Source organism: Erythrobacter rubeus, from assembly GCF_014705715.1.
Classification (GTDB): domain Bacteria; phylum Pseudomonadota; class Alphaproteobacteria; order Sphingomonadales; family Sphingomonadaceae; genus Erythrobacter; species Erythrobacter rubeus.
Genome location: NZ_JACXLC010000001.1, coordinates 2,742,702 through 2,784,333, shown reverse-complemented (window position 1 = coordinate 2,784,333; position 41,632 = coordinate 2,742,702). Strand labels below are relative to the sequence as shown.

Below are 41,632 nucleotides of genomic sequence, written 5' to 3'. Positions count from 1 at the left end.
GCCCGCCATCGGAGGCGTATCGCCGCGCCATAGTCGATCGCTTCAAGGCCGGTCGGGGCGCAGTCGCGATGCACCACGCGCTCGCCGGATGGGCGGATTGGCCGGAGTGGCACGAAATGCTGGGCGGCCGATTTCTTTACACACCAGGCGAGGTGCGCGGTAAGCCGGTGCTTGATTCCGGCTATCGCCACGATGTCGAATACTCGGCCAAGGTGATCGCCGATCATCCCGTCACCGCAGGGCTTCTCGATAGCTTCGCGGTAACCGATGAGCTCTACCTCGCCGAGATATTCGAGGGCGACGTCGAACCGCTGATCAGGTCCGATTACCAATTCAATCGCGCCAATTTCTATTCCGCCGCGCTCGGCATTTCAGGCACACTCTATTCGAACGAAGGCTGGGACCATCCGCCCGGCAGCAACCTCGTCGCCTGGCACAAGCGGGTGGAGAATGCCCCGCTCGTCTACCTGCAATTCGGCGATGCACCGCAGACTTACGAAAACCCGTTCGTTCGGCAGACACTCGCCAATGCGCTGAATTTTATCGCTGGAGAAAACCCATGAGCCCCACCAACACCGTCGCCGCCTTTATCGGCCACTGGAACACTGGCGACATGGATGCAGTCTATGCGCTCTGTTCGGAAGACGTTGTCTGGCACAATATCCCGATGGACCCGATCAAAGGAAAGGCAGCCATGCGCGAAGCCGTTGCCGGTTTTATGGGCGATGTGACCGGCTGCCAGTGGGAAACGCACAGTATCGCGGCAAACGGCAACACCGTGCTGACCGAGCGAACCGATGCGTTCACGCTGAAGGATGGCCGCACGGCTGCGACCCGGGTGATGGGCACGTTCGAGCTGGATGAAAATGGGCTGATCACGGCATGGCGCGACTATTTCGACATGGCCGAATTTCAGCGCGAATTTGCGGGCGGGTGACCCGCCGGTCCTAACACATTCGCGCATCGCATCGCGGCGGCTCCTGTGGCTAGGCTCCGCAGGTAATTCTGAGGACCGGAGCCACCATTATGAACAAGCCCGAGGGTAACGTTTTCGCCCCCGAAACGCTCGTCGATCCGTTCGATTATTACCGGGCGATCCACGATGCGGGGATCGAAGTCGAACACCTGCCGGAAATGAACACCTTCGTCGTCTACAGCTACGATCTGTGCAACGAGGCCAACACCAAACCGGAAGTGTTCTCCAACGACTTCACCGTCCTGATGGGGGCGGAAGACGAGGAAATTCAGGAAATCCTGAAAGACGGGTGGGACAATCCGCCGACACTTCTTACTGCGGATCACCCGGTCCACACCCGCAACCGGAAGCTCGTCAACTTGGCCTTTTCCGCTCCGCGCGTAAATGCAATCGAAGCCGACATGCGTGCCAAATCGATCGAACTGATCGAGAAGATGGCGGCCGATGGCGAGTGCGAGTTTGTCGAGGCGTTCGCGATCCCGCTGCCGGTGGCCATGATCGCGCAGCAAATCGGCCTCGATAACGATCCCAAGCAGGTTAAATACTGGTCCGATGCGGCGGTCGATCGGTTCAGCCAGATGGTGGGCCGCGAACGCCAGCTCGAATGCGCGCGCGCCTTCGTCGAATACCAGAAATACATGAAACCGAAGATCGACGACCGGCGCCAGAATGGCGGCGACGACCTCCTGACCGATCTTGTCGAAGCTCGGGTCGAGGGCGAAACGCCGCTGACCGATGAAGAGATCATGTCGATCATGCAGCAGTTCATGGTCGCGGGTAATGAAACGACGACTTCGACGCTAGCCGGATGCCTGCTCGAACTGATCCGCAACCCCGAGCAGATGGAGAAAGCAAAAGCCGCAGCGGGCGGGCGCGATCCGAAACTGATCGGAAACATGGTCGAAGAAGCGCTGCGCTATGAAACGCCGACTGCGGGCATGTGGCGCATCGTGAAGGAAGACACCGAACTCGGCGGCGTCGCCATGCCAAAGGGCAGCGTGGTCCAGCTTCGCTATGCCGCCGCAAACCGCGATCCCAAGAAGTTCGAGAACCCCGACACATTCGATATCGAGCGCAAGAATGCGCGTGCACACCTCGCCTTTGGTAAGGGCCCGCATATGTGCGTCGGCAACATGCTCAGCCGCAAGGAGATGCTCGTCGCGTTCGATGAGCTGCTGGAGCGGCTCGATAATTTCGCAGTCGCCGACGAAGACGGGGTGAAGGTCCTGCCGAACATCCTGCTGCGCGGAGTCATCCGCCTCCCGATCACCTTCACGAGGAAAGCTGCGTGAATTTCGATCTGAGTGAAGAGCAGGAAATGTTCTGCTCCAGCGTCGAACGCTTCGCCGCGCCGATCGATGTCGAGGCCCGGCGCAAGCTTCGGATGTCTCCTGAAGGCTATGACCGCGCGCGGTGGCAAAGCCTTGCGGAACTCGGCCTGATCGCCCTTGCAGCAAGCGAAGCAGCGGGCGGCATGGGCGGTTCGTCCATCGATCTTGCGCTGGTGACCGAAGCGATCGGCAAAGCCAACGCGCCCGACCCACTGCTTGAACACGGTATTCTTCCAACCCTGCTGCTGGAGCGCGGCGGCGCGGCCGAACTCCTCGAGAACATCATCGCCGGTGAGCACATCACCACCTTCGCATGGGCAGAGCGCGCGCAGCGATACAGCCTGACAGCCAAGGGCATGAAGGCAGAGGGCGGCGATGGCAGCTACACGCTGACAGGCGAGAAGACCTTTGTCTTCGGCGGCGCTCTAGCAGACCTGTTCATCGTCACTGCCGAGCACGACGGTGAAACGGCTTGCTTCATCGTCGCCAAGGATGCCGAAGGCGTTGAAGTACGGCCCTACCGGCTTGCCGATGGCGGCATTGCGGGCGAGCTCAAACTCACCCGCGCTCCGGCCTCGGCCAAGCTCGATCTCGATGCAAAGCGCCTCAGCGAAATCGTTAGCGAGACCCGGCTCTATGCGGCAGCGGAAATGGTCGGCCTCGGGCGACGCCTCCTCGGCGATACGCTCGGTTACGTGAAAGAGCGCGAGCAATTCGGTGTGGCAATCGGATCTTTCCAGGCGCTGCAACACCGACTGGTTGAAGCCTATGCGCGCATCGAGCAATGTCGCTCGATGCTCTACCGCGCGGCGCTGACCGATCGCGGGGATTCGGCCGCATTCGAGCGGGCAACCGCAGGGGCGAAGGCTTTCATCGGCGAGAATGTCGATGCGGTGGCGCGCGAGGCAGTGCAGATGCACGGCGGCATGGGCATCACCGACGAATTGGCGATCGGCCACGCACTCAAACGCGTCATGGTGCTCGCCCGCCTGTTCGGGGACACCGACACGGTCCTGTCGGAATATGCGAAGGCCGCCTGAGAGGGCGGATTGAGGGATTACAGCATGGGCAAGAAGATCGACCCCGAACTTTGGAGCGACGATGCGCAGCCGCATCTCATGGGTGGCAAGCTGCCTTCCGGCGAGATTGTGTTTCCCATGCCTCAGGGCGACGCGGCAAAGGACGTCGAGCCCTACAAGCTTTCCCGCCAGGGGCGGCTGTGGTCCTTCACCTCTCAGGATTTCCTACCGAAAGAGCCGTACGAAGGCCCGGGCTCCGGACCCGATGAAGGTCCGCCCGATTTCCAGCCATTCCTGCTCGGTTACGTGGAACTGCCCGGCGAAGTCATTGTCGAAAGCCGGATTGTCGATGCGCGGCTCGAAGATCTCAAGCTCAATATGCCCGTCGAGTTTTGTATCGTCCCGTTCAACGAGAGCTACGATACCTTCGCCTTCCGCCCGATCACTCAGCCTCAAGAGAAAGCCGCATGAGCGAGAATGTCTATATCATCGGCGCCGGAATCCATCCCTTCGGCCGCACTGAGGGGCGATCGGGACGCGAACAAGGCGTATTCGCCGTGCGCGAAGCGATGAAGGATGCGGGCCTTGAATGGACCGATATCGAATGCGCCTATGGCGGATCGGCCGCGGCGGGCAGCGCGGACATCATGGTCAACGAGCTTGGACTCACCTCGTTGCCATTTACCAACGTCGCCAATGGCTGCGCGACCGGCGGAAGCGCGCTTGTCTCGGCGCAGATGGCCATTGCAAGCGGGATGTACGATCTCGCTCTCGCGGTCGGTTTCGACAAGCATCCACGCGGCGCGTTCAACGCCAAGCCCTCCGATTACGGTCTGCCCGAATGGTACGGGCAGACCGGCATGATGCTGACGACACAATTCTTCGCGCTGAAGATACAGCGCTACATGCAGCTGCATGGCATCAGCCGCGAAACGCTCGGCAGAGTGGCGGAGAAGGCTTTCCGGAACGGGGCCATAACCCCCCATGCATGGCGGCGTAGCGAGATCGATCTCGAAACGATCATGAATGCGCCAATGATCAACGATCCGCTGACCAAATACATGTTCTGCGCCCCTGCCGAGGGCGGCGTGGCCCTGATCCTTGCCAGCAAGGAGAAGGCTAAGGAGCTTGGCGCGCTTTCCAACAACGGCTCGGTCAAAATTGCTAAAGTCGCGGTGAAAACCCGTCCGCCAGACAGCTTCGAAGTGTTCCAGGCTGGGGTCAGTATCAAGGAAGGCGGCAAGCCGACTGTGCTCGCATCGCAGGCCGCTTTCGAAGGTGCCGGCATCGGCCCCGAGGATATCGACGTCGCGCAATTGCAAGACACCGAATCCGGCGCGGAGATCATGCACATGGCCGAAAACGGCTTCTGCAAGGACGGCGAACAGGAAGAATGGCTCGCCAATGGCTGGTCAGAGCGCGGCGGCAAGCTTCCGATCAACACCGATGGCGGCTGCATCGCCTGCGGCGAACCCGTCGGCGCGTCGGGCCTCAGGCAGGTTTACGAGAACGTGGAGCAATTGCGCGGCCGGGCGGGCGAACGGCAGGTCGTGAAGTCGGACGGCGATCTGCCGAAGACCGGGTATTCCCATGTCTATGGCGCGCCTGGCCTGTCGGCAGTCGCGATCCTGGAGCGGTAGATGAGCGGCAGAATGAAAGACAAGGTCGCTCTCGTCACCGGCGGCGCCGAAGGCATCGGAGCGGCGGTCGGCCGGATGATCGTAGGCGAAGGCGGCAAGGTCCTTTTGTGCGACATCCAGATCGACAAGGCTCGGGCGCTCGCTGAGAAGCTTGGCGACGATGCCGCCGCGTTCGAGCTCGACGTGCGTGATCTCGATCAATGGCACGAAGCGGTAAAGTACGCACAGCAGCAATTCGGCAAGCTCACTGTGCTGTGCAACATCGCCGGTATTTCCGAGCCAGGCAACGTCGTCGAAGGGCCGCTCGATAGTTGGGATCGGACGATCGATATCAACCTCAACGGCCCCTATTACGGGATGCGCGCGGCGCTTCCCGCGATGGAAGCGAGCGGCGAGTCGGGCGCAATCGTCAATATCGGATCGATGATCGCGATGCGTGCAGCTGCCTTTGTCGCAGCGTACAGCGCTTCGAAAGCAGGGCTGCTTGGCCTTACCCGTTCGGTCGCACTGGATTGCGCTGAACGCGGCGTGCCGATCCGTGCCAACATGGTGCATCCTGGCGCGATCCGCACGCCGATGTACGATCGCTACAAATATTCGGGCGCAGACACGCCGGAAAATATCGAAACGAACTTTGCCGCCACCCACCCGATGAACCGCATCGGCGAGCCCGAAGAGGTCGCGCGCGCCGTCGTCTTCCTCGCGAGCGACGAATCGAGCTTTACCACGGGCTGCGACTTCACTGTCGATGGCGGCGGAGCCATCAGGAGCTAATCATGGGCGAGCAACCAGCCAAACGGATCGATGCGCATTTCGTCGCTGCCGGCAAATATCACGACATCGACTACCCGCGGCTCGAAATCCTGAAGCTCCTTGCCGAACATCCTCATATCCGGACCACTGTAGCGGCGGATTATTCGGGTCTGGAGCGGCTCGATCAATGCCGGTTCCTGATTACCTACACTTGCGATCTGATGCCGAGCGAGGATCAGGCAAAACAGCTCCGCACCTGGCTCGAAGCGGGCGGCAAGTGGCTCGCGCTGCACGGCACCAATTCTATCCTCGTCTTCACCGAAGAGGGCCTTGTCGCATGTCCCGAGGATCGCCCCGACGTGTTCGACATGCTCGGAACCCAGTTCAAGGCGCATCCGGTCATCGGCCCGTTCGAGGTCGAAGTCGTGAACAAGGACCACGAACTGACGCGCGGGATCGACGATTTCGAGGTTGTGGACGAGCTGTACCTGTCGAAGACTACCGCCGAGATCGACACACTGATGCAGACCACGTTTGAAGGTGAGGCCACCGGCTTCGTCGAGGCGGACTGGAAAAAGACCGCGGTGCCGATCCTCTACACCCGCGATATCGGCAAGGGGCGGATCGTCTACAACACGCTCGGCCATTGCCGCGGTCATTATGACCTGCCCGGAATGCAGGACTTCTACCCGCACAAGGAAATGTGCGCGTGGAATTACGATGTGTATTACGACCTTCTGCGTCGCTCGATTGGCTGGGCCCAAAGAGACGACACGCGAGGTGAGAGCTAAGGGACGCACAGCCATGGACATGAACTTTTCCGCCGAAGACCTCGCTTTCCGCGAAGAGGTCCGCACCTTTCTTGCCGAGAAGCTGCCCGACCGGCTGAAGGACGGCGCCCGGCGCACGCCCGGTGTGTTCGTAGAGCCGGATATCGGGATGGAATGGCACCGCATCCTCAACGAGAAAGGCTGGGTCGCACCGCATTGGCCCGAAGAGGATGGCGGGACCGGCTGGACGCCGACACAGAAATTCATCTTCGAAAAGGAATGCGCGCTCGCTGGAGCGCCTGCGATCTCGATCCTCGGGCTCAGGCTCGTCGGCCCGGTGATCTGCGAATTCGGCACGCCGGAACAGAAAGCCAAATTTCTCCCCCGGCTGCTTTCGGGCGAAGATTACTGGTGTCAGGGGTATTCCGAGCCGGGCAGCGGCTCAGATCTCGCCTCGCTCAAAACCGCGGCGCGGCTGGATGGCGATGAGTACGTGGTCAACGGATCGAAGATCTGGACGACCCATGCGCACCACGCCAACTGGATTTTCGCGCTCGTCCGCACGGATGCGGCGGTCAAGAAACAGGCGGGCATCACCTTCCTGCTTATCCCGATGGATCAGGACGGGGTCGAGGTGACGCCGATCCATTCGATGTCCGGCGATCACGAGGTGAACCAGGTGTTCTTCTCCGACGCGCGCACGTCCGTTGAAAACCGCATTGGCGAGGAAGGCGCAGGCTGGGCGATTGCCAAGTTCCTGCTTGAAAACGAGCGCGGGGGATCGTGCTACGCTCCGCGTCTGCTCAAATCGATCGACAAGTTGGAGGAGCTCGCCAAGGAGCAGCCTTCCGGCGTTAACGGCGCGATCGCTCACGATGCGCGTTTCCGCGACCGGCTGGCGCGCGTGCGGCTCGACGCAGAAGCGCTCGAATTCACCGAACTGCGCATCCTCGCCGAGCTGGCGAAGGGCAGGCGGCCTGGTCCGCAAACCTCTCTCGTCAAATTGCTCGGTTCCAATATCGGGCAGGAAATCGACACTCTGCGCCTCGAACTGCTCGGTCCCGATGCGCTGCAATTGCCGCTGGAGCGCCCGCTCTATGGCAATGAAGCGCCCGAACCGGTCGGCAGCGAACTCGCCCAGACCGCAATGGGCAAATACCTCAACAACCGCGCCGCAACGATCTTCGGCGGATCGGACGAAGTGCAGAAGAACATCATAGCCAAGACCGTTCTCGGTCTCTGAAAGGACAAGATCCATGGACGTATCGAAGCTGATGTTCCGCGAAGGCCTGATGGACGGCGAGCGCATTCTGGTGACTGGCGGGGGAACCGGGCTGGGCCGCGAAATGGCCGAGGGGTTCCTGAAACTCGGCGCGACCGTCTACATTTGCGGACGGCGGCAGAACAAGCTCGACGAGACCGCGACCGAGCTGATGGAAGCGCATGGGGGCAAGGTTGTCGCCCATGCCTGCGATATCCGCGATGCCGATGCGATCCATGCGATGGTGGACGCGATCTGGGCCGATGGTGGCGCATTGACGGGCGTGGTCAACAACGCCGCTGGCAATTTCATCAGCCGCACCGAAGACCTCTCGGTGAACGGCTTTAACGCCATTGCCGATATCGTGATGCGCGGCACGTTCTATGTCACGCTCGATGTCGGAAAGCGGCTGATCGCGGAGGGTAAGAAAGCGAGTTTCCTGTCGATCCTCACCACTTGGGTATGGTCGGGCAGCGCCTTTGTCGTCCCGTCGGCAATGTCCAAGACCGCGATCCACGCCATGACGCAGAGCCTCGCAACCGAGTGGGGCCGCTATGGCCTGCGGTTCAACGCGATCGCACCGGGCCTCTTCCCGACAAAGGGCATGAGCTCGCGGCTATCGCCGGGCGGGCAAGGCGGAAATTCGAAGAACGACATGAACCCGATGGGCCGTGCAGGCGAGATGCACGAACTCGCCAACCTCGCCGTGTTCCTGATGGGGCAAGGCGCGGAATACGTGAACGGTCAGACCATCGCCATCGACGGTGCAGGATACCAAGCCAATGGCGGCACGTTTTATCCCGTTTTGCACGCTCTCGGCGATGCCGAATGGGAGCAGTTGCGCGCGATGATCAAGGGTACCAATGCGAAGGACAAAGCGGACCGGGCGACGGGTTAGGCTGCCACCTCATCCGCAAGCGCCTGTGCGGTTTTGTAGTCCGGCTTTCCGTTGTTGAGCCGCAACGACTGGTCAGTGAACACGTACAGACGCGGAATTTTATAGCCTGCCAATTCTTCGCGCGCGCGGCCATCTAGCGCCGATTCGAGGGCATCGGGCGCGCAGCCTTCGGGCTGGACGACAGCGACAACCTTCCGGCCGAACCGTTCGTCGGGAAGGCTGACGACCCGCACGTCGTGCACGGCAGGGTGGCCTTGAAGCACCGCCTCCACCTCTTCGGGAAAAACTTTTTCGCCCCCGGTGTTGATGCACATATTGTCGCGCCCGATGAACTCCATCGAGCCATCCGCCGCCCAGCGTGCTTGGTCGCCTGTCATCAGCCAGCGCCTGCCTCCTATCTCGGGGAAGGTCTGCGCGTTCTTTTCGGTCTCGCCGAGATAACCCAGCGGCAGAGGGCCGGTTCTGGCGACGACCCCCACGCCGTCACTGCCGGGAGGGATTTGGTTCAAGTTCTCGTCGAACAATTTGGTCTCGCGCCCCGGCAGCGGTTGGAACTTGCCGCCTCCGGTCGAGCCAGCCGCGGTGGTGATGACGATGCCTGTGCCGGAACTCTCACTTGACCCGAGCGCGTCGATCACCACCAGCGACGGATGGTGCGCGATCAGCCGCTGTTTGTTGCTTTCGGAAAAGACTGCGCCCGAACTCGTTATTGTCCGCAGGCTGGCAAGCACCTCTGCTCCGTCGCCGCGCGCATCCAGCCGCTCCGCCAGCGGCAGCGCAAAGGCATCGCCGACGATGAACACGCCTTTTGCGCCGATGCGCTTAATCTCGTCGAGCGCAAAATCGGCGTCGAACTTCTCATGCGGAAGCAGAGCGAGCGTTCCGCCCTTCAGCAGATGGATCACCGCCGTGAACTGACCCGCACCATGCATCAGAGGACTGAGCAGCAGCAGGGGCGAGGATGACAGCGGATGGTCGGGACCGATCTTCGCCGCCTCCTCCATCTGCGCTTCCAGCGAGGTCGCGACGAAAGGCGGCTCGCCAAAGCCGCGTTGCCAGACCGAGATGCTGAATGCCTGCCACGCCTCCAGCATCGGCCACATCACCGCTTTCGGCATGCCGGTCGTGCCGCCGGTCGCGGTAAAGAACAGCGCCTGCGGATCGTCGTGCACCGTGAAATCACCCGGCAGGTCGTGCCCCCGCATCGCAGCCCACTCGTCCGAGCCCACATTCAGTGTCAGCGTGCCTGCCGGCATCGAGGCCGAGCCGATCTCGGCAAAATCGCTTTCGGTAAACAGCGCGCTCAGGCCGAACCGCGTGAAGATGTCGGCAAGCTCGCGCTCCTTGTAATGGTAGTTCACGTTGACCGGGGTGACGCCGGCCTTGATGCAGCCGAAATAGGCTAGCACGTAATCGGGATTGTTGCGCAGCATCTGGCCCGCCACATCGCCGGGCTTCAGGCCGCGCTCCTTCAGGCTCGCAGCGATCCTATCGGTCTGGTCATCCAGTTCGCCCCAGGTAACGATGCGCTCGCCATGAACGAGCGCCGGTCGCTCAGGCTCGATCGCATTCGCAAGCGCCTTCAGCGCAACACCGAAATTCTCACCCTGCCATGCCATGGCGCAGTTCTCCCGAATGATGAATCAGCCCTAACCAGCGCAACCCCCGATTTCCCCTGCGTAAAGTATGAGGCGAATCGGGCAAAGTAAGGTAGAGTGCGCGGTGAGAGAGTCGGGGAGAGTCAGGTACATGTCGAAAAACGTCGTAGAATTGCGCACGCCGCAGGGCCGCGAGCATCTGGATCAGCTGCTCGACCAGATCACGATCACCTGCCCGGACGATATTCACGATGCGGCGGTGAACATGGCCCGCATCGCGCAAGAGCGCGGCATGCAGGTGGCGATGTGCGACGACATTTCATCGAAAGAGCCGATGCTCGATGCCGAGGGGACGATCCTCAACGCAGATATCTTCCGCTGGCTCGACGATGGTGCGCGATGGTGGGAGGATCACCGCCTCGCGCTCCATTCTCCGATACCGCGTGCATGCCGGTACGAAAGCGAACCGTTCTGGGCAAACCGGCATGGCTTCAACACCCGCTGGCGCAATTCCTATCTCGAGGAAATCGACCTCACCGACTTTGAAAAGCGTTCCTTGTGCAAGGCCGCGATCGTGATCCCCGTGCACCTGCCTTTCGGCCAGATTTCCGCGAACAGTTTCATCAGCATGGACCGCGACAAGGAAGACCTGTCCGAAGAGTTCGCGCAATATGGCTCACTCTTCTCGCAGCTTACCCGCCGCTTCATTGCCGGCTACGTGCAAGCGCATCGGACCAAACGGCGCATCCCTTCCGATTGCGTCCTGTCCAAGCGCGAGGTCGAATGTCTGCGCTGGGCCGCGATCGGCAAGACCGACAAGGAAATCAGCATGATCCTTGAGCGCAGCCACGCCACGATCCGGTATCACATCCACCGTGCCGGCGAAAAGCTCGACAGTGTCAACCGTGCGCAAACGATCTTCAAGGCCGGTCAGCTCGGTTACTTGGGCGCGTCTTCGTAGATTTTTGTAGGTTAGCCGCGCCCGCGGTGTCGACCAATCGCATTACTGATGGCCTGGCTAAGGAGCAGCGCCGTAGACGATCGCCCGAATGAGCGTTCGCAAATCAAAGACTTCTCAGCGGATCGCTGCCGTCCCAGTCCTTGCCCGCATCCTTGATCATCGCGAAGAGGCCGGGACCGCCTTCGCCCTGTTGCAGGATTTCGACCAGCCCGCCTGGTCCAGATCCGGGATCGACATAGATGACCTGACTGTCGCCGAGCGACCCCTCGATGACGATTTTAGCGCCCTGTTCGCGGCAGACATCGTATGCCTCTTCGATATCGTCGACGAGAATGCAGACATGGTGCAGGCCGCCGCCGACCTCCGCGTATTCTCCTGAATAGATCGATGGATGGTTGTCGCGCGGCCGGATCAGCTCGATCTGGACATCGCCCCAATAGGCGAGCGCCAGGTCGAACACCGCCTCGGTCGGCTGCCCCTTGTACCGCATGTCTTCTAGGTGAATCCCTTCCATCAGGAAGAACGGACCAACGCCCATGATCTCGGTCCAATGTTTCACCGCCGCCATGAAATCCGGTGGCACGAATGCGAGCTGCATCACCTCGCCCAGCTCTGCGATCCCGTTCTTCCGGGCCATGCATCCTCTCCAATCCGATAGTGTGACCACGGCGGCAATCTGTGTGATATTCTAGGGCGCGAACACTGCACAAAGTGCGAGGAAAGGGCTCGAAAGAGGACTCCCATGAACGAGATCAAGAAATTCAGCGCGGAAGATCGCTGCCCCGGCATGAGCTACACCGAAATGCTCGAAGGAGACACGCGGACACCGCCCGATTACCTCTTCGAAGAGACGGTTGCGGAAATGCCGAACGATCCGCTCCCGGTTGAGCCCTATATCAGTGAAGAATTCGCCGCGCTCGAGCGGGAAAAGCTGTGGCCGAATGTTTGGATGTTTGCCGCACGCGAAGACGAAATGCCCGATCCCGGCGATACGGTTGTCTACGAGATCGCGGGCAAGAGCTTCCTGCTGATCCGGCAGAAGGATGGCGGGATCAAAGCCTTCTACAACGCCTGTCTGCATCGCGGACGCAAACTGCGCACCGAAGGCGGCAATTCGATCCAGCTGCGCTGCCCGTTCCACGGCTTCACATGGCGCAATGACGGGACGCTCAAGGAGATTCCGTCCGAATGGGATTTCAAGCACCTCAAGGACAAGAACATGTGCCTGCCAGAGGCGCGGGTGGAGCTATGGCAGGGCTTCGTCATGGTCACGGAGAACCACGACCTCGCCGATTTCAAGACCTGGCTGGGCCCGGCAGCGGAGCATTACGAACGCTACGATTTCGAAAATCGCTACACCGGCATGTGGGTGCAGAAGAAGATTCCTGCGAACTGGAAAGCCACTGCCGAAGCCTTCATGGAAGCCTGGCATTCGATCACCACGCACCCGCAACTGCTCCCGTTCCTGGGTGATGCCAACACGCGCTACGATCACATCGGCGACCACTTTAATCGCGCCATTACGCCGTCAGGTGTTCTCAGCCCGCATATGAAGGGCAAGGATTCCGACTACGTTTTGGAAAAAATGAACGAGTTTTCCGGCGGTGCGGATGCCGACACCAATCGCCGCTTCGCCGCGAGCGACGAGCCGGTCGAGGGGTACGACGCCGCCGATCCGCTGGGTGCGCGCAAGGTGCTGGCCGAAGCGGGGCGGCAGGGTTTCGCCGAACAGTATGGCTACGATTATTCGGACGCCTCGGACAGCGAGATCCTCGATAATTTCACCTATAATATCTTCCCGAATTTCGCGCCTTGGATCGGGTTTCTGCCAACGCTCGTCTATCGCTGGCTTCCTGGTGACACGCCCGATTGGTGCATCATGGAAATCCGCCTGTTGTTCCCGACACCCAAGGGTGAGGAGCGCCCGCGCGCGGTCGAGATGACGTACATCCCTGACGATGAACCCTTCTCATGGGCCGCAGACGTAATGGGCCCGCAGCTCGCCAACGTCTTCGATCAGGACATGTCCAACCTGCCGCATGTACAGACCGGCATGAAGACGATGAAAGAGGGCATGATGGAGCTTGGCCATTATCAGGATAGCCGGGTGCGTCATTTCCAGACCACGCTGAAAAAATATATCGACGGCGAGCTGCCCAAGACGGCATAGGCTCCTGCGATGAGCATTTCTGTCGATCTATCGGGGCGCACCGCGCTGATTACTGGCGCGTCTTCGGGGCTCGGGTCGCGCTTTGCGCGCATCGTCGCTGCAAACGGCGCCAATGTCGCGCTGGGCGCGCGGCGCAAGCGTCGGCTCGAGGCCTTGGCGTCGGAAATCGGCGAGAATGCCGCCGCGGTTGAAATGGATGTCGCGCGCGAGGCGGACATTGTCGCCGGTTTCGACGCAGCGGAGCGAGCCTTCGGAACGGTCGACACCGTTATTGCCAATGCCGGGATCGACGGCGCGGGCATGGCCACCGACATGCCCGAGGAGGAGATCGAGCGCACGCTGGCGATCAACCTCAAGGGTGCGATACTCACCGCTCGCGAAGGGGCGAAGCGGATGATCGCCGCGGGGGTGACCAAAGGCCGGATCGTCATGATCGCCTCGATCACCGCGTTCGAGCCCTCGCCCGGGCTCGTGGCCTATTCCGCGAGCAAGGCAGGTGTTGTGCAAGCCGCGCGCAGCATGGCAAGGGAATGGGCGCGCGCAGGGATCTGCGTGAACACGATCTCCCCCGGCTACATTCGCACGGCGATTAACGATGAGTGGTTCGATACCGAACCCGGCAAGAAGCAAATCGCCCGCTTCCCCAAACGCCGCCTTATGGGCGAAGAAGGGCTGGACGGCCCGCTGCTGTTCCTGTGCTCGGATTCGGCGGAATTCGTGACGGGCAGCGATTTTGTGCTCGATGACGGGCAGACGCTGTAGCGATTGGACACGCAAGGCCTGCAGCAAGGCGGCGGTAGGCAGGCAAGACATCCGTTCCGATCTTGCTGCTGAAGCCTGCGCTCGATCCGACAATCCTCGATCGCAGCTATTCTGTATTGCGCGGCGGTGAGCTAGGTGTATCATATAAGTATGACACCTCGACCAATCCTCGTGGTAGGCTTTCTAAGCCTCGCAGCCTGCACAGCACCACAAACTGATATCCGAAATGCCGAGGCCGCTGGTTCCGCAGCTTCATTTTCTCCTGCGGACTGCGCAGTCGGGATTTATGGCGATGGCACAGGCGACTTCGTTGCAATCACTCAATCTGCAAAAGGCTATCAGTATTCTTTCAGCGACGGCGTGATCGGTGACGCCACGTTGGACAGAGCGTTGCTGGAATGCGGGAAAAACTCGGTACTGGTTGATCAACGGCATGTATGGAATGAGATCCCCATTCGAGAGCAGGACACGCGTTTCACTTCCGGTGATGCGAAGCTGGCTGGTCGGCTTCTTGAACCGAACGACGCGGGCGAGCAGACGCCTTTAGTTGTTTATGCACACGGGTCGGAGCCGACAGGGTGGATCGGGAGCGTGCGCGACCCGTACCAGATGGTTGGAAGAGGTATCTCGGTGTTTGTTTATGACAAGCGAGGCACCGGGCAGTCTGAAGGGAAGTATTCGCAGAACTTCCCGCGTCTTGCAGGCGATCTGGTCGCGGCAGCGAACGAAGCAAAGCGGTTGGCGCAGGGCGGATTTGGTCGTTTCGGCCTGGTTGGCCTGAGCCAGGGCGGGTGGATCGCGCCACTTGCCGCTGAACAGGCGCAAGCGGATTTTATTGCAATCGGTTATGGCTTGGTCGCAGATATTCGAGAGGAAGACGCCGACCAAGTTCAGAGGGAACTCAGCGACGCAGGCTACAGTTCTGATGTGCTGAGAATTGCGCGGAAGATCACAGATGTGACTGCGCGCGTTGCCTCGTCGGATTATACCTCTGGACTGGACGAACTAGCCGAGTTCCAGCGCAAATATTCATCCGAAGCATGGTTTCCTGTAATCCGGGGCAGTTACACCGGAGTTTTGCTCAATACGTCGACGGACGAGCTGCGAGAACGCGGCGTGCCGCAGTTCAATGATCTCGATATCGACTGGTCTTTGAACCCGATAAACGTACTTCGAGAAGTTGACGTGCCTCAGCTCTGGGTTCTCGCTGGCGAGGACCGCGAAGCTCCAATTGGCCTCACAATCAATCGACTCCAAACGCTCCGCGATGAAGGAAGCGATATTTCCATCTACATGTTCCCCGATACTGATCACGGTATGCGGGAGTTCGACCAAGAACCCGATGGAACGCGGCAACTCCGCCGCGTCACGTCAGGATATTATGATCTGATAGCAGACTACGTAAAAGGCCGTCCTGGCTCACACTACGGTCGGTCTGTGCTTGTCGAAGACAGGTAGAATGCGGCCCTGCATGATTGCGATCAAAACACGACTGTCCGCTCCGCGCTCCGATGCAGCCGTCGCACGCTATGGCCACCATTTTTCCTATGCTCGGATGCGGCGGAATTCGTGACGGGCAGCGATTTCGTGCTCGATGACGGGCAGACGCTGTAGCGATTGGACGCATCGGCCGGAAAACCGATCCGCGAGAGGGTGGGCACGATGTCTACGTCCGGCCTCCATCGGGGATAAGCCAGTCTGAGGAGGATGTTGCCAGAGACGGTCGGAACACTTTGGAGCACGGGTGGTACTAAGAAGGGGTGCCCGATCAAACGGAGAGACCTGTGCGTTTTTTGAATCGTTTCGCCTTTGCTGCGGCGCTAATTGTCGCCAGCATGTCAACATTAGTTATCTCGGCACCCGGTGCTGCACAGGATGCTGGCTCTGACCGCGTTATTGAAATTGTCGCAGAGTTCGAGGACGGACCGGGCAACGTAACGGTCTCTCCCGATGGTCGCATCTTTCTTTCGATGCATCAGTTTTATGATCCTCAGTTCCGCGTGATGGAGCTGCTACCTGACGGGAGCACTACTCCTTTTCCTAACGAGCAATGGTCTGGACCGCGCGGGGAGGACGGCACTGCAGATGTCGGCTTGACTGCGGTTCTGGGTCTTCGTTCGGACAGCAACGGGGTAATCTGGCTTCTGGACAATGGCGGAGGTGATCCAACGAAAGCGCGTCTCGTGGGTTGGGATTCCCGTTCGGACGAGATGGCCGCTTTTTTGGATGTGCCGGCCGCTGCTTCGATCGAAGGTTCGTTTCACAACGATCTCGCTATCGATGAAGAGCGCGGAGTTGTATATTTGGCGGACATAGCCGGTCGTATCGGCGTGGTTGACCTGGAAACCGGAGAAGGGTGGCGTTGGCTCGATGGAAGCCCGGTCGCTGACGCAGATGACGTCGATTTCGTCGTTCGTGGTGAGGTGCTGACCGATCCAGATGGCGAACCGGTAAGAACGAAGCTCAACCCGATTACGATCTCTCCCGACGGAGAATGGGTGTATTTCGGCTCGATGAACGGATTGTCTGTTTATCGAGTACCGGCAGGTTTGCTCGCGGACAGAAACTCTTCCGCCGACGCTATCGAAGCGGCTGTCGAGCGGTACGGTGACAAGTCGCCTTCAGACGGCATCACGATAGACAACGCTGGTAATGTGTACGTTACCGACGGCGGCGGGAACGCCATTGGTATAACTCGACCCGATGGCAGCTATGAAACTCTGATCGTAGATCGCCGAATTGAATGGCCCGACGGTATGAGTACAGGACCGGACGGCTACATTTATGCGACTGTTAATCGGCTCAATAACGCGCCTCCGCTCAATGGCGGCAAAATGACAGAACCGAGTGAACCCTATTATCTCATCCGGTTTCGCCCTATCGCGCCGGTGACACAGGGACGCTGAGAAAGCGGTAACTTATTGCCGGTCTGATCGGAAAAGCCGCCAGTCCGACTTCCATCTCAATTCGGCCATCGCGCCTTATGGCCACGAACTTCCCATACGCAAGCCCTTAGCGGTTTGAATGGATTTGACGCACTTTGAAGCGATGCAAGTCAGGCTTTCCGCGCGACTTCGGCAGCGTCGAAATAGTGGATGCGCAGGCTCTTCATCTTGCCGTCTGCAAACTCGCCCATCTCGCACACGGTCTGGCTGAAGGTCTCGCCGCCGCCTTTGGGCGTCATGGTGAGGGTGAGCACCGTCACCGCATGCGTGTCGCCCCCGGTGATGTCGTGAATGTCGACCTTGGCCTCGGCCCAAGTCCCGTACATCGCCGCGGCGCAGCGCTGCAAAGCGTCTTTGCCGCGCCATTCCCCGGCGAAGGGCAAACAATCGGCCTCATGAAGCACGAAATCGTCGTGCAGCAGGCTCTCGACTTTAGCCCAGTCCCGTGCCCCTGCCGCAGCGTAGACGGCAGCCTGAATTTCGCGAGGGGTGCGCCCTTCCTGGCCTTCCGCGTCGCTACCCGAGGGCATTCATCTATCCAATCGTACCGATGACATCGCCGACCTTGTACTTGGTCCCCTCTTCGCCGGTCGGGTGGATCGCGCCGCTCGCCTGCGCTTCGATCTCGACCGTCGTCTTGTCGGTTTCGGCGGTGTAGATGATGTCGCCCTTCGCCACCTGCTCGCCTTCCCCGAACATCCATTCGGAAAGGGTCACTTCGGTCGCGCTCATGCCGAGCTTGGGAATGCGGATTTCTTCGGCCAAGGTTCAGTCCTTTCCTACCGAGGCTTTGATCTGGTTGGCGATGTCGCTCTTTTGCGGGATCCACGCCTGCTCCAGATGCGATGCAAACGGCACCGCCGAGAATGTACCGCCGATGCGCCGCACCGGGCCCTTCAGCTTGTCCCAGCATTTTTCCTGGATATTCGCAGCGATTTCCGCACCGACGCCGAAGGGCCGAACGGCTTCGTGAAGGGTGATCGCGCGCCCCGTTTTGTTGACGCTCGCCAGTACGGTTTCCTCATCGTACGGCGCGATCGTGCGCAGATCGATCACCTCGACGCTGACGCCCTCTTTTTCCATCTCACCGGCAACCTCCAGCGCATCGAGCACGGTGCGGCCATAGGTGATGAGGCTGATGTCCGAGCCCTCTTTCGCGACAGCCGCTTTGCCGAGAGGCACGCGGTAGCCCTCGCCCGGATCTTCGGATTCGAGGCCGTAGCACAGGATGTTTTCGATGAAGACCACCGGGTCGTTTGCATCGATGGCGGAACGCATCAGGCCGCGCGCGTCGGCAGCGTTGGACGGCGTGACCACATGCATGCCCGCGACGTGGGCGAACCACGCCTCGAGCATGTCGGAATGCTGGCCACCGAAGCCGACTCCGACACCCGTGGTCGTGCGGATCACGATCGGGCACGGCGTCTGCCCGCCCGACATGAAACGCAATTTGGCCGCGTGGTTGACGATCTGGTCCATGCACACGCCGACAAAATTCATCAGCATGATTTCCGCGATCGGTCGCTGCCCGGCGAGCGCCGCGCCAACTGCCGCGCCGATGATCGCGGTTTCGGAAATCGGCGTCGCGCGAATGCGGTTCTCGCCATATTTTTCGGTCAGGCCGGATGTAACCTTGAAGACACCGCCGCCCTGCTTGGCGGACACGTCTTCGCCGAGACAAAACACCCCGTCATCTTCGGCCATGGCCTCGTCGATGGCGAGGTTGAGAGCCTGCGTCATGGTAATCTTGCCCATCAGGCGGTCTCCTCAAGCACGTCTTTGTAAATCTCGTCAGTGTCCGGCAGCGGCGCGTCGAGCGCGTGCTGCACGGCCTCGTCAATTTCGGCGTCGATATCGGCAACGATCTTGTCGAGCTCCTCCTCGGTAAACTGGCGTTCCAGCATGACCTTGCGCAGCTTGGGCAGTGGATCTTCCGCCTTCATCTCGGCGAGATGTTCTTCTGGCATGTAGGAGAAGTCGGAACCGAAGAAGTGGCCCATCATGCGATAGCACATGGCCTCGACCAGAACCGGCCCCTTGCCTCTGCGAGCGTGCGCCACGGCTTCTTCCATGGCCGGATATATCTGGTTCACGTCATTGCCGTCGACCGTGATCCCTTTCATGCCGTAGCCAGCGGCCCGCTCTCCGATATTCGGGCTGTCGGTGTGATCGGCAAAAGCAGTGTGCTCGCCATAGCGGTTGTTCTGGCACAGGAACACGACCGGTAGTTTGTACAGCTGGGCCATGTTCATCGCTTCGTGGAAGCCGCCGATATTGGCCGCGCCATCGCCGAAACTGACGAGCGTCACGCGCCCATCGCCGTTGTTCTGGCTGGCCATGGCTAGCCCGTTGGCGATGGGAATACCGCTCCCGACAACGCCGGTCGTCACCATGATGCCGGTGTCGGGATCTGTGATGTGCATGGTGCCGCCCTTGCCCTTGCAAGTGCCGGTCGCCTTGCCGAGGCATTCGCCCCACCACTTCTTGATCGGAATGCCCTTGGCCGTCTGCTCGCCCTGTCCGCGATATGTGCAGACGACGTAGTCATCGTCTTCAAGCGCAGCCATGGCTGCGGCAGAGACCAGCTCCTGCCCGCGCACGCAGTAATACATGACAGCAACCTTGCCCTGCATCAGCAGCTCACGGAACTTCTCGTCCGTGCGGTTGACCTTCATGGTGCGGGTATAGATGTCGAGCAGCTTGTCGCGGTCTATCTCTTTGGCGGTTTCAGCCATAGGAATTGGGCCTTCCTGTTGGAGGTGATCTCAGATTGCGAGACGGGATCAGAACTGGACGCGCTGCGTAAAGCCGCCGTCGATGACGATGTTCGATCCGGTCATGTATGGAACGGCGGGACTGGCGGTGAACACAATTGCCTTCGCCACTTCTTCGTCATTGCCCAAGCGTCCCATCGGCATCTTGGCAAGCGTCGCATCGTAGAGCTCACGCATGCCGGCCTTGATCATTTCCCAATTGCCGCCGGGATACTCGATCGCGCCGGGCGAGACGCAGTTCACGCGGATACCTTGCGGCGCGAGCGCCTGGCTGAGCTGCGATCCGTATGTGATCAGGGCTGCCTTGAGCGCGTTGAAAGCCTGAGGCGCGATGAAGGTTTCGAGCGCGGCTGTCGATGACATGAAGACGATCGATCCGCTGTCCGAATTTGCAAGATGCGGCGTGAGCACTTCCACCCCGTTGACCGCGCCCATGATGTCCATGTCGAGGCCGTTCTGCCAATCGCCGGTTCCGCCCGTGCCCGAACTCGACGCGGTGTGGATGAAGATGTCGCACCCGCCAAGCTCGCCAGCAGCTTTCTCCAGCCAGGCTTTGTAGGCATCGCCGCCATCGTTCATGTCGAAGACTTCGGCAAACACCTTGCCCGGACCGGCGGCGTCGATCTCTTTCTTGGCCGCTTCGATCTTGTCATCCTTGCGGCTGAAGAACGCAACATCGGCGCCCTCGGCAGCGAAGAGTTTGAGCGATGCGAGGCCAAGGCCGTGTGCGCCGCCGTTCATGATGACCTTCTTGCCTTTAAGTCCCAGATCCATCGCTACTTCTCCCAATGCTTTGATTACCCCAACAGCGATAGCGGAGAGCAGGCGGCGGGCGCACTCGTCAAAAGTGGGGGTATGATCGCGGGCGGTTGTCCCGTTCACGCGAATTGGTGATTGCCAGCGGTGCTCGCATCGCTGCAAGAAAAGGGTTCGCCGCCGATCCAAGGAGACTGATATGCCATTCACCAGCCACAAGACGGCCATCCATGCGAGCGCAGAGCAGGTCTGGGAATTGATGATCGACAAGATCCGCCGCCCTGACAAGTACGTGCCCGGCGTGGTGTCGGTGGAGGTGCTGCAGGAATTCTCGGAGCTTTCGATCGAACGGTCCATGACGGTGCAGCAGGGTGACACGCAAAAGACCGTGCGGGAGATCATCTGGGCCGACCCCAACACCATGGCCGTGATCTTCAAATTGAAGGACGACCCCGACTACACCGGATACGTGCTCAACATGGTGTTCGAAGAGGATGGCGAGGTGCAGCTCGATATCACGATGCACTGGACCGAAAAGGACCCGGACGCGGTGATCGAAGGACCGGATTGGGAAGCGGCCGTTCGCGGTGCGGTTATGCACACGAAGGAGCTTGCCGAAGGATAGGGCGGCCTGCGGCGACCGAAAAGCTGACTGTGAGAAAGGAAATGGTGCCACGAGAGAGAATTGAACTCTCGGCCTCGTCATTACCAATGACGCGCTCTACCACTGAGCTACCGCGGCACTTCAGGAAACAGGCGCGCGCTATTGTCGCGTAGGCCTCCAATGTCAAGCATGGCTTGAAGCCTTTCTCGCTTACCGGCAAGGCGTTTCGCATGAGTGAAGACAAGAGCAAGAATCTGTCGCGCGAAGAGCGGCTCGCGGCAAAATTGCGCGAGAACCTCCGCCGCCGCAAAGCGCAGAGCCGCGCACAGACGATCGAGGGCCCTGTCGAAAGCGCTGGCGAATCGGGCGAAAGCGGGCTTTCCAAGGGCACCGACCAAAGCTAGTGGATGCCAGTGCTCGCCTCGCGCAAGCCAGCAGCCAGACCCATGAAACGCCTGGAGAAGACCAATCCCTAAACTGATCCTTGTCCGTCACGGCCAGAGCCAGTGGAACCTCGAAAACCGCTTTACCGGGTGGTGGGACGTCGATCTCACGGAAAAAGGCGTCGCCGAGGCGAAAGCGGCGGGCCAGCTGATGAAGGAGAAGGGCGTTCTGCCGACGGTCGCTTTCACATCCTATCAAACGCGGGCGATCAAGACGCTCAACCTGGCGCTGGAGGAAATGGACCGGCTTTGGCTGCCGGTAACCAAGGACTGGCGGCTCAATGAGCGCCATTATGGCGGGCTCACCGGGCTCAACAAGCAGGAAACGCGGGACAAGCACGGTGATGAGCAGGTGCATATCTGGCGGCGCAGCTTCGATACACCGCCTCCGCCGATGGAGCCGGGCAGCGAGTACGATCCCGGCGCCGATCCGCGCTACGATGGGATCGCCGTTCCCAACACGGAAAGCCTGAAACTCACCATTGAGCGCGTCCTTCCCTATTGGGAAAGCGACATCCTTCCGGTTCTGCGCAGCGGCGAAACCGTCATAATCTCTGCGCACGGAAACTCGCTTCGGGCGCTGGTCAAGCATCTCTCGAAGATCTCGGATGAGGACATCACAGGTCTGGAGATTCCCACCGGCCAGCCGATCATCTATGACTTTGACAACGATATGGTGCCGGGTGAGCGGTACTACCTGAAAGACAGCTGAGGACACGCGCACCGATGGCAGCAGACAGCAGAGGACGCGTCGCGATCGTCATGGGCAGCCAATCGGATTGGCCGACGATGAAATGCGCCGCCGAAGTGCTCGAAGAACTGGAGGTCGAGCACGAGGCGAGGATCGTTTCCGCTCATCGCACTCCCGACCGGATGAGCGCATTTGCCAAAGGTGCCGAAGGCGAAGGCTTCGATGTCATCATTGCAGGCGCAGGCGGCGCAGCGCACTTGCCCGGTATGATCGCCGCGATGACGCATCTGCCGGTGCTGGGTGTGCCCGTGCAGTCCAAGGCGCTCTCCGGCTGGGACAGCCTGCTTTCGATCGTGCAAATGCCCGGCGGCGTGCCGGTCGGGACGCTCGCCGTCGGTGAAGCGGGTGCGAAGAATGCAGGGTTGATGGCGGCTTCGATCCTTGCGCTTTCCGACGAAGACTTGTCGGAGCGCCTGCAGGATTGGCGCGCCTCGCGAACCGCCGATGTTGGCGAGGCCCCGGTCGACTGATGGCTAGCGCGCCTCTTCCCCCCGGATCGACCATAGGCATCCTCGGTGGCGGCCAGCTTGGCCGGATGATGGCGGCCGCGGCCGCGCAGCTTGGCTATCGCACAATCGGCTATGCGCCGCCGGGCGACAATGTCGCTTCCGATCTTTGTGCTGATTTTTTTGAGAATGGCTGGGGGGATCGGGATGCGATCGCGGCGTTCGCCTCGCAGTGCGACATCGTCACCTGGGAATTCGAAAACGTACCGCTCTCTGCGGTCGAAACCATTCCGCAGCGCATGCTCGCCCCGCATCCGGCTGCCCTTGGCGTCGCGCAGGACCGGTTACAGGAAAAGAGTTTCGTCGAGCAGATCGGCGCGAATTGCGCGCCCTACATGCGCGTCGAGAACGACGAGGATTTCGCCCGCGCGATGCAGCGGATCGGCACTCCGGGCATCCTGAAGACCGCGCGCGATGGCTACGATGGCAAGGGCCAGTGGCGTGTCGCCAACGAACACGACGCGCAGGGCGTGCGCTTTCCCGGGCGGCCTTGCATTTACGAAGGTATGGTCGCATTCGACACCGAGTTTTCGGTGATCCTCGTGCGCGGCACTGATGGCGAGATCCGGTTCTGGGATTCCACCGCGAACACGCACGAAGGCGGTATGCTTGTTCAATCGGTGCTGCCTGCAGGCGACAGAGTGGAACCGCTGATCGAGGAGGCGCGGGGGATCGCCGCGAAAACAGCGGAAGCGCTTCGATATGTCGGCGTGCTCACGCTCGAGTTCTTCGCCACGCAGAAGGGCCCGATTTTTAACGAAATGGCGCCGCGTGTACACAATTCGGGGCACTGGACCATCGAAGGCGCCGCAACGAGCCAGTTCGAAAACCATGTCCGCGCGATCTGCGGACTGCCGCTGGGCGAGACCGCGACACGCTTCACCAGCATCGACATGCGCAATATCGTCGGCAAGGACGCGCTCACCGCGCACGAAATCCTCGCCGAAGACGGCGAGCCGCACTTGCACCTGTATGGCAAGCGTGAGGCGCATGACGGACGCAAGATGGGTCACGTCACCCGAGTGAGCCATACCCTCCCGTGAACAAGCCGCCCGATCTGGAACTCACCCTGATCTATGCCCGTGCTTCCAACGGCGCGATCGGGTTCGAGGAGAGGCTGCCGTGGCACCTCCCTGCCGACCTGAAACGGTTCAAGGCGCTCACAATGGGCAAGCCGATGATCATGGGCCGGAAGACATTCGAGAGCCTGCCGGGGCTGCTTCCCGGTCGCCGGCACATCGTCCTGTCTCGCCGCGAGCATTGGAACAAGGACGGCGCCGAAATCGCGCACACCGTGGATCAAGCGCTGGCGCTCGCGCGCACCGACAACGACACTGGCGAGATTTGCGTCGTCGGAGGATCGGCGATCTACGACGTGTTCCGCCCGCTTGCGCACCGGATCGAAGTGACCGAAATCGACGCCGATTATCCGGGCGACACGTTCATGAAGCCCTTGGGCAGCGAATGGGTCGTGAAAGAGCGCAAAGAGTTTGTAGCGAACGGCGAAACACCAGCTTACGCATTCGTTACTTACAGGCGCGCACCCGAGCACGAAGCGCGCGGGATCGCCTGATGCGCTGGCTCGATCATCGCGAAGGCATTGCCGCCCCCTTGCGCGGCGCCGTGATTGCGCTGGGCAATTTCGACGGCTTCCATTCCGGGCATCAGGCTGTCGCAGGGGAGGCGATCAAGTGGGCGCATGAAGAAGGCAGCCCCTCGATCATCGCCACCTTCGACCCCCATCCGGTTCGGTTCTTCCGGCCCGACGTCCCGCCTTTCCGCCTGACGACGCTTGAGCAGCGGCAGGAGCTCTATCTCGCGGCCGGCGCAACGGCGATGCTGGTGTTTCATTTCGACAAGGCGCTCGCCAGCACCAGCGCCGAGGATTTCATCACCGAGATCCTGTGCGAGCGCTTCGGCGCGCATGGCGTCGTCACCGGGGGCGACTTTACTTTCGGTCAGGGCGCGAAGGGGAATGTCGATCTGCTCCGCAGCCTTGGCAGCGAACATGGCCTCAAATCCCGTGTGGTGGAACCGGTGAAAGGACATGGCGATGTCGTTTCGTCCAGCCGGGTGCGCGAGGCGCTGCGCGATGGCGACCCGCAGCTTGCGGCGCAGCTTCTCACCCGCCCCTTCGCGATCCGCGGCATCGTCGAACATGGCGACAAGAATGGGCGCAAGCTCGGCTATCCAACGGCCAATGTCTCGGTCGAGAATTACCTTCGCCCGAAATACGGGGTTTATGCCGTGACAGGCCGCATCCTGAGCACGGGCGAGGAGCTGAAGGGCGCGGCCAATATCGGCATCCGCCCGCAATTCGATCCGCCGAAGGAACTTCTCGAGCCGTATTTCTTCGATTTTTCCGGCGACCTCTACGGTCAGGAAATCGAAGTCGCCTTTCACCATTTCCTGCGCGGAGAGGCGAAGTTCGATTCGCTCGATGCGCTGACCGATCAGATGGAGCGTGACTGCGCCGAGGCCCGGCGACTGCTCTCATGAAGAAATTCGCGCTGTGGGGCGGGATGGGGTTTGCGATCCTGATCCTCGTTCTGTCGATCACCAACGCAAGCTGGCTCGCACCCAATCCCATCGGCGCGCCCAAGCAGATCGCGCATCGCGGGCTGCATCAGCTTTACGACAAGACCGGAGTAGGCCGCGATACCTGCACTGCGGACAGGATCTACCAACCGTATCACCGTTATCTGGAAAACACGGTTGCAAGCGTGGTTCGTGCGCAGAAAATGGGTGCATGGCTGGTCGAGGTAGACGTCGCGCCGACCAAGGACGGAGAGGTCGTCGTCTTCCATGACTGGACGCTCGATTGCCGCACCGATGGTACCGGTCCGGTGCGCGATGCGACGCTGGAGGAGCTGAAGGCGCTCGATATCGGACACGGCTACACAGCCGATGGCGGCCAGACCTATCCGTTTCGCGGCAAGTTCATCGGAGCGATGCCTACACTTGAAGAAGTGGCTAGGGCATTGCCCCCGCGCGGCAGGCTGATGATCAACTTCAAGTCGAAAGACTCTGCCGAGGCCGACCTGGTCTCCACGAGCCTTTTGGCGATGGGGCGCGATCCGGCGCAATCCGGTGATGCGTTTTACGGACATTCCGGACCGATAGACCGCATCCGCAACCTCCATCCCGATGCTTGGGCGTGGAACCCGGACGAAGCGCGCGCCTGTTCGGAAGATTACGTCGCCTATGGCTGGACGGGCTATCTGCCGGAGATCTGCCGGGGCAACACGATGCTCATCCCGCTCAATTACCAATGGGCATTCTGGGGCTGGCCAAACCGCTTGATCGCGCGGATGGAGGCTTACCGGGGCGAAGTCATCGTGATCGGACCGATCGGCGACAACCTGCCGCGCGGTATAACTCTGCCCGAACAGCTCTCCGAAATCCCCAGCAGTTTCAACGGCTACGTCTGGACCGAGGATGCGTTTACAACCCTGCCTGCGCTCTTCCCGCGCTTCGACAATCGCTCTCAGGAGGAAATCGACGCTGCGCAAGCTGCACTCGCTAGGCGCCGGGCCGCGGGCCGAGCTGCGCAATGAGGCTTTATTGCAGGCGCGTAATGCCCTAACGGCCCTCCCCTATGTCTGACAGCAAACGCGACTACAAAGATACGGTCTTCCTGCCCAAGACCGCCTTTCCGATGAAAGCCGGCCTCCCGCAAAAGGAGCCGGGCATCGAGGCGCGCTGGCGCGAGATCGATCTGTACGCGAAACTGCGGGAGGCGCGCGCTGGCCGCGAGAAGTTCATCCTCCACGATGGCCCGCCTTACGCCAATGGCGACATGCATATCGGCCATGCACTCAACCATATCCTCAAAGACATGGTCTGCCGTACGCAGAACCTGCTGGGCAAGGACGCGCCCTACGTGCCCGGTTGGGACTGCCACGGCCTGCCCATCGAATGGAAGGTCGAGGAGCAATACCGCAAGAAAAAGAAGAACAAGGACGAGGTTCCTGCAAAGGAATTCCGCGCCGAATGCCGCGCCTATGCGCAGAAATGGGTCGATACCCAGCGCGAGCAGCTGAAGCGGCTCGGCATCATGGGCGACTGGGACAATCCGTACCTGACGATGGACTTCCAGGCGGAGGCGACGATTGTTGCCGAGCTGATGAAGTTCGCGGAGGCTGGAAATTTGTACCGCGGGTCGAAACCGGTGATGTGGTCGCCGGTCGAGAAAACCGCTTTGGCCGAGGCTGAGGTTGAGTATGAAGACCTGACGGATTCTCCGCAGATCGACGTGGCGTTTGAAGTTGTCGAGAGCCCTAACCCAGGCTTGATCGGCGCTTATGTGGTGATCTGGACGACGACCCCGTGGACAATACCCGTCAATCAGGCGCTCTCGTTCGGAAAAGGTGTGACATATGAAGCATTCACGGTAGCTGATGGCCGCCGCTTCATCGTTGCCGAGGATCTGCGCGATGCTTTCTGTGCACGAGCAGGTCTCGAATTTGACCCCTCAATCCAAGATGAGGTCGATGACGTCCTGTTCGACGGCGAGATGTTCGGTCTGACAGATGATATGTCGGTCGGAGGGCGCACTTATGTGCGCCACCCCATGCACCATCTTGGCGGGTTCTACGGCACACCGCGCCCGATGCTCGCGGGCGATTTCGTCACCACCGAGAGCGGCACCGGCATTGTCCATATGTCGCCCGACCACGGCGAGGACGATTTCGAACTGTGCAAGGCGCACGGCATCGACCCTGTCTTCGCGGTCATGGATGATGGGCGCTACCGCGACGACTGGCTCTGGCTCGGTGGGGGTGACGAACGACGCCGCAGCGTCATCAACAAGCCCTTCAACGCGCCCGACGGGCCGATCTGCAACGATCTGCGCGAAGCAGGCGCATTGCTCAGCGCCTCTGCCGACTACGCGCACTCATACCCGCATTCGTGGCGCTCCAAAGCCAAAGTCATCTATCGCTGCACCCCGCAATGGTTCGTGCCGATGGACAAGCCGCTGGACGAGCCGGTCCAGCCTGCCGATGCGCCAAAGATCGAACTGAACGGTATGGGCCATGCGAAGGGCGTACCCGGCACTCTGCGCGAGCGCGCCATGTCCGAGATCGAGCGTGTGCGCTTTGTGCCGGAGAAAGGCGCGAACCGCATCGGATCCATGGTCGAGGGACGGCCCGATTGGGTGCTCAGCCGCCAGCGCGCCTGGGGCGTGCCGATCACGCTGTTTGTGAGAAAAGACGGCAGTTATCTGAAAGACCCCGCAGTCAACGCCCGTATTGTGGAAGCTGTCCGCGCCGAAGGAGTTGACGCCTGGGAAAAGGCACGAATGGCCGAGTTTCTCGGCGCGGACTACGATCCCGAAGAATTTGAAATGGTCACCGACATCCTCGATGTCTGGTTCGATTCCGGCTGCACCCATGCATTTGTGCTGGAAGGCGGTCGCTGGCCCGATCTCCAATGGCCGGCCAATCTCTATCTCGAAGGGTCAGACCAACATCGCGGTTGGTTCCAGTCCTCGTTGCTGCAAAGCTGCGCCACGCGCGGGCGCGCGCCATACGACCAGGTTCTCACCCACGGCTTCACCATGGATGCCAAGGGCAAGAAAATGTCGAAGTCGCTCGGCAACACCATCGATCCGCTCAAGATCATGGAAACGACCGGCGCTGACATCATCCGGCTGTGGGCGCTGAGCGTCGATTTCACCGAAGATCACCGGATCGGCGATGAAATTCTGAAAGGCGTGGGCGATCAGTACCGCCGCCTGCGCAACACCTTCCGCTATCTGCTCGGTGCGCTCGACGGATTTGTCGGCGATATGTCGGATACCGGCGAGATTCCGGAGCTGGAGCTCTACGTCCTCTCGCTACTGAGCGAACTTGACGGCAAGCTGCGCCAAGCGGTCCATGATTACGACTTTAACACCTACACGCGCCTGCTGGTTGATTTCTGCAACGAAGACCTCTCCGCGTTCTTCTTCGATATCCGCAAGGATACGCTCTATTGCGACGGGCCTGCCTCGACCACGCGCAATGCCTATCGCACCGTGCTCGACCTGCTCTTCCACGCGCTCGTGCGCTACGCCGCGCCGGTGCTGGTCTTCACAGCGGAAGAGGTTTGGCAGACCCGCTATCCCGAAGACGGCGAGCAGGAAGGCAGCGTGCACTTGCTTGAATGGCCATCGGTCCCGGCGGTACCCGCCGACCGCGCCAAGTGGGAGAAGCTCCGCAATCTGCGCGAACGCGTGACCGAAGCGATCGAGCCGCTGCGCCGCGACAAGGTGATCCGATCGAGCAACGAGGCGGTGGTGACCGTGCCTGCCGATGCCATTCCGGAAGGCGTGAGCGACGAACAGCTCGCCGAATTGTTCATCACCGGGACAGTGACGCGCGGCCAAGGCGAAGAGGTGAGGGTCTCCAAATCAACCGACGCGAAATGCGGGCGCTGCTGGCGCCTGCTGCCCGACGTGCCCGAAGACGGCGCGCTGTGCGGGCGCTGCGCCTCTGTCGTCGGAGAGGAGCACGTCAGTGGCTAACCTCTTCACCCGCGACCGGATTATCGGGCTGGTTCTCGCCGCCATCATCGCGGCCGTCGATCAGGCGATCAAGGCGTATGTGATCGGTCCACTCGCCCTGCGCGAGGTCCGCAATATCGAGCTGCTGCCGTTTTTCGACCTCACCTACACCGAGAACCGCGGCATTTCTCTCGGCATGCTCCAGGCAACCAATATGGAGATGCGCTATCTGCTTGTGCTGATGACAGCAGTGATCGCGCTTATCGTGTTCGTCTGGATGCTGCGCGAGAAGAAGCTCGGCGATATCATCGGGCTGGCGCTGATCCTGGGCGGCGCGATCGGCAACATCCGGGATCGCTGGAATCTCGGCTATGTCATCGATTATGCCGACCTGCATTTCGGGGATTTTCGCCCTTTCCTTATTTTCAACGTCGCCGATGCGGCTATCACCATCGGCGTTGTCATAATCCTTGCCCGCAGCCTGTTCCTGCGCGAAAAGGACGAAGACGAACCGGACGCGAAAAGCGTCCCATCGGAGAATTGAACATGTTTGCTTTCACTGGGCGCAATCTGAAAACCGCCATCCTGCTGACCTCCGGCAGCGCCATGCTCGCCGCGTGCGGTGGCAGCGGGATTTTCAATCGCGACCGTCCGGATGAGTTCGCGGTGCAGCGCCAGGCTCCGCTGGTGGTTCCGCCCGATTTCACGCTCAGCCCGCCCGCACCCGGAGCCCCGCGCCCGGCAGAAGGAACCGCGCAGGAGCAGGCGCTCGAGGCGCTGTTCGGCGGACCAGCCCCGCGTAGCGAGATCGAAACGAGCGCGCTCGACCGCGCAGGCGCAGCCGCACCCGGCATTCGCAGCCAGGTCGGCGATCCCGGTACCAATACGGTCGCCAAAGGCCGCGTAACTCGCGACATCATCGCCGCGCCAGAGGGTGACGGGCAATTTGCGCAGGCGCTCATTCCGGGCTGATTTGCCGTCTGGCGGCACGCATTCGATTTAAAGCGGAAGCTATTCTTCGGCTTCCTTACGCACCAGCATCTGGTCGATACGGCGATTGTCCATATCGACCACTTCGAACAGCCAGCCCTGATCGCTGAAGGTCTCTCCTGCGACAGGTAGACGCTTAAGGACGGACAGCGCATAACCCGCCGCGGTGCCGAATTCGCGGTCCTCGCCGTAATCGAGGCGCAAACGGTCCGCGAGCGCATCGGCGGACAGAGCGCCGGACACCAGCAGCGAACCGTCCTTGCGCTCGACGATCTGCGGCATTTCCCCTTGATCGAGGTCGCTCGCGAAGTTTCCGGCAATCGCGGTAAGCAGGTCGACCGGAGTCACGATCCCTTCGAAGTGGCCGTATTCATCGTGCACCACGGCCATGGCGATGTCGGATGATTGCAGCACCCGCAGGGCGTCCATGGCGTCGAGCTGGTCGGGAACCACTTCGGCCTTGTGCATCATCTCCCGCACCACGACGGGATCACCAGCAACGAGTGCGCCCAGCACTTCGCGCACCTTGACGATGCCCAGGATCGAATCCGGCGCGCCTTCGGCCACCGGAAGTAGCGAATGCGGGCTGCCCTCGATCGATTGCCGTATCTGATCGGGGTCCGCGTCAGCCTCGATCCAGTCGATCTCTGTGCGGGGGGTCATCAGCTCACGGACCGGTCTTTCCGCAAGGCGGACGACGCCTGTCAGGATCTGGCTCTGCTCCGCTTCGATCACGCCAGACCGGGTCGCTTCGGCGAAAATCATCTGCAATTCTTCGGCGGTGACCGAGTTCTGGCCCTTGGACCGGATGCCGAACAGCGCGATGACGAGAGCGGAGGACTTGTCGAGCAGCCATACCAGCGGCGCAGCAACCTTGGCGAGCAACGCCATGGGACGCGCCATGACCAGCGCGATTGGGACAGCGGAGCGCAGTGCCAACTGCTTTGGCACCAACTCGCCCACGACGAGCGTAAAGTAGGTCGTGAACGCGATGGCGATCCCGAACCCGATTTCCGCCGCGTACTCTGCTGGCACGCCCAGCAATGCGAGCCGCTCACCCAAGGGATTGCCGAGGCTCGAACCGGAATAGGCACCTGCGATGATGCTGATTAGCGTGATCCCGATCTGAACCGTGCTGAGGAACTTGCCCGGCTCTTCTGCCAGCCGGATTGCGATCCGCGCACTCGCCGACCCTTCTTCGCGGCGCGCACGCAGCCGGGATGTCTTGGCTGAAACGATGGCAAGCTCCGACATGGCGAACACGCCATTGAGCACGATCAGTCCGGCGATGATGAGCAGGTCGGTCCAGGGAAATGGGGTCACGCTCGTCTCGCTAGCACAAATGTTGCCGGTTTCCAGCGGAACATCGCTGCGGTTCTTGTGGACCGTTTTCGATCCACCGCGCCCGGTAGGCCGCGCGTCTTTTTTCCGGAACGTGTTGCCCCTTAGGTAATTGATTGATCACGAATGCTATTAATCTTGTGGAGGAAATCACAATGAAAACAACACGCATATTTCTCTCCGGCACAGCCGCTCTCGCCCTGTTGGGCACGAGCGCATGTGTCACCGATCCGAATACCGGCGAACGCAAAGTCTCCCGTACTGCAATCGGTGCAGGCGTCGGCGGCACGCTCGGCTACCTGCTCGGCGGCGTAGTCGGTGGTAGCACCGCGCGTATTATCGGCGCAGGCATCGGCGGCAGCGCTGGCGCAGTCGTCGGCAAGCAGTTCGATGACCAGATCAGGGAGCTCGACGAACAGACCGCTGGCAGCGGGGTCGATGTCGAGGAAATCGGCGATCAGGACGCCATTCTCGTCCGCCTTCCGGATGGCGTGACGTTCGCCAGCGGATCAGCCGAAATCAATCCTGGATTTTACGACACGCTGAATACGGTGGCCGACAGCCTGATCCAGTACCCCAACAGCCTGATCGACGTGTACGGCTTTACCGACACGACCGGCTCGACCGCGCTTAACCAGCGCCTGTCCGAGCAGCGCGCCGATGCGGTGGCAAGCTATCTGGCCAGCCGCGGCGTATCGCGCGCCCGTATGGAAACACGCGGTTTCGGTGAAGATTACGATTCGCTGCGTATCAAGACCGCAGACGGCGTGAACGAGCCGCTCAATCGCCGCGTGGAGATCAAGATTACGCCGGTGACACAGGATGACGTCAACGCCGCTCGCGGCAACTGATCGCTATCACACGCAACAACGGGGGCCGGTCCGCGAGGGCTGGCCCTTTTTCTTTGCGCGCTATTTCAACGCAGCGGCCCTATCCGCCAGCCGCGCAACAGCGGCTTCGTGGATACCCGGCGCGCACACCAGAACCCCGAAGTCGCGCGGATCGTGCTTGTTGTAGGCGAGCGGCTTGCCAAAGGCATCCGACACCTCCGCCCCCGCCTCGCGTGCTATCAGCGTCGCCGCAGCCACGTCCCATTCGAAACCCCAGCGCAGGGTCGCAACAAGATCGGCACGGTCATCCGCCACCATGGCGATGCGCAGGGCGATGGAATTGGGTTTCTCGACCGCGACCAGATCCGTGTCGGCGCTCAGCAATTGGTCGACGGGCACCCGCGCACCGCTGAACTCTGTCCGCGTACTCGCCACAAGCGGCCGATCGTTGAGCGTTGCGCCCTGCCCGGCGACAGCGCACCATTCCTCGTCCCGCGCGGGCGCAATCAGCATCCCGATCAGCGGCTTGCCCGCGCTTACGAGCGCGACCGAGATCGCCCACCCTTTCCGTCCGCGCACGAAATCGCGCGTGCCGTCGATCGGATCGACGAGCCACAGGAGGTCGCTACCCATTCGCGCTTTGTCGTCGATGCTCTCTTCCGAAAGCCACCCGGCGGCAGGCAGCAACGCGCCAAGTTCGCGCCGCAGGAACCGGTCGACCTCCAAATCGGATTCGCTGACAGGATCGCCCGGTGTCTTGTCCCAGCTTTGCAAATCATGACCATCCCCTGGCCAGCGAGAATGGGCAATCCTGCCCGCTTCACGGACGATTTCGAGTAGGTGATCCCTGTCAATCATGAGAGGTGCTGTCGTGAAGGCACTCTCGCCACTTTTCAAGTCGGTCCAACCTCCTTAGGGCGTTCGTCAACACGAGTCTCTCTCTCCCCCAGCGATCAATACAAAGGGATCACGCTGCCATGAATGTCCACGAATACCAGGCCAAGGAACTGCTCAAGGAACACGGTATCGCCGTTCCCGATGGCCATGCTGCTTTGACGGTCGAAGAAGCGGTCGCGGCTGCCAAGAAACTGCCCGGCCCGCTCTACGTGGTGAAGGCGCAGATCCATGCGGGCGGACGCGGCAAGGGCAGGTTCAAGGAACTGTCTGCAGAGGCAAAGGGCGGCGTGCGCCTCGCCAAATCGATCGACGATGTCGAAGCCGATGCGAAAGAAATGCTCGGGAACACGCTGGTCACGATCCAGACCGGCGAAGAGGGCAAGCAGGTAAACCGCCTCTACGTCACCGACGGTGTCGATATCGAAAGCGAATACTACCTCGCAATGCTGGTGGACCGGGCGACGGGGCGGGTCGCCATGGTTGCATCCACCGAAGGCGGCATGGACATTGAGGACGTCGCGCACAACACGCCGGAAAAGATCACCACCATCACGATTGACCCGGCACAGGGCTTCATGCCGCATCATGGGCGCGCCGTGGCATTTGCACTCGGCCTTTCTGGCGCGCTCAACAAAGCGTGCCAGAAGCTGGCGAAGCAGCTTTATGGGGCCTTTACCTCGCTCGATTGTGAGATGCTCGAGATCAATCCGCTGGTGGAGACCAAGGATGAGCAATTGCTCGTTCTCGACACCAAGATGAGCTTCGATGGCAACGCCCTGTATCGCCACCCGAAGATCGAAGAGATGCGCGACGAGACCGAGGAAGACCCGGCGGAAGTCGAGGCAAGCGAATACGACCTCGCCTACATCAAACTCGACGGAAATATCGGCTGCATGGTCAATGGCGCGGGTCTGGCGATGGCGACGATGGACATCATCAAGCTGAATGGCGCGTTCCCGGCCAACTTCCTCGACGTGGGCGGCGGCGCGACCAAGGAGAAGGTGACCGCCGCTTTCAAGATAATCCTGAAAGACCCCGCTGTTGAAGGCATTCTGGTCAACATCTTCGGCGGGATCATGAAGTGCGACATCATCGCAGACGGCATCGTGGCGGCTGCCAAGGAAGTGAACCTTTCGGTTCCGCTGGTCGTCCGTCTCGAAGGAACCAATGTCGCTAAGGGCAAGGAAATCCTGAATAATTCGGGCCTGCCGATCGTCAGTGCTGACGATTTGGGCGATGCTGCGAAGAAGATCGTGGCCGAGGTCAAGCAGGCGGCGTGATTTGAAGGCATATCGCGGGCATTGCCGGTGCGGTGAGGTGCAATTGGAGGTCCAAGGACCTCCGCTCCTGACCGCGGCGTGCCACTGCGAAGGGTGCCAGCGGATGACTGCGGGCGCGTTTTCATTGAACGCGCTTTACCGCGAAGAGAACTTCCGCTTGATTGCTGGCGAAACGGTGCTGGGCGGGCTGAAAGGCCCGACCCGGCATTTTTTCTGTCCTTCCTGCCTGAGCTGGCTGTTCACGAAGCCCGACGGGCTGGACGGAATGGTCAATATCCGGACGCCCATGCTGGAGCGGGCCCAAGACTTCCCGCCGTTTGCGGAATTCTACGGGGACGAAGGAATTCCCGGCGCAAAAACCGGCGCGCCCCGACATTTCGCAAACGCGCCTAGTGCCGACGAATTCTTTGGCCTGACGAAAGAGTATGCCAGTTGGCAGGGTCGGCCGGGCTGATCAGTCGGGCCGCATTCGCTCGAACCGAAACAGCAGCTCTTCGACCTCAGGGTCGCTTTTCATCCGCACTGCCGCGACCAGCCCCTCGCCGGGCTTCGCGGGATCGGCGCATCGCAGCGTCAGCGCATGGAAATACGCTGCGCATGGCTCCATCTCGACCAGCCGGAAGCTGAGCATATCGCCCTTCTCTTCCCATCCGGTGAGGTCGGCATTGAAATGCTTCAGCCGCAGAACAAGGCTGCCGTCCTCCGGCATGAGGTAGAGGTGTTCTGTGAACATGATCGATTGGTCATCGGGATCCGAGCCAGTGGCCTGAACAAAAGTCCCGACCATGATGCCGCCCGATGGCGGCAGCCAGCTTTCCATGGCCGGCGCGCCGCCAATGCCCTCACCGACCCACTGGCCGATCAGCCAATCCATCTCTTCGAGCGTGGCGGGCGGCGATTCGAAGCCTTCCGGGCCTATTTTCGTTTCAAGCGCCTCGTCCTGCGCGGAAACCGATCCGGCCAGCACGATTGCCACCAAAAATGTTCCGATTGCCCGGCCAATTGCAGACATTGCAAGCACTCCCCGCATCTCCGTTCCATATTACACAATTTCGGGGCGAATCTGAACAAAATGCGGGCTTGACCTCGCCTCAAGCCAGCGCGAGACACATTTCGCAAACATGCCGGTTATTTGGATCGAAATCGGCCTTCGGCTTAGTTGACGTTTACGTAAACGCAAGCTAGGTCGGCGGTATCGAATTTGCCAAACAAGGCCGGACAACGGCCAATGGGAAGGCCCAAAAAGGGCCAAAGGAAGGAACGCACATGAAAATCCTCGTCCCCGTCAAACGGGTGATCGATTACAACGTGAAGCCGCGCGTCAAAGCCGACGGCAGCGGCGTAGATCTTGCCAACGTCAAGATGAGCATGAACCCTTTCGATGAAATCGCTGTCGAAGAAGCGATCCGCATCAAGGAAGCGGGCAAGGCCGAAGAAATCGTGGCCGTGTCCATCGGCCCTGCCAAGGCGCAGGAAACGCTGCGTACCGCGCTTGCCATGGGCGCAGATCGCGCGATCCTCGTTGAAACCGATGAAGAGGTAGAGCCGCTTGCCGTTGCAAAGATCCTGAAGGCGATCGCCGACGAGGAACAGCCCGGTCTTGTCCTGCTGGGCAAACAGTCGATCTCCGATGACAGCAACCAGACCGGCCAGATGCTGGCCGCGCTGATGGGCCGTCCGCAGGGCACTTTCGCCAACACGGTCGAAGTCGATGGTGACAGTGTTTCAGTCAAGCGCGAGATCGATGGCGGCCTTGAAACGGTGAAGCTGACGATGCCCGCCATCGTCACCACCGACCTTCGCCTGAACGAGCCGCGCTATGCGTCGCTTCCGAACATCATGAAAGCGAAGAAGAAACCGCTCGATACGAAGAGCCCCGCTGATTTCGGTGTCGACATCGCGCCTCGCCTCACCACCACGAATGTCTCCGAACCGCCCGTCCGCCAGGCCGGTGAAAAGGTCGAAGACGTCGCCGCGCTGGTCGAGAAAATCAAGGCGCTCGGGATCGCTTAAGGCGCCCCGCGAGCACGAAAGGAATAGACAGACATGAACACTCTGGTTCTGGTCGAACACGACAACAACAGCGTCAATGACGCTACCCTCGCGGTGGTCACCGCTGCCGGTCAGATCGGCGAAGTAACGGCGCTGGTTACCGGCCACGATTGCGGATCGGTTGCCGAGGAAGCCGCCAAGATCGCAGGCGTCGCCAAGGTGCTGAAGGCCGACGATGCCGCTTATGGCGAATTCCTCGCCGAAAACGTGGCCCCGCTGGTCGCTGGCCTAATGGATGGTTACGACGCCTTCCTTGCGCCCGCCACGACATCGGGCAAGAACATTGCCCCGCGCGTCGCAGCCCATCTCGACGTGATGCAGATTTCGGACATTCTCTCGGTCGAGGGTGACAAGACCTTCACCCGCCCGATCTACGCCGGCAATGCGATTGCAACCGTACAGTCGTCCGATCCCAAGCTGGTCATCACCGTGCGCGGCACGGCGTTCGAAAAAGCAGCGAGCGAAGGCGGTTCCGCTGCAATCGAAGACGCCAGCGGCCCGGGCGATGCCGGTATCTCCAGCTTCGTCAGCCGCGAAGTCGCCGACGGCGGCGACCGGCCCGAACTGGCCAGCGCCAACGTCATCGTCTCCGGCGGCCGTGCGCTCAAGGACAGCGAAACTTTCGAGCAGATCATCAATCCGCTCGCCGACAAGCTCGGCGCAGCCATCGGCGCATCGCGCGCCGCGGTCGATGCGGGCTACGTCCCGAACGATTACCAGGTCGGCCAGACCGGCAAGATCGTCGCGCCGGAAGTCTACATCGCCATCGGCATTTCGGGCGCGATCCAGCACCTTGCGGGCATGAAGGATTCGAAAGTCATCATCGCCATCAACAAGGACGAAGACGCACCGATCTTCCAGGTCGCAGACATCGGCCTCGTCGCCGATCTCTATAACGCGGTGCCGGAGCTGACGAACGCGCTTTAAGCGCAGCTGCTCGAAAGCTTGAGCCCGATCGAGAGCCTCCGCTGCGCCAGACTGCGCGGCCGAGGTTTTCCTTTTTTGGCGGGTCAGACTTTGGCAATCCTTGCGCAGTTTCGGAAGGTTCGGCGCACGATCTGGCGGCGCTGCTCTGGCGTTCGGCTCAGCGCCTCTCTCGATCTCGTCTCGCGCTCAAAAAGGTAGTCGATAACGATGACGCGCTCATGCTCGGGCGCGCTTAGACGCTCGAACAATCCGTGCATGAAGGCGCGCACCAAACTGTCGCTTGCAGCGCGCTCCGATCGCGCCTGCGCGCTGTCGTCCACCACTTCAAAGTCTCCTGCAGGTGCACAAGCAGCATCCGGCATACGCAAGCCTTCGATCGCTACTGTCTTGATGCCGGCGATCCGCGCACTGCGCCGCTGATCGAGGCGCATCCGGTGACGAAGCCCCTGCAGCTCGCCGCGGATTTGCCAAGTCACATGCGTCGAGAAGCTGGCCCTTTCCGGGTCGAAACTGACCAGCGCCCGGTGCACGCCAATCGCCGCGACCTGTTCGGCATCGTCGCGCATATCGCAAAGGCCATAGCGCCGAACCATCCGAGCGATGCGCGGGCCCAGCAGGGTTAGGAGCTCGGCAAACTGATGGTCAGGCGCTTTCGCTCGCCTAGTTGCGCTGTGCTCTGCTGTCAGTTCGCGCGCAATCCTCTCAATTGAGCGGCTCGATTTGCCCGCGCTTTGATCCGGTCTGCCCATGAACCCGCCCCCTCCTGGTGAGACGAGTATCGCCTGCGGCTTAGCGCAGGCCTGCCAGCAAACTAGGGTACTGCACGTACTGCTTCGCCCGGGAGGCGACGAACCATCGCGCGTGGGCAGTACCGATCACAGAAAGCTTGTGATGAAGTGCAACGTCATCCCGACCAGCCCGCCAACGAGGGTTCCGTTGATGCGGATAAACTGGAGGTCGCGGCCAACCGCGCTTTCGATCCGGCCGGTGATCGTAGTCGCATCCCAGCGCTTTACCGTCTCGGACACCAGAGTGACGATTTCCGTGCCGTAGCGGGTCGCAACGCCGACCGCAGTGCGGCGGGCAAAGCGGTTGATCTGGATTTGCAGCCGCTCGTCCTGCTTAAGCGCTGCCCCCAGGTCGGCGAGACCTTTGCGCATTTCGACGCCCAATCCGCTATCCGCTTCACGCGCGCGCCGGATCAGCGATTGGCGAATACGCTCCCACACGCCGATCCACCACTCTGCAACCGCCGGGTTTTCGATAAGGTCGCGCTTCATTTCCTCGACCCGCTCGCGCGTCACGGGATCGTGCTGCAAGTCCTGGCTCAATTTCTCGAGCCCCTCTTCGATCTTGTAACGCAGCGGATGATCGGGATCGACCAGCACCTCGGCGAGCAGCTTGTAGAGACCATCGAGCACGCTTGAGGAAATTCGCTCGTCGAGCCCAGTCCAGCGCAACACTGCATTGGCCCTTTTGTGGATGATCTCCTTGACCGTCTCTTCATTGTCTTCGAGCGTCAGGCCGGCCCAGCGAATGATACCGTCGATGAGAGGCAAGTGCCTCTTGTCGGTCATCGCGCTTTCCAGCATCCGCCCGGCGAGCGGCGATATGTCGAGCTTGGCAAGCTGCCCGGCGAGACCGGAGCGGACTTGATTGCCTAGGCGGTCGGGATCGAGCGACTCGAGCACTTCGGCCAGCAGTTCCGCCGCGCCGCCGGTGATCCGCGAACGATTGTCCGAGCCGGACCGGTCGGGGCTTTCAGTGAGGAAATCGCCAATCGCCTTCGCGACATTCATGCCCGACATGCGCCGGGCGACAACGGCGGGGGTCAGGAAATTCTCACGCAGAAACTGCGCCATGGTGTCGGCGATCCGGTCCTTGTTCTGGGGAATGATAGCGGTGTGAGGGATCGGCAGGCCCAGCGGATGGCGGAAAAGCGCGGTGACGGCGAACCAGTCCGCCAGTCCGCCAACCATCGCCGCCTCGGCAAAGGCATTCACGTAACCCCAGGCGGGATGATTCCCGAGCAGGCCATGCGTGGTGAAGAACAAAGCCGCCATCGCGACCAGCAGGCCCGTTGCGGTCCAGCGCATCCGCCGCGCGCGATCAACGGTTAGCGGCTCACCGCCAAACATCAGAGGTACTGGACGCGGATCGTTCATCGCCACGCCCTCTGCCTGAAAACGTTGGCCAAAAACAGGGTCCGCGTAAGCTTTACGGTATTACTCCGCAGGCTCGGCACCGGGAGGTATGTTTGCAGGCGGCGTTGCCGGCTTGCCCTGATATGGGCGATCAGGCGCCACATCGGGAGATGCATGCGGCCTGGTGTCGTCGCCCGGCTTGTAGGTCAGCATCCGCTCGCGCAGCCATGGGCCCACTCGCCGCTCGAAACTGTCGGCAAGGCTAAAGCCCGCCGGAACGATCACCAGCGTCAGCATCGTCGACATGATCAAGCCGCCAATCACGACGACGCCCATCGGTTGTCGCCATGCGCCGTCACCGCTGAGCGAGATCGCAACCGGCACCATGCCCGCGGTCATCGCGACGGTGGTCATGACGATCGGCTGAGCACGCTTATGCCCGGCTTCCATAATCGCTTCGAGCTGATCGGTCCCCCGCGCCATCTCCTCAATCGCGAAGTCGATCAGCAGGATCGAGTTTTTCGACACGATGCCGAGAAGCAGGAGAATACCGATATAGACCGGCATCGATTGCGCCATGCCGAGGAGCCAAACGAGCAAGATGCCGCCCAGCGGAGCGAGCGCCAGCGACGTCATGTTCACCAGCGGGCTCATCAGTCGCTTGTAGAGCAGAACGAGACACGCGAAGACCAAGAGCACACCGGCGATGATCGCGATGACCAGGTTTTGCTGCAGTTCCTGCTGCCATTCTTCCTCACCCACAACGTCGCGGATGACACCCGTCGGGAGGTTCTGGAGGATCGGAAGTTGATCGATTTGCTGCTGGGCCTCGCCCTTGAGCACGCCGGACGCGAGATCCGCCCCGACCAGGATACGGCGGCTTTGGTTGTACCGCTGGATCGTGGTCGGCCCCGAACCGAATGAGATGTCGGCGACGCGGCTAAGCGGCACTGTGCCTCCACTTGCGGTCTGCACGGGCAGGTTCTCGATTGTCGTAAGGTCGCCGCGCGCAGCGTCCGACAGTTTGACGGTGATCGGGATCTGGCGATCAGCCAGCGAGAAGCGCGCCGCATTCTGCTCGATTTCACCCAGGGTCGCGATACGGATTGTCTGACTGAGCGCGATCGTGGTCACGCCCAGTTCGGCAGCGATTTCCTCACGCGGGGTGATGATGATTTCAGGCCGGTTGAGGTCCGCGCTGATCCGAGGCGCCACCAGCGAAGAGAGCCCCCTCATTTGCTCAACGAGGGTAGAGGCGGTTTCTTCGAGCTGATCCGGGTCAGACCCTGCCAGAAGAACCGTGATGTCGCGGCCCGAGCCGAACCCGCCGCTTTGGGAGCGGAAGCGCACACGGGCGTCAGGAATCTGCGCCAGTTGCGGTGCGAGTTCGCGTTCGAATTCGATGGACGTGCGTTCGCGGTCATCCGACAGTTTGATGAAGATGGTCGAATCGCCGATCCGGATACGCTGCAGCATCCGCTCGACCTCGGGCTGCTCGTCAAGCAGTGCGTATACGCGGTCCGAGACGACCTTCGTCCCCTCAAGAGTGGTTCCCGGGACCATCTCGATTTCCACGGCCGAGTTTTCGTCATCGATTGTAGGCTGAAACTGTGCAGGGATCTGCGCGAACAGCAGGATAGTGATAAGCAGCGAGAACCAGCCGATGCCGAGCATCCAGATACGGTGGTCATAGAAACGGGCGGTCAGATATTGCCCGGTCTGGCCGAACCGTCCGCCAAACCTAGACGTCTGCTCGACGAGCTTCA

44 protein-coding genes and 1 tRNA gene (1 of these 45 running past the window's edge) are annotated in these 41,632 nt (G+C 60.9%); 31 read left to right on the top strand and 14 right to left on the bottom strand.

Annotation, left to right across the window (positions count from 1 at the left end):
- The 10 genes from IB285_RS13720 to IB285_RS13675 form a co-directional block, all read left to right on the top strand.
- Positions 1-563, top strand: a 563-nt coding sequence (locus IB285_RS13720; RefSeq protein WP_190788686.1) for a ThuA domain-containing protein, incomplete at its 5' end; no start/stop codon positions are given.
- Positions 560-937, top strand: coding sequence for a nuclear transport factor 2 family protein (locus IB285_RS13715; RefSeq protein ID WP_190788685.1), 378 nt, complete (start codon positions 560-562; stop codon positions 935-937). The genes IB285_RS13720 and IB285_RS13715, both read left to right, overlap by 4 nt.
- An 89-nt stretch (positions 938-1,026) precedes the next feature.
- Positions 1,027-2,268, top strand: a complete 1,242-nt coding sequence (locus IB285_RS13710) for a cytochrome P450 (RefSeq protein ID WP_190788684.1) — start codon at positions 1,027-1,029, stop codon at positions 2,266-2,268.
- Positions 2,265-3,347 carry an acyl-CoA dehydrogenase family protein gene (locus tag IB285_RS13705; RefSeq protein ID WP_190788683.1) on the top strand — a complete coding sequence of 361 codons (1,083 nt, stop codon included), beginning with the start codon at positions 2,265-2,267 and terminating at the stop codon, positions 3,345-3,347. The genes IB285_RS13710 and IB285_RS13705 overlap by 4 nt, the downstream gene beginning before the upstream one ends.
- A 24-nt stretch (positions 3,348-3,371) precedes the next feature.
- Positions 3,372-3,797 carry a Zn-ribbon domain-containing OB-fold protein gene (locus IB285_RS13700; protein ID WP_190788682.1) on the top strand — a complete coding sequence of 142 codons (426 nt, stop codon included), beginning with the start codon at positions 3,372-3,374 and terminating at the stop codon, positions 3,795-3,797.
- Entirely contained in the window at positions 3,794-4,966 is a 1,173-nt protein-coding gene (locus tag IB285_RS13695; protein ID WP_190788681.1) for a thiolase family protein, read from the top strand. The genes IB285_RS13700 and IB285_RS13695 overlap by 4 nt, the downstream gene beginning before the upstream one ends.
- 12 nt (positions 4,967-4,978) lie before the next feature.
- Positions 4,979-5,740, top strand: a complete 762-nt coding sequence (locus IB285_RS13690; protein WP_190788680.1) for an SDR family NAD(P)-dependent oxidoreductase — start codon at positions 4,979-4,981, stop codon at positions 5,738-5,740.
- A 2-nt stretch (positions 5,741-5,742) separates the two neighbouring features.
- Positions 5,743-6,510 (top strand): ThuA domain-containing protein, encoded by a 768-nt coding sequence (locus tag IB285_RS13685; protein WP_190788679.1) that lies wholly within the window; start codon positions 5,743-5,745, stop codon positions 6,508-6,510.
- 13 nt (positions 6,511-6,523) lie between these two features.
- Positions 6,524-7,732 (top strand): acyl-CoA dehydrogenase family protein, encoded by a 1,209-nt coding sequence (locus IB285_RS13680; protein WP_190788678.1) that lies wholly within the window; start codon positions 6,524-6,526, stop codon positions 7,730-7,732.
- A 13-nt stretch (positions 7,733-7,745) separates the two neighbouring features.
- Positions 7,746-8,648 (top strand): SDR family oxidoreductase, encoded by a 903-nt coding sequence (locus IB285_RS13675; RefSeq protein ID WP_190788677.1) that lies wholly within the window; start codon positions 7,746-7,748, stop codon positions 8,646-8,648.
- On the opposite strand, the gene IB285_RS13670 is transcribed toward IB285_RS13675, so the two are convergent.
- Entirely contained in the window at positions 8,645-10,267 is a 1,623-nt protein-coding gene (locus tag IB285_RS13670; RefSeq protein ID WP_190788676.1) for an AMP-binding protein, read from the bottom strand. The genes IB285_RS13675 and IB285_RS13670 overlap by 4 nt on opposite strands.
- Positions 10,268-10,397: 130 nt before the next feature.
- Here IB285_RS13670 and IB285_RS13665 point away from each other — a divergent pair, with 130 nt between their 5' ends.
- The gene (locus IB285_RS13665) at positions 10,398-11,207 is read left to right on the top strand and encodes a helix-turn-helix transcriptional regulator (protein WP_190788675.1); all 810 of its coding nucleotides are present in this window, start codon (positions 10,398-10,400) and stop codon (positions 11,205-11,207) included.
- Between the two features lie 103 nt (positions 11,208-11,310).
- Here IB285_RS13665 and IB285_RS13660 read toward each other — a convergent pair whose 3' ends face one another.
- A complete protein-coding gene (locus IB285_RS13660; RefSeq protein WP_190788674.1) occupies positions 11,311-11,844 on the bottom strand; it encodes a VOC family protein in 534 nt (177 codons plus the stop codon).
- 105 nt (positions 11,845-11,949) lie between these two features.
- Here IB285_RS13660 and IB285_RS13655 point away from each other — a divergent pair, with 105 nt between their 5' ends.
- From IB285_RS13655 to IB285_RS13640, 4 genes are all read left to right on the top strand, one after another.
- Positions 11,950-13,377: an aromatic ring-hydroxylating oxygenase subunit alpha gene (locus tag IB285_RS13655; RefSeq protein ID WP_190788673.1), complete on the top strand. Its 1,428-nt coding sequence runs from the start codon at positions 11,950-11,952 to the stop codon at positions 13,375-13,377.
- Positions 13,378-13,386: 9 nt separating this feature from the next.
- Entirely contained in the window at positions 13,387-14,139 is a 753-nt protein-coding gene (locus IB285_RS13650; RefSeq protein ID WP_190788672.1) for an SDR family NAD(P)-dependent oxidoreductase, read from the top strand.
- 171 nt (positions 14,140-14,310) lie between these two features.
- Entirely contained in the window at positions 14,311-15,597 is a 1,287-nt protein-coding gene (locus tag IB285_RS13645) for an alpha/beta hydrolase family protein (protein WP_328705895.1), read from the top strand.
- Between the two features lie 326 nt (positions 15,598-15,923).
- The gene (locus IB285_RS13640) at positions 15,924-17,045 is read left to right on the top strand and encodes an L-dopachrome tautomerase-related protein (RefSeq protein WP_190788670.1); all 1,122 of its coding nucleotides are present in this window, start codon (positions 15,924-15,926) and stop codon (positions 17,043-17,045) included.
- Between the two features lie 149 nt (positions 17,046-17,194).
- On the opposite strand, the gene IB285_RS13635 is transcribed toward IB285_RS13640, so the two are convergent.
- Genes IB285_RS13635 through IB285_RS13615 form a run of 5 tightly spaced genes read right to left on the bottom strand, consistent with a single transcriptional unit; the run spans position 17,195 to position 20,740 of the window.
- Positions 17,195-17,614, bottom strand: a complete 420-nt coding sequence (locus IB285_RS13635; RefSeq protein ID WP_190788669.1) for a nuclear transport factor 2 family protein — start codon at positions 17,612-17,614, stop codon at positions 17,195-17,197.
- A gap of 4 nt (positions 17,615-17,618) precedes the next feature.
- On the bottom strand, positions 17,619-17,849 hold the full coding sequence (locus IB285_RS13630) for a biotin/lipoyl-containing protein (protein WP_190788668.1): 231 nt from the start codon (positions 17,847-17,849) through the stop codon (positions 17,619-17,621).
- Positions 17,850-17,852: 3 nt separating this feature from the next.
- Entirely contained in the window at positions 17,853-18,839 is a 987-nt protein-coding gene (locus IB285_RS13625) for an alpha-ketoacid dehydrogenase subunit beta (protein ID WP_190788667.1), read from the bottom strand.
- Positions 18,839-19,819 carry a thiamine pyrophosphate-dependent dehydrogenase E1 component subunit alpha gene (locus IB285_RS13620; protein WP_190788666.1) on the bottom strand — a complete coding sequence of 327 codons (981 nt, stop codon included), beginning with the start codon at positions 19,817-19,819 and terminating at the stop codon, positions 18,839-18,841. Before IB285_RS13620 ends, IB285_RS13625 begins: the two co-directional genes overlap by 1 nt.
- A gap of 48 nt (positions 19,820-19,867) precedes the next feature.
- The gene (locus tag IB285_RS13615; protein ID WP_328705894.1) at positions 19,868-20,740 is read right to left on the bottom strand and encodes an SDR family NAD(P)-dependent oxidoreductase; all 873 of its coding nucleotides are present in this window, start codon (positions 20,738-20,740) and stop codon (positions 19,868-19,870) included.
- Between the two features lie 73 nt (positions 20,741-20,813).
- Here IB285_RS13615 and IB285_RS13610 point away from each other — a divergent pair, with 73 nt between their 5' ends.
- Positions 20,814-21,239: an AtaL-like protein gene (locus tag IB285_RS13610; RefSeq protein ID WP_190788665.1), complete on the top strand. Its 426-nt coding sequence runs from the start codon at positions 20,814-20,816 to the stop codon at positions 21,237-21,239.
- 42 nt (positions 21,240-21,281) lie between these two features.
- Here IB285_RS13610 and IB285_RS13605 read toward each other — a convergent pair.
- A tRNA-Thr gene (locus IB285_RS13605) sits at positions 21,282-21,356 on the bottom strand.
- A gap of 92 nt (positions 21,357-21,448) precedes the next feature.
- Here IB285_RS13605 and IB285_RS13600 point away from each other — a divergent pair.
- From IB285_RS13600 to IB285_RS13555, 10 genes are all read left to right on the top strand, one after another.
- Complete coding sequence (locus IB285_RS13600) at positions 21,449-21,622, top strand: hypothetical protein (RefSeq protein WP_190788664.1); 174 nt, start codon at positions 21,449-21,451, stop codon at positions 21,620-21,622.
- 64 nt (positions 21,623-21,686) lie between these two features.
- The gene (gene gpmA, locus IB285_RS13595) at positions 21,687-22,373 is read left to right on the top strand and encodes a 2,3-diphosphoglycerate-dependent phosphoglycerate mutase (RefSeq protein WP_190789141.1); all 687 of its coding nucleotides are present in this window, start codon (positions 21,687-21,689) and stop codon (positions 22,371-22,373) included.
- 14 nt (positions 22,374-22,387) lie between these two features.
- Entirely contained in the window at positions 22,388-22,882 is a 495-nt protein-coding gene (purE, locus tag IB285_RS13590; protein ID WP_190788663.1) for a 5-(carboxyamino)imidazole ribonucleotide mutase, read from the top strand.
- Positions 22,882-23,961 carry a 5-(carboxyamino)imidazole ribonucleotide synthase gene (locus tag IB285_RS13585; protein ID WP_190788662.1) on the top strand — a complete coding sequence of 360 codons (1,080 nt, stop codon included), beginning with the start codon at positions 22,882-22,884 and terminating at the stop codon, positions 23,959-23,961. Before purE ends, IB285_RS13585 begins: the two co-directional genes overlap by 1 nt.
- Positions 23,958-24,491, top strand: a complete 534-nt coding sequence (locus IB285_RS13580; protein WP_328705893.1) for a dihydrofolate reductase — start codon at positions 23,958-23,960, stop codon at positions 24,489-24,491. The genes IB285_RS13585 and IB285_RS13580 overlap by 4 nt, the downstream gene beginning before the upstream one ends.
- A complete protein-coding gene (locus IB285_RS13575) occupies positions 24,491-25,417 on the top strand; it encodes a bifunctional riboflavin kinase/FAD synthetase (RefSeq protein ID WP_190788661.1) in 927 nt (308 codons plus the stop codon). Before IB285_RS13580 ends, IB285_RS13575 begins: the two co-directional genes overlap by 1 nt.
- Positions 25,414-26,475 (top strand): glycerophosphodiester phosphodiesterase family protein, encoded by a 1,062-nt coding sequence (locus IB285_RS13570; RefSeq protein WP_190788660.1) that lies wholly within the window; start codon positions 25,414-25,416, stop codon positions 26,473-26,475. Before IB285_RS13575 ends, IB285_RS13570 begins: the two co-directional genes overlap by 4 nt.
- A gap of 41 nt (positions 26,476-26,516) precedes the next feature.
- On the top strand, positions 26,517-29,426 hold the full coding sequence (gene ileS, locus IB285_RS13565; RefSeq protein ID WP_190788659.1) for an isoleucine--tRNA ligase: 2,910 nt from the start codon (positions 26,517-26,519) through the stop codon (positions 29,424-29,426).
- Complete coding sequence (lspA, locus tag IB285_RS13560; protein WP_190788658.1) at positions 29,419-29,949, top strand: signal peptidase II; 531 nt, start codon at positions 29,419-29,421, stop codon at positions 29,947-29,949. The genes ileS and lspA overlap by 8 nt, the downstream gene beginning before the upstream one ends.
- Positions 29,950-29,951: 2 nt before the next feature.
- Positions 29,952-30,377, top strand: a complete 426-nt coding sequence (locus tag IB285_RS13555; protein WP_190788657.1) for a DUF3035 domain-containing protein — start codon at positions 29,952-29,954, stop codon at positions 30,375-30,377.
- Positions 30,378-30,416: 39 nt separating this feature from the next.
- On the opposite strand, the gene IB285_RS13550 is transcribed toward IB285_RS13555, so the two are convergent.
- The gene (locus IB285_RS13550) at positions 30,417-31,718 is read right to left on the bottom strand and encodes a hemolysin family protein (protein ID WP_190788656.1); all 1,302 of its coding nucleotides are present in this window, start codon (positions 31,716-31,718) and stop codon (positions 30,417-30,419) included.
- A 173-nt stretch (positions 31,719-31,891) separates the two neighbouring features.
- On the opposite strand from IB285_RS13550, the gene IB285_RS13545 reads away from it, so the two are divergent.
- A complete protein-coding gene (locus IB285_RS13545) occupies positions 31,892-32,587 on the top strand; it encodes an OmpA family protein (RefSeq protein WP_190788655.1) in 696 nt (231 codons plus the stop codon).
- 60 nt (positions 32,588-32,647) lie between these two features.
- Here the strand turns inward: IB285_RS13545 and IB285_RS13540 are convergent, their stop codons facing one another.
- Positions 32,648-33,424 (bottom strand): 3'(2'),5'-bisphosphate nucleotidase CysQ, encoded by a 777-nt coding sequence (locus IB285_RS13540; RefSeq protein ID WP_190788654.1) that lies wholly within the window; start codon positions 33,422-33,424, stop codon positions 32,648-32,650.
- 119 nt (positions 33,425-33,543) lie between these two features.
- Here IB285_RS13540 and sucC point away from each other — a divergent pair, with 119 nt between their 5' ends.
- Together sucC and IB285_RS13530 are read left to right on the top strand one after the other, a co-directional pair.
- Entirely contained in the window at positions 33,544-34,743 is a 1,200-nt protein-coding gene (gene sucC, locus IB285_RS13535; RefSeq protein WP_190788653.1) for an ADP-forming succinate--CoA ligase subunit beta, read from the top strand.
- Entirely contained in the window at positions 34,700-35,197 is a 498-nt protein-coding gene (locus IB285_RS13530) for a GFA family protein (protein WP_190788652.1), read from the top strand. The genes sucC and IB285_RS13530 overlap by 44 nt, the downstream gene beginning before the upstream one ends.
- Here IB285_RS13530 and IB285_RS13525 read toward each other — a convergent pair whose 3' ends face one another.
- Positions 35,198-35,755: a DUF6265 family protein gene (locus IB285_RS13525; RefSeq protein ID WP_190788651.1), complete on the bottom strand. Its 558-nt coding sequence runs from the start codon at positions 35,753-35,755 to the stop codon at positions 35,198-35,200. It lies immediately after the preceding gene.
- Between the two features lie 254 nt (positions 35,756-36,009).
- Here IB285_RS13525 and IB285_RS13520 point away from each other — a divergent pair, with 254 nt between their 5' ends.
- Positions 36,010-36,756, top strand: a complete 747-nt coding sequence (locus IB285_RS13520) for an electron transfer flavoprotein subunit beta/FixA family protein (protein ID WP_190788650.1) — start codon at positions 36,010-36,012, stop codon at positions 36,754-36,756.
- Between the two features lie 33 nt (positions 36,757-36,789).
- Positions 36,790-37,722: an electron transfer flavoprotein subunit alpha/FixB family protein gene (locus tag IB285_RS13515; protein WP_190788649.1), complete on the top strand. Its 933-nt coding sequence runs from the start codon at positions 36,790-36,792 to the stop codon at positions 37,720-37,722.
- A gap of 83 nt (positions 37,723-37,805) precedes the next feature.
- On the opposite strand, the gene IB285_RS13510 is transcribed toward IB285_RS13515, so the two are convergent.
- The 3 genes from IB285_RS13510 to IB285_RS13500 form a co-directional block, all read right to left on the bottom strand.
- A complete protein-coding gene (locus tag IB285_RS13510) occupies positions 37,806-38,471 on the bottom strand; it encodes a sigma factor (RefSeq protein ID WP_190788648.1) in 666 nt (221 codons plus the stop codon).
- A gap of 126 nt (positions 38,472-38,597) precedes the next feature.
- The gene (locus IB285_RS13505) at positions 38,598-39,818 is read right to left on the bottom strand and encodes a DUF445 domain-containing protein (protein WP_190789139.1); all 1,221 of its coding nucleotides are present in this window, start codon (positions 39,816-39,818) and stop codon (positions 38,598-38,600) included.
- 129 nt (positions 39,819-39,947) lie between these two features.
- Positions 39,948-41,632 carry the final stretch of an efflux RND transporter permease subunit gene (locus IB285_RS13500; RefSeq protein WP_190788647.1) on the bottom strand. Its footprint extends 1,834 nt past the window's final position, so only the last 1,685 of its 3,519 coding nucleotides appear in the window; its start codon lies beyond the right edge, outside the window — the gene reads right to left on this strand; the stop codon is at positions 39,948-39,950.

Coding starts and splice junctions, on each gene's coding strand:
- IB285_RS13715 (WP_190788685.1), top strand. CDS start 560: ATGAGCCCCACCAACACCGTCGCCGCCTTTATCGGCCACTGGAACACT.
- IB285_RS13710 (WP_190788684.1), top strand. CDS start 1,027: ATGAACAAGCCCGAGGGTAACGTTTTCGCCCCCGAAACGCTCGTCGAT.
- IB285_RS13700 (WP_190788682.1), top strand. CDS start 3,372: ATGGGCAAGAAGATCGACCCCGAACTTTGGAGCGACGATGCGCAGCCG.
- IB285_RS13695 (WP_190788681.1), top strand. CDS start 3,794: ATGAGCGAGAATGTCTATATCATCGGCGCCGGAATCCATCCCTTCGGC.
- IB285_RS13690 (WP_190788680.1), top strand. CDS start 4,979: ATGAAAGACAAGGTCGCTCTCGTCACCGGCGGCGCCGAAGGCATCGGA.
- IB285_RS13685 (WP_190788679.1), top strand. CDS start 5,743: ATGGGCGAGCAACCAGCCAAACGGATCGATGCGCATTTCGTCGCTGCC.
- IB285_RS13680 (WP_190788678.1), top strand. CDS start 6,524: ATGGACATGAACTTTTCCGCCGAAGACCTCGCTTTCCGCGAAGAGGTC.
- IB285_RS13675 (WP_190788677.1), top strand. CDS start 7,746: ATGGACGTATCGAAGCTGATGTTCCGCGAAGGCCTGATGGACGGCGAG.
- IB285_RS13670 (WP_190788676.1), bottom strand. CDS start 10,267: ATGGCATGGCAGGGTGAGAATTTCGGTGTTGCGCTGAAGGCGCTTGCG.
- IB285_RS13665 (WP_190788675.1), top strand. CDS start 10,398: ATGTCGAAAAACGTCGTAGAATTGCGCACGCCGCAGGGCCGCGAGCAT.
- IB285_RS13660 (WP_190788674.1), bottom strand. CDS start 11,844: ATGGCCCGGAAGAACGGGATCGCAGAGCTGGGCGAGGTGATGCAGCTC.
- IB285_RS13655 (WP_190788673.1), top strand. CDS start 11,950: ATGAACGAGATCAAGAAATTCAGCGCGGAAGATCGCTGCCCCGGCATG.
- IB285_RS13650 (WP_190788672.1), top strand. CDS start 13,387: ATGAGCATTTCTGTCGATCTATCGGGGCGCACCGCGCTGATTACTGGC.
- IB285_RS13635 (WP_190788669.1), bottom strand. CDS start 17,614: ATGCCCTCGGGTAGCGACGCGGAAGGCCAGGAAGGGCGCACCCCTCGC.
- IB285_RS13625 (WP_190788667.1), bottom strand. CDS start 18,839: ATGGGCAAGATTACCATGACGCAGGCTCTCAACCTCGCCATCGACGAG.
- IB285_RS13620 (WP_190788666.1), bottom strand. CDS start 19,819: ATGGCTGAAACCGCCAAAGAGATAGACCGCGACAAGCTGCTCGACATC.
- IB285_RS13610 (WP_190788665.1), top strand. CDS start 20,814: ATGCCATTCACCAGCCACAAGACGGCCATCCATGCGAGCGCAGAGCAG.
- IB285_RS13600 (WP_190788664.1), top strand. CDS start 21,449: ATGAGTGAAGACAAGAGCAAGAATCTGTCGCGCGAAGAGCGGCTCGCG.
- purE (WP_190788663.1), top strand. CDS start 22,388: ATGGCAGCAGACAGCAGAGGACGCGTCGCGATCGTCATGGGCAGCCAA.
- IB285_RS13585 (WP_190788662.1), top strand. CDS start 22,882: ATGGCTAGCGCGCCTCTTCCCCCCGGATCGACCATAGGCATCCTCGGT.
- IB285_RS13575 (WP_190788661.1), top strand. CDS start 24,491: ATGCGCTGGCTCGATCATCGCGAAGGCATTGCCGCCCCCTTGCGCGGC.
- IB285_RS13570 (WP_190788660.1), top strand. CDS start 25,414: ATGAAGAAATTCGCGCTGTGGGGCGGGATGGGGTTTGCGATCCTGATC.
- ileS (WP_190788659.1), top strand. CDS start 26,517: ATGTCTGACAGCAAACGCGACTACAAAGATACGGTCTTCCTGCCCAAG.
- IB285_RS13555 (WP_190788657.1), top strand. CDS start 29,952: ATGTTTGCTTTCACTGGGCGCAATCTGAAAACCGCCATCCTGCTGACC.
- IB285_RS13545 (WP_190788655.1), top strand. CDS start 31,892: ATGAAAACAACACGCATATTTCTCTCCGGCACAGCCGCTCTCGCCCTG.
- IB285_RS13540 (WP_190788654.1), bottom strand. CDS start 33,424: ATGATTGACAGGGATCACCTACTCGAAATCGTCCGTGAAGCGGGCAGG.
- sucC (WP_190788653.1), top strand. CDS start 33,544: ATGAATGTCCACGAATACCAGGCCAAGGAACTGCTCAAGGAACACGGT.
- IB285_RS13530 (WP_190788652.1), top strand. CDS start 34,700: ATGCTGCGAAGAAGATCGTGGCCGAGGTCAAGCAGGCGGCGTGATTTG.
- IB285_RS13525 (WP_190788651.1), bottom strand. CDS start 35,755: ATGTCTGCAATTGGCCGGGCAATCGGAACATTTTTGGTGGCAATCGTG.
- IB285_RS13520 (WP_190788650.1), top strand. CDS start 36,010: ATGAAAATCCTCGTCCCCGTCAAACGGGTGATCGATTACAACGTGAAG.
- IB285_RS13515 (WP_190788649.1), top strand. CDS start 36,790: ATGAACACTCTGGTTCTGGTCGAACACGACAACAACAGCGTCAATGAC.
- IB285_RS13510 (WP_190788648.1), bottom strand. CDS start 38,471: ATGGGCAGACCGGATCAAAGCGCGGGCAAATCGAGCCGCTCAATTGAG.
- IB285_RS13505 (WP_190789139.1), bottom strand. CDS start 39,818: ATGCGCTGGACCGCAACGGGCCTGCTGGTCGCGATGGCGGCTTTGTTC.